This window comes from Pseudomonas amygdali (assembly GCF_002699855.1).
GTDB lineage: Bacteria > Pseudomonadota > Gammaproteobacteria > Pseudomonadales > Pseudomonadaceae > Aquipseudomonas > Aquipseudomonas amygdali.
In genome coordinates this window covers 1-56548 of sequence record NZ_LKBW01000135.1, presented here as the reverse complement: position 1 = coordinate 56548, position 56548 = coordinate 1, and the positions used below count along the sequence as shown (strand labels likewise).

Genomic DNA, 56548 nt, shown 5'->3' with positions numbered 1-56548 from the left:
CACCCTGAACATCACGCTGCAAAACGACGCGCAATTGAACGGCAACATCGTCAATGGCAACCGTCTGGCGATTACCTCGGGCAGTCACTGGCAGATGCAGGGCGACAATGCCGTCAAGTCGCTTTCTCTGCACGGGGGGAGGGTTTCGTTTGCTGGTGAAGGGTTCCATACACTTTCGCTGAATGAGTTGTCAGGGGGCGGCACGTTTGGCTTGCGCGTGGATCTGGACAACAGTGTCGGAGATCTTATAGACGTCAACGGCCCGGCCAGTGGGCAGTTCGGGTTGCGGGTGCGCAACACGGGGGTGGAGGTTGTCTCTGCTGACATGGCACCGCTCAAGGTGGTGCATACCGAAGGTGGTGACGCGCAATTCAGCCTGCTGGGCGGGCGTGTCGACCTCGGCGCCTATTCTTATCTGCTGGAGCAACAGGGCAATGACTGGTTCATCGTCGGTAAAGACAAGGTCATAAGCCCCTCGACCCAGAGCGCACTTGCGCTTTACAGCGCGGCACCTGCCATCTGGATGAGTGAGCTCTCTACCCTGCGTTCGCGCATGGGCGAGGTTCGCGCAAGCGGCAGGGCGGGCGGCTGGATGCGTGCCTATGGCAACAGGCTTAATGCCACGACCAGTGATGGTGTCGGCTACCGGCAGAAGCAAAGTGGCCTGTCGCTGGGTGCCGATGCGCCTGTCGAGGTCAGCAGCGGCCAATTGGTGTTGGGTGTGCTGGGAGGGTACAGCACGTCCGGTATCGATTTGAGCCGTGGTACTACGGGAAAAGTCGACAGCTACTATGCAGGTGCCTATGCCACCTGGCTGTCGGACGACGGCTACTACGTTGACGGGGTGCTCAAGCTCAACCGCTTTCGCAACAAGGCAGATGTTGCCATGAGCGATGCAAGCAAGGCCAAGGGTGACTACACCAACAACGGGGTAGGGGGCTGGGTAGAGTTCGGCCGCCACATCAAGCTGGCGGACGATTACTTCCTTGAGCCCTTCGCTCAGCTGTCCAGCGTTGTCGTTCAGGGGCAGGAGCTGCGCCTGGACAACGGCATGAAAGCGAAGAACGATCAGACCCAGTCGGTATTGGGCAAGGTTGGCACCTCGCTCGGCCGCAGTGTTGCGCTCAAGGATGGCGGAGTGTTGCAGCCTTATGTGCGTGTCGCCATTGCGCAGGAGTTTTCGCGCCATAACGAGGTGAAAGCCAACGATGTTAAATTTGATAACAGCCTGTTCGGTTCTCGCGGCGAACTGGGCGCCGGGGTATCGGTGTCGCTGTCCGAGCGTCTGAAACTGCATGCAGACTTCGATTACATGAAAGGTCGGCATATCGAGCAACCCTGGGGTGCGAATGTGGGGCTACGCCTGGCATTCTGATTCTTAAGGCCAGTACCTGAGCAACACCAGAGCCCCCGGTGAGTGATCACCGGGGGCTCTTCAGTTATTGATCGATAAACCTGCGTTTGCGTTGCCTCTGTCGGGACGTGACAGGCACTGCATAGTTGACGTTCACCCGCAACACCGGCGATGTGCCGATCAGGCGATGATCGCGATAAAGCTCGTAATACAGGTCAACCAGACCGTACTGAACATAGGGCGTGAAGTTGTAGGAAATACACAGCACACGTACCACGCTGTTTTCGCCTACCCGATGGAAAAGCGTTGTCGATGACAGGTTTTTCCCCCAATAGAAATGGATTTCGTCACCCCAGCACATTTTGACCGACCCGGGGATATGAATGGTAATGCCCGCATGTGCCTGTTCGTTACTGATGGAATCAGGATCGATGTCAGGCAGCACAGGTGCTTTCAGCGTGTTGGAAATATCGGACGGAAGATGGAGGGGGCTCGCCTGTCGGTAGAGGCTCTCGTGGGGTGGGGCTTCTTGAACAGCACTCGCGCTTTTGGGGTTGTTTTTTTCTTTTTGGGTGCGCGCCGCTACATCCGTGGATTGTTCTTTATCCATCGTAAACTCTTTTATTGACATTAAGTTGAGTTGTTATGTATATGCCGGCAGTTGTCGGCAGCGGAAATATTACAAGGCACATAAGTGTTCAGGTCAAGTGTCTGCCCATTTCAAAGCCACGCACGGGTTGTGTATGGTTGTGAGGTTACATTTTGTAGCATGTGCGTACTAAATTATTGATCATTAGTGTCAAGGATGCTGTAAATAAAGGGTAAAGCTGGGTGCAGGTATTTTTCTTGAACTTTTTCTGCGTGAAATACCTGTAGGACGTTAACTACAGATAAATCTTACAAAAGGTAAAAAACTGCGTTTTGTCTAGATTCCCACTCATGCATAGGAATATTCACTCAACTTTATCATTAGGGTCTCGCACGCATCAGCGTGCGAAACCGTCAAGTTGTAGGCAAGAAATGTAGGCTGCTGTGCTTAAAGCTGCATTGACAGCGTCACGGAGTGCGAGAGCAGTGACAAATTGCCCGCACGGTCGATGACCTGATAATTGATGGTAACGTATTGGCTGTCCAGACCAAGCAGGAATGCTTTGCTGAAAACGATCTGCATGGGAACGGTGGCAAGGTTTTCAGGCTCCACCACATGAACCGGGCCTTCTCTGTTATTGCAGAAGGTCTGGATGCAATCGCCCGCCTGCATGTCGGCGTAGCCGGGAAGCATGCCTTTCAGCGCTTCGCCGAAATTGATTTGATGGAAGATGATTGGCGCAAGCAGTGCTGCGCCTGGGGCGGTGCGGTCGATAATCAAGGAGGTAAACGGTGAGTCCTCTTGAGTTTGGTTGATATTGTTCGTGGTCGTAAAGCACAAGGTGTATGAACGATCTTCTGCCAAAAACTTTTCGTCCAGCTCCAGATAAATTACGTCGCCAGGGCTGTTATCGTGAGTCAGGATTTTTCGTTCTCCCACCAAATGACCGTCCAGGTTCAGTTGGATGTCATAGCCCGGACGCATCTTGCTCCAAAGGCCAACCTCAACGCTCACCGGCCGGTTCAGGCTGTCAACTGGCATCAGTCCATCAATAGGGCTGGCTGCTGGAACACGTGGTGCGGAAAATTGATAGTGCTGGCTGGAATCTTTCATTTGTCTCTCCAATTAAAAAGCCAGGCCCCACATGGCGCTGAGCTAAAGTTTTACTCAGGTGATAAACGATAGTTACAGGGGTAATAAATAACTACCGCATCACCTGAATTTCAACTAATCGGAGTATGCATTCGCTGTCAATGGTCAAGAGTGCTACATTGCTGTCGTCAAAGGTGTTAAAGAAATATCCTACACAGTCTTCAGATCGCTTCTCAGATTCTGTCAGATTGATATTTAAAACTAACCGCGCACACCACTAGCGTTCCATAAAAAAGCCCCGACCAACCGAAGTTTGTCGAGGCGTTGAAAACAGTCTCAAGTCTCAGCGATTAAATCGCTCCACCAACGAATACTGCGAGTTTGCCGTATCGGTCAGTTCACCACTCAACACTGCCGAGCGATGGGCTTCGTCCGATGTCTGGTCAGCCAGGCTGGCGATGGTGGCGATATTGCGGTTGATCTCCTCGGCGACGGCGCTTTGCTCTTCAGTGGCGGTGGCGATCTGGGTGGTCATGTCAGTGATGTTGGCGACGGCCTCGCTGATGCCCACCAGTGCCTGGTCCGCTTCCAGCACCCGGGCCACGCCTTCTTCTGCCTGACGGCGACCTGCGTCCATGGTTTGTACCGCGTCGTTGGCGGTCTGCTGCAGTTTGGCGATCAGACCATGGATCTGCCCGGTGGACTCAGCAGTGCGTTGCGCCAACTGGCGTACTTCATCCGCCACGACCGCAAAGCCGCGGCCCATCTCGCCGGCGCGCGCCGCTTCGATCGCGGCGTTTAGGGCCAGCAGGTTGGTCTGGTCGGCGATGCCTTTGATCACATCGACCACGCCGCCGATTTCATCGCTGTCCTTGGCCAGTCGGGTCACGGTCAGGCCGGTTTCACCCACCGAGGTGGACAGGCGCTGAATGGCTTCGCGGGTTTCACCGGCGATATCGCGGCCGCGACGCGTCAGTTCATTGGCCTGCTGGGTGGCATCGGCAGCACGGTTTACGTGGCTGGCGACTTCCTGGGTGGTGGCGGCCATCTGGTTGATCGCGGCGGCGACCTGCTCGGTTTCCACACGCTGGCGCTCCAGCCCGGTCGAACTGGCATTGGCCAGCGAGTTGGACTGACAAGCCTGACTGGTCAAGTGTTCGGCGGTGTCCTGCAAACGCGTGAGACAAGTCTTCAGACGTGCTTCCTGGCTGAGGATCGACATTTCCAGGCGCGCTTGTGGGCCACGGCTGTCGGTATACATCTGTGCGATGAGTGGGTCAGAGGTCGTCTGCTCGGCCAGGCGCAACAAACGTTTGGTGCCGCGCTGCTGCCAGGACAACCCCAGCAGGCCCAGTGGCACTGAAAGCGCCGCCGCCAGGGCAAAGCCCCAATGCGAGTTGAGCCATACGCCGATCAGGAAGCTCAGTTGACTGACCAGAATGAACGGCAGCCAGTCCTGAAGTACCGGCAGCCACTTGTCGCGGCTCGGTATCGCGCTCTTGCCCTTGTTGATCCGGGCATAAAGCGCCTCGGCACGACGGATCTGTTCGGCTGTCGGTTTGATGCGTACCGACTCGAAACCCACCACCTTGCGGTTTTCCAGCATCGGCGTTACGTAGGCGTTGACCCAGTAATGATCGCCGTTCTTGCAGCGATTCTTGACGATGCCCATCCACGGCTGCCCGGTTTTGAGAGTGGTCCACATGTGCTCGAAAACCGCAGGTGGCACGTCCGGGTGACGCACGGTGTTGTGCGCTGCACCGAGCAGTTCCGCCTCGCTGTAACCACTGATGTCGACGAAGGCATCGTTGCAATACGTGATCGTACCGCGGGTGTCGGTGGTGGAGATCAGTCGCTGCTCGGCAGGAAAAGTCCGCTCATGTTGAGTGATGGGCTGGTTGTTGCGCATTGGGTTTCGATCCTTCGATCCGGAAGACTATGGTTTGTTATCGGCCGGCGTGTCGATAAATTGAGCGGTGCGTCACAAATGACCGGGCAGTCAGCATTACCGGCCAAGCATGGGGTAGGTGAAAAGCCCGAAGTGCACCAGATTCAGACCGAAGTGACTGATGATTGCCGCTTGCAGGCCACCAAAACGAAACGCGATGCCGTAACCCACACCTGCCATGCTCGCCAGCACCATCCACTCCCAGCTGGCGCCTGTGTGAGCGAGCCCGAACAGGCTTGCAGCAAGGGTGATCGACAGTGCGCTCGCAAACCTAGAGCCCTTGAACAGGCGCTGCAGAGCGCCTTGCAGATATGCGCGAAAAAACAGTTCTTCGGTCAGGGTCACCAGCAACAGGTTGTTGAGCAGCCATATCAGGCCTTGATCAGGCCATTTGGGTGCCCAGCCGACAACGTTGAGAATGACGGCTGCTGTCATGCAGAACGCTGACGTCACGATCAGCGCGAGAACGCCGGTTTGCAGCGAATGGGTCATGTCGACCCTGGGCATGATCCACGGGCAGGCCAGTATCAGCCAGAAGCCGATCAGAGGCTTGTCCAGATAAAGCGACATGGAAAAAACCTGGGCATCGGCCGTGAATCGGGTGGCCTCGATGACTTGCGCGCTATTGAAGCCGGGTGCCAGATGAAAAGCCAACGCGAGGCCCGTCACAATAAACAGCGCGTGACCAAAAAGGCGGATGTATTGATGGGAGGGCAACGCCACGCATAACCAGGCGAGGAGCAACAGGCTGAAACTTGCGGCCGCAGAAGGGGCAAGGCTGCCATAGGACAGTGCAAGCGCTTAGCCAGCACTCAGAAGAAAGAGAACCAGCCAGTGCCTCGTACTCATGAGATACATCCTGCTTCAAGAAGCGCAGGATTCTATCCGACGTCCAGCGATGCCGGTTTGAGCTTAGACAAATCTTCATGCACGAGCCTGACCCCTAAGCTGGGGCAGGCTGCGTGTCAGGCAATGCGTGTCAGGAAGCGATCAGCTGTCGCAACACGTAATGCAGAATGCCCCCCGCCTTGAAGTATTCCACCTCGTTAAGCGTGTCGATGCGGCACAGCACGTCGACGGTTTCCTTGCTGCCGTCTTCGCGGTTGATATGCAGAGTCAGGCTCATGCCCGGTTGCACGTCGGCGTTGGTCAGTCCGGTGATTTTCAGCGTTTCCTTGCCGGTCAGGCCCAGTGTCTTGCGGGTCTGGCCGTTCTTGAACTGCAAAGGCAGCACGCCCATACCGACCAGATTCGAGCGGTGAATCCGTTCGAAGCTTTCGGCGATGACAGCCTTGACGCCTAACAGATTAGTACCCTTGGCCGCCCAGTCGCGACTGGAGCCAGTGCCGTATTCCAGCCCCGCGATGATCACCAGCGGCGTATTTTCTGCCTGGTAGCGCATGGCTGCATCGTATATCGCCAGCTTCTCGCCGGAGGGCACATGCAACGTGTTACCGCCTTCCTCACCGCCGAGCATTTCGTTGCGAATGCGGATATTGGCGAAAGTGCCGCGCATCATCACTTCGTGGTTACCGCGGCGTGAGCCGTAGGAGTTGAAGTCCTGATACTTGACGCCTTTTTCCTGAAGGTAGCGTCCGGCGGGGCTGTCGACCTTGATATTCCCGGCAGGGGAGATGTGGTCGGTGGTCACCGAGTCGCCCAGCAAGGCGAGGATGCGCGCGTTTTCCACGTCTTCGATAACCGGTAATGGACCACCGATGTCTTCGAAGAACGGCGGGTGCTGAATGTACGTGGAGTCGTCCTGCCAGACATAAGTGGCGGCCTGTGGCACTTCGATGGCTTGCCATTGTTCGTCACCGGCAAACACTTCGGCGTATTCCTTGTGGAACATACCGGTGTTGACGCTGGCCACCGCATCGGCGATTTCCTGCTGGCTTGGCCAGATATCGCGCAGGTAAACCGGTTTCCCGTCCGACCCTTCGCCCAGTGGCTCGCTGCTGATGTCGATTCGCACCGAGCCTGCCAGTGCGTAGGCGACCACCAGAGGCGGCGATGCCAGCCAGTTGGTCTTGACCAGCGGATGGACGCGACCCTCGAAGTTGCGGTTGCCCGAGAGCACCGAGGCCACTGTCAGGTCGGATTGCTGAATGGCTTTTTCGATAGGCTCCAGCAGTGGGCCGGAGTTACCGATACAGGTGGTGCAGCCGTAACCCACCAGATCGAAGCCCAGGGCGTCGAGGTATTGGGTCAGACCTGCCGCGTTGTAATAGTCGGTCACGACTTTCGAACCGGGTGCCAGCGAGCTTTTCACCCAGGGCTTGCGCTTCAGGCCTTTCTCGACAGCTTTTTTTGCCACCAGCCCGGCGGCCATCATGACGCTGGGGTTTGAGGTGTTGGTGCAGGAGGTGATCGCCGCGATGACCACGGCACCGTCCTTCAGGTTATAGGTCTGGCCGTTGTACTCATACTGGGTTTCACCGCTGACCTGAGCCTCGTTGCCCACCGCGACACCGCCGCCGCCTTCGCTTTCCAGACGACCTTCGTCGACCTTGGCGGGCTTGACCTGCAAACCGAGAAAGTCGCTGAATGCCTTGGATACATTCGGCAGCGCGACACGGTCTTGAGGACGTTTGGGGCCTGCAAGGCTGGCTTCCACGGTACTCATGTCCAGTTCCAGACTGTCGCTGAACACCGGTTCCTGACCTGCCAGACGCCACAGGCCCTGAGCTTTGCAATACGCCTCGACCAGCTTGACGGTCTCGTCAGGACGACCGGACAGACGCAGGTAGTCCAGCGTCACCTCATCGACCGGGAAGAAACCACAGGTCGCGCCGTATTCCGGTGCCATGTTGGCAATGGTCGCCCGGTCTGCCAGTGGCAGATCAGCCAGGCCGTCGCCGTAGAACTCGACAAACTTGCCGACCACACCTTTCTTGCGCAGCATCTGGGTGACCGTCAGCACCAGATCGGTGGCGGTGATGCCTTCCTTCAATTTGCCGGTCAGCCTGAAACCGATGACTTCCGGGATCAGCATCGACACCGGTTGGCCAAGCATCGCCGCTTCGGCTTCGATACCGCCCACGCCCCAGCCCAGCACGCCAAGGCCATTGATCATCGTGGTGTGCGAATCGGTGCCGACCAGGGTGTCGGGGAACGCGTAAGTGCGGCCGTCTTCTTCCTTGGTCCACACAGTGCGGCCCAGGTATTCGAGGTTCACCTGATGGCAAATGCCGGTGCCGGGCGGCACTACGCTGAAGTTATCGAAAGCGCTCTGGCCCCAACGCAGGAACGCGTAGCGCTCACCGTTGCGCTGCATCTCGATGTCGACGTTCTCGCCGAACGCTTCGGCGTTGCCAAACTTGTCGACCATCACCGAGTGGTCGATGACCAGGTCCACCGGGGACAGCGGGTTGATGCGCTGCGGGTCACCACCAGCCTTGGCCACGGCAGCGCGCATGGCGGCCAGATCGACCACTGCCGACACACCGGTGAAGTCCTGCATCAGCACGCGGGCAGGGCGGTATTGAATTTCCCGGTCCGAACGGCGCTCGGTCAGCCAGTCGGCAATAGCCTTGAGGTCGTTGCCAGTGACGGTCTTGTTGTCCTCCCAACGCAGCAGGTTTTCCAGCAGCACTTTGAGTGACATGGGCAGTTTGTCGAGGTCGCCAAGGGAGCGGGCAGCTTCCGGCAGGCTGAAATAATGATAGGTCTTGTTGTCGATTTCGAGCGTTTTCAGGCTCTTCAGGCTATCAAGGGAGGGCATGAATGTCTCCTTTCTGGATTGTTCTCCGAACATCGGTTCACGGGCTCCATGTGCATCAGGTCGGGAGCGCCGCATCAGGCTTCAACTGCTGTGGACTGTTGTGCAGCACCAGTGGTTCCTGGATTGGGCTATCATGCGCGGCTTTCAAGTCTGCGGGGTTACGCCCGAGTGCCCACCGCCCAGGAGTAACCCATGAATACACTGTTTATGCACTGCCGACCCGGTTTTGAGGGCGAAGTCTGCTCGGAGATATCCGATCACGCCGCGCGCCTGGACGTGGCCGGGTATGCCAAGGCACGTCCCGATACCGCCTGTGCCGAATTCATCTGCACCGAGGCGGATGGTGCCGAACGGTTGATGAATGGTCAGCGTTTCGACGCGCTGATCTTTCCCCGGCAATGGGCGCGGGGGATGTTTCTCGAGTTGCCGGAAACCGACCGCATCAGTGTGATCCTTGCGCAGCTTTCGGCGTTTCCGGCCTGCGGCAGCCTGTGGCTTGAGGTCGTGGATACCAACGACGGCAAGGAGCTGTCGAATTTCTGCAGGAAGTTCGAGGCACCGCTGCGCAAGGCTCTGATGCAGGCAGGCAAGCTGGTTGACGATCCGCGCAAGCCGCGTCTGTTACTGACCTTCAAGAGTGGCCGTGAAGTGTTTCTCGGTCTGGCCGATGCGGACAACTCTGCCATGTGGCCGATGGGCATCCCGCGCCTCAAGTTTCCCCGCGAGGCGCCTAGCCGTTCCACCTTGAAGCTGGAAGAGGCATGGCACCATTTCATCCCCAGAGACCAGTGGGACGAACGCCTTTCCGGCGACATGACCGGCGTGGACCTTGGCGCCGCACCGGGTGGCTGGACGTATCAACTGGTGCGCCGGGGCATGCTGGTGACGGCCATCGATAACGGGCCGATGGCGGAAAGCCTGATGGATACCGGGCTGGTCCAGCACTTGATGGCTGACGGTTTTACCTACAAACCCCGGCACCCGGTGGACTGGATGGTCTGCGACATCGTCGAGAAGCCTGCGCGCAATGCCGCGTTGCTGGAAACCTGGCTGGGTGAAGGCCTGTGCCGCGAAGCAGTGGTCAACCTCAAACTGCCGATGAAACAGCGCTACGCCGAAGTACGCCGATTGCTCGACCGTATCGAAGAAGGCTTTCAGGCGCGTGGCGTACGGGTGTCGATCGGCTGCAAACAGCTCTACCACGACCGCGAAGAAGTCACCTGCCACCTGCGCAGGCTTGATGTGGCCAAAGCGGCCAGAAAGTGATTTCTCACACTCGCGCCGCATGCTTCAGTGACTATCGGATTTCAGTGACTATCGGATTATCGTGCCAATGCTCCGCGTTGGTACGCAGTTCGTGACGCTCTGCGTCACAAATCTTCGATACGAAACAATGTCATGCCTTACACGCAGTCGCTGCCAACGCAGTGCTTTTCAACCGCGATGGCACTGTCTACGCAGAGTGCGACGTTAGTGACGGCTAAGTCCTGGCGCTGATCCGGGGGTAGCCTGGCAGGACGCCAGGCTAGCCGCACCGGGCCATGGATGGCCTGTTGCGGCGACCCCCGGATCAGTGTCAGGGCGAAGGAACCCGACGAAGTCGGGCCGGAAACAGGAGCGAGGGGTTTGGTTACTTTGCCCCGTCAAAGTCACTCGCCGAGGGGCGAAAAGGTGACCTGAGTCGACCCTGAATCTCACTGAATCGCAGAACTGTGTGACGCAGAGCGTCACGAAAGGCATTACCACGCGGAGCGTGGGAACGATCCTCATCGTAGTCTGAGCCCATTTTCCGGACTTTCAGCACCAGCGCCACTCAACCAAACCCCACAATAGCCTTGGTCTCCAGATACTCTTCAAAGCCATGCACGCCATACTCGCGGCCATTGCCCGAGCGCTTGTAGCCGCCGAACGGGGCCATCGGGTTCCAGGCGGGGTAGTTCAGATGCACTTGTCCGGCACGAATGCGCGAAGCCACCGAACGGGCCTGCTCAAGATCCTGCCCCTGTACATGCGCGCCCAGACCGTAAACGGTGTCGTTGGCAATCGCCACGGCCTCATCAACCGTGTCGTAGGCAATCAGGCACAGCACCGGACCAAATATTTCTTCCCGGGCGATACGCATGGACGAGTCCACTTCGGAAAATACCGTCGGCCGGGTGTAGAAGCCTTGCTCATGGCCTTGCACACGGCCTGGCCCGCCGCAGACCAGCTTCGCACCTTCACTCAGCCCGGCATCGATCATCGCCTGTACGCGGTGAAACTGTGCCTCGTTGGCGATCGGCCCCAGCACTGTTTCCTCACGCTGCGGATCTCCCACAATGATCGTCTTGGCCGTCTCGGCTGCCAGCGCTTCAACTTCCGCCAGTCGGTTCCTGGGCACGATCATGCGGGTCGGCGCGCTGCACGACTGGCCAACGTTGCGGAACGCGGCCATCACGCCGGGCGGCACCGCTTTGGCGAAGTCGGCGTCGGGCAGCAGAATGTTCGGTGATTTACCGCCCAGTTCCTGAGTCACCCGTTTCACGGTCGGTGCGGCAGCCTGCGCAACCAGCGCGCCTGCACGGTTGGACCCGGTGATCGAGATCATGTCGATGTCAGGGTGCGCAGCCATCGCGCTGCCTACTTCAGGGCCGCTGCCATTGACCAGGTTGAACACTCCCGGCGGCAGGCCCGCGTCATGCACCAGTTGCGCGAACAACAAGGCGCTCAATGGCGAGAGTTCGCTGGGTTTGAGCACCACCGTGCAGCCAGCGGCAATCGCCGGGTCGACTTTTGCAGTAATTTGATACAGCGGCCAGTTCCACGGCGTGATCAGCCCGCACACACCGATGGGTTCGCGTTCAATCGCGGTGCCGCTTTCGACGCTCTGGAAGCGATAGGTCGCCAGCAGGTCACGCGCAACACGAACGTGCTCTGCGGCAAGTGGCACCTGCATCGCCCGCGCAGAACTGATAGCTGCACCCATCTCCAGCGAGATGGCCTGCGCCAGTTGTTCCTTGCGCTCGAGGATAAGCTCATGGATGCGCCCGATTATCTCGGCCCGGGCGGGCGCCGAGGTGCCGGACCAGCCCGCAAAGGCTGCCCGCGCCGCTGCAACCGCGCGGTCGACGTCGGCGGCCGAGCCACTGGCAACGTGCGCCACCACTTCTTCGGTCGCCGGGTTGATCACCGCAATACTGGCCGGGTTGAGCGGCGCCGACCAGCGACCATCAATATAGAATTTCTGCGCGGTGTCTGGATCAACGCGACGGCTGTTCAAGGACTGTGAGGTCATCCAGCGAGCTCCCTGGAGCGATAATGGGCGAGGTCAGGACGTTTGATATCAGGCCGTTATATGCCTATAAGCTAACAAAGCGGTCTGGATAAAAAGCGCCGATCTGCCGGTCTGCAAAGAATAATCTGCTGTATGCGACCCGCTAACATTGCGGACCTGTTCCGGGGCTTTATCCGCGCTGATTTCAGCCTATGGCCTGGGTCACCAGTGCAAACTGCTGCACGTTCTTGCTCGATGGCGGCGGCGTTCCGAGCACCATGCGCGGTGCCCTGTCGACACACGGCAGGCCCAGGCTTTCGAGCCAGGGCGCCAGGCCGCAATCAGCCAGAATGTCGAAGCGCACGAACATGCCGGGTATCCGTTGCAGCAGATGGGCAATCAACTGCCGTGCCTGCCCCACGTCACGGGCCACCAGCGGGCCGATGATATGCCCGCTGCCGAAGCGACGCAGCAGGGCGATGCCTGTCAGGCGCCCCTCATGGTCGATGCCCACCACCTCTTCTGCATCGCGCGACAACAGGTCATTCAGCACGACGGTGCGATCCAGACCGCTGCCCGTGTTGGCCAGCCTGATCAGTTCGGCATGGTCGGCCGGACCTAGCGTCCGAACCGGCAGACCATCGCTCGGTGTCGCCAGCCCTGACAGGTCAGCAATGCCCTGATGCTGCTGGATCCGCGCAAAATCGACAAAGCCAAGGCTCCGGTACAACGGCGCGCCCAGTTCCGTGGCATTGAGGATCGGTGTGCGCGGTGCGGTTGCGTCAAGGCACAGATGCATCAGGCGGCGACCGATGCCTTTGCCCTGATGTTCATCGCTGACAATCACCAGACCTATGGATGACCAGTCGCCCTGGTGGCAGGTGAATGCCACGCCCACCAGTTGGCCGTCACGTTCGGCGACAAAACCCTCGGAGGTGCGTTGCACCATGGCCCAGTCTTCTTCGCGGTGCGGCCATTTGAGGTGTACCGAGAGGGCATGGGCCGCAGGAATGTCCGCCTCAGTCACCGGGCGATATCGATAGAGGGTATCTGGGGTCGCGTGCATGGAGCCTCCGTTGCAAGGGCGAAGTGGGTCGTTTCGGCTCATATGAGCTTGCCTGTGCTCATCAGGCTGGACGTGAACGGCATCTCGATGGCCGTCGGGTCAGTGAAGCGGCGAATATCGAATGGGGTGATCAGCGTGCGCGTACTGCCGGTGCTGATCAGCTCGGCCATGACATCGCCGACGCCGGGGCCGAGCTGAAAGCCGTGGCCGCAGAAGCCAAACGCGTAGAACAGGCCGTCCACCTTGCCACTGCGGCCCATTATCGGCAGCGAATCCGGCGTATAGCTCTCGATGCCGCTCCAGACACGGATGATGTTCAGCTTCTCTGCGCCGGGTAACAGGCGTTTCATCTGCTTCATCTGGTTGATCAGGCTTTCCGGCTTGAAGTAGGCGCGGCGATTGAGCATGTCCGGTTTGTTGCGATTACCACCGCCGATGATGATGTTGCCGCGCGGTATCTGGCGGAAATAGATCACTTCTTCCTTGATTTTGGTGAACACTCCGAGCACCGTCGGCAGGGCGTAGGGAACCGGTTCGGTCACTGACATTTGCGGCCCGTTGGGCTCCAGCGGAACCGGCTCGCCGAACTGCTCGGCCAGCTTGGCCGCCCAGGCCCCGGCGGTGATCAGCAATTGCTCGGCGACGAACAACTGGCCGTCGGTGGTGCTGACGTGAAACTCGCCGCCGACCTTCTGCACCTCTGCCACCTCGGTGCGCTCTTCGATTCTTGCCCCGGCGCGAATCGCCGCACGGGCGAAGGCGGGTGCGGCCAGGCGCGGGTTGGCGTGCCCGTCGTGGGGCGCATAAGAGCCGCCTTTGACCTCCGGGCCGAGAAACGGGAAGCGCTCATGCAGCGTCTTGCCCCTGATCACCTGCAAATCCAGCTCGCGGGCTTCGGGTGCGGCGGCATAGGCCTCCAGTTCAGCGATTTCGTCTTCGCGATAACACACGCGCATATGGCCGCTTGGAATGAACTCCAGGTCTTCGCCGATCAGTTCGGGCAGGCGTTTCCACAGCGCCCAGGAGCGATTGGAGAGTTCCAGCTGGCCGAGAAAGCGGCCCTGGCGGCGCACGTTGCCGAAGTTGACGCCGCTGGCGTACTGGCCGATCTGGTCGCGCTCCAGCAGAGTTACCGAGCGCCCGTGCTGGCGCAGGAAAAACGCTGATGACGAGCCCATGAAGCCGCCGCCGATAATCAGAACGTCGCTTTTTTGCGGGGTCATGAGGTGCTCCCGATAGTGTTCATCGTACGGTGCGCGCCAGGGCTTCGATTTCGATCAGATAACCGTGATGCAATTGCGGGACCGGCACCACGGCGCGTGCAGGGCGATGCTCGCCCAGATAGCCTGCATAAATGCGGTCGAAGGCCGACCAGTGCTGGATACCTGCGATGTAAATGGTCACTTTCAGCAGGTCATCGGTCGTGCGTCCTGCTGCCTCAAGAATGGCAGCCAGGTTGTCCAGCGCAATAACGGCCTGCACCTCGAATGGCTCGTCGACGCTGTGGCTGCCGTCAGCGCGCACCGGCAGTTGCCCGGAAACATGCAGCATGCCTTCATGCAACACTGCCTGGGAATAATGCCCGCCTGGCGCGGCGGCCAGGGGTGTGCGAATCAGTTCGATATCACCAGCCATGCAGGCGACTCCAGGTGTGAATTGCGCCTTCGGCATCGCAGGCGTGATAGTCCGGGAACTGCGCACCGGTAGCACAGGCGTGGTTGGGCAGAATGCGCAGCCGGCTGCCGATGGGGAAGCGCACCGTAATGTCTGCCTGGCTGCCGGTGGCGAGCGTGATGATGCCATGCTCCTGATTGGCACCCGTCACCCGCGCGCCGTCGATCCACTCGCCGGTTTCGCTGCACACCTGGCCGTAGCCGAAATCCTCACGCTGGCGCTGGGTGCCGCGATCCCGGCTCATGGCCATCCAGCCTGCGTCAACGATGATCCAGCCCTTGTCCTGCTGATGGCCGATGACCGTGGTCAGCACACTCAGGGCCAGTTCGTCGGCGCGGCACACGCCGATGTTGTGCATCACCAGATCGAAGAATACATAGACCCCGGCACGTACTTCGGTCACGCCTTGCAGGCTCTGCGCCGACAGCGCGGTAGGCGTCGAGCCGATGCTGACTTCCGCGCAGGGCAGCCCCGCTTGCCGAATGCGCTCGGCGGCGCTGACGCAAAGCCTGCGCTCCTGCTCGGCGAGGGCTTGCAGCGCTTCGGGGGTGTCGAGGTCGTAACTGGACCCGGCATGGGTCATGACGCCTCGCAGGTGCATGCCGCCCTCGATCAGCGTTCTCGCGACTTCGACGAGCGAAGGGTCGTCGACGGTCAGCCCGGAACGATGGCCGTCGCAATCGATTTCGATCCACACATCAAAGTTCTCATCATGTCGCTGGCCGAAGGCGACAATCGCCTGGGCAGCGACCACGCTGTCGGTCAGGATGCTCAGGCGGCAACCGTTGCGCCGCAGTTTGAGTGCCTGGTCCAGTTTGCCAGGTGCGATGGCGACGGCGTAGAACATGTCGTTGATGCCCTCGGCAGAGCAGTGTTCGGCCTCCTTCAGGGTCGAGACCGTCACGCCGCTGGCACCTGCAGCTATCTGCGCCTGAATCACCGGCAGGCATTTGCTGGTCTTCACGTGCGGACGCAAACGCACACCCAGTTCATTCATGCGGTGTTGCATACGCTGGATATTGCGCTGCATACGCGGCACATCAAGCAACGCGACAGGCGTATCGAGAGAAGACAAGAGGGCAGACATGGACAGAGCTCGCGTGACTGGGTACGGCTCCCACTCTACTCACGGGTGATGAAGCTGTGGTTCAATGCTTTGTCATCAATCCTTAAGCTGAGCTGAATGATCGCTATCGAAGACCTGCGTCTGGCCGTGGCGCTATCGCGCTGCGAGTCCCTCAGTGCTGCGGCCAGAGTCCTGAATGTCTCGCCGCCCGCGCTGTCGATGCGCTTGCGCAAGCTGGAGACGCAGTTGGGCATTACCCTGGCCAATCGCGACGCCAGACGCCTGAGCCTGACGGCCGATGGCGAACGTTTCGCACAGGAAAGCGCGCACCTGCTGGAACAGCTTGAAGCGCTTCCGGAATCGTTCAAGCAGCACGATGAGCGACTGGTCGGCACCCTGCGTCTGGCAGCGCCGTTTGGTTACGGTCGCCAGCGCATTGCGCCTTTGCTGGCGCGCTTTGCCAAACTGCATCCGCAGTTGTGCCTGCACCTGGACCTGCGCGAAACGCCGTGGCCTGATCGGCATGACAGCGACGCAGTGATTCATATCGGCAGCCTCAATGACAGTCTGTGGATCGCCAGACCTCTGGCGCACAACCATCGCTGGCTGTGCGCCAGCCCGGCTTATCTGGAGCAGCACGGCGCGCCTTCGACGCCTGACGAGCTGGCTTGTCATCGCTGCATCTGCATTCGCGAAAACGATGAAGACGTGACCCTCTGGCACCTGAGCAAGGGCCAGGCGAAAAAGACCCTGCGCATCGAGCCTGCGCTGCTCAGCAACGACGGCTCGGTTGCCCGGCGCTGGGCCGAGCAGGGGCTGGGCATCGTCTTGCGCTCGCAGTGGGACGTCAGCGACGCCATTGCCAGCGGCAGGCTGGTGAGGGTGCTGGCCGATTGGCAACTGGCCAGCGCTCCGATCAACCTGCTGGTGCCCGTGCGCAAGCACCGCAGCGCCAGGGTGCAGGCACTGACGGAGTTTCTGGAGACGGCGCTGAAGAGCTGATCACATTAATCACGTAGGCGCTGTTGGTCGCAGTATCGAACACCTCAATTGACGCTCACAGCAACGCGCGGGTATAAACCGCGTCTTGTGTTTTTGTCGGATTTTTCTCCATGAGCTTCAGCCCCCTGATTCGCCAGTTGATCGATGCCTTCCGCGTGCTGCCGGGCGTCGGTCAGAAAACCGCTCAACGCATGGCGTTGCAGCTGCTGGAGCGCGACCGCAGCGGCGGCTCACGGCTGGCGCTGGCCTTGGGGCAGGCGATGGATGGCGTTGGTCATTGCCGCTCATGCCGCACCCTCACCGAAGAGGAGCTCTGCCCGCAATGCGCCGACCCGCGCCGTGATGACACGCTGCTGTGTGTGGTGGAAGGGCCGACGGATGTCTACGCGGTGGAGCAGACTGGTTATCGCGGTCGCTACTTTGTGCTCAAGGGCCATCTGTCGCCACTCGACGGCCTGGGACCGGAAGCCATCGGCATTCCGCAACTGATGGAGCGTATCAGCCAGCAGGGCACCTTCACTGAGGTGATCCTCGCCACCAACCCGACGGTGGAAGGCGAAGCGACGGCGCATTACATCGCCCAGTTGCTCCACGAAAAAGGCCTGGTGGCGTCGCGCATTGCTCACGGTGTGCCATTGGGTGGCGAGCTGGATCTGGTCGACGGCGGCACCCTGGCGCACTCGTTTGCAGGGCGCAAGCCGATTGCGTTGTGACCGTGCCGACAGCCTCCTTCACGGTGAGGTCTGGCGTCTGACCAGCTTTCTCATGGCGGATGCCAGGGCAGCGCTGTTGTCGTCCTTCCAAGGGTGATAGCCTGGCAGCAGGTACTGAATCCATACCCAGGCGTTGGAGGAGATCAAGCCTCTGACGCCAAACATCATCTTGAACAACTGCCAGTAGCCGGACAGCGCTTTGTCCGACCGCCTGCTTGCACAGAGTACCCGCAGCAGTGAGATATAAAAGGCACTCCAGAAGGGTGGACTTATAACCAATGTGGTCAGTGTGCGGTACACGTACTGCCGCCATCCTGGCGTGATCACCTGCTGCCAGACCTCAAAGGACACCGACTTGTGTTCGAACTCCTCGAGTGAATGCCAAGTCAGCATGTCTCGATAGCCTTCGACGCTGCTCTGCAGAATGGATGGCATTTTCAACAGTTTTGACGAGGCGGCAGCGGTGTGATGTTCGAGCATCATGACCGTCGCCAACCTGAACCATCGGGCAACCCAGCGCTTTTGGGTGATACCGTACAAGGTCTGCCATCCCCGGATGATTTGGTCGACGGGCAGCCCGGCTGCCTCAATCAAGGCGTTGTAGCGTCGGTGCTCACGGCTGTGGATGGCCTCTTGCGCCACCAGACCGTCGATTTTCTCGATCAGCTCCGGATCTTCGATACTCTCGCGATATTCGCGCAGGCTCTCGATGATGTAGCGCTCCGTCAGCGGCGTTACGATGGACATAGTATTGAGCAATACCGTTGTCTGAACGCAGTGGTTGTGCCAGTCGGTAATGCGATCCGCCGGCAGGTCAAACTTCAGGTCTCTGCGCACCGGGATCATGGATATCAGGCCATCCTGGGTGCTCCCGTAATTGAGTTCTGCCGACACCGGCGCTGTATGACGATTCATCATTAATCCTCCGACTGAGTACTCTTGATTTCAGTAACCACGAAGATTAGATGTTCAGACGTTCAACAATGCCTCTGGCAGACCAACTGCAAGACTATTTCGCGATGGTGCCTGCGCGTTTATCGACGCGGCGTAATATCCCGCTCCACCGGCGGCGCATCCGGGTCCTGCCCCACCGGAAACTTGCCTTTCAGGTGCCAGGCAAACGCGATGATTTCGGCAATCGTGCGGTAGAGCGGCTCGGGGATGCTGTCGCCCAGTTCCATGCGTGCCAGCAGTTTGACCAGTTCGGCGTTCTCGTAGATCGGCACTTCATATTCACGGGCAATGGCCAGAATGGCCTCGGCCAGCTGGTCGTCGCCCTTGGCGCTGAGCGTCGGGGCCTGTTGGCCGTCGTAGCTCAGGGCAATAGCCTGGCGCGGGACATGATCGGGTAGGGACATCAGGCGTTCTCGTCAATCCAGCGTTGTTCAAGGGCGGTGCGCGGGCCGCTGGGCGGTGCGCCGTGGCTGCAGGCCAGTTCGCCCACTGCCAGGCCGCAGGCAATCAGCCGCTCGCGCAAATATCCCAGTTCATGTTCGATCAAGGCCGCGCTGTCGGGCCGCTCGGCCCATAGCTGACTGGACAGCGTGCCGCGCAACAACTGCGCATGCACCTGCAGCGGCCCCAACGGCTCAAGGTCGAATGCCAGATCGACTTTCCAGAGCTTTTCCCGGGTTTCCTTGATCTCGACATCGTCGCGGTCTTCGGCAGCTTCCTGATCCGGCTTGTCTTCACGCTGCACCTTGACCTGCAAGGGCACGATGTCATGCGCGTTACGCATCGGCACTTCCAGTTGCCAGGTGGTCACCTGAGTGCCGTCGGCATTGGTGCGGGTCTGCTCCAGGCCGCCCAACTGGTGGCTTTGCAGGCGCGAAACAGCCGCCGCAGCCAGCTTGAGCAGAATCTCCAGGTCGTCCTCTTTTTCGCCACCGCTGACATTGCGCGACGGCAACGGAAAGATGCTCGGCTGGGTGCGTGCGGCAACCAGCCCAAGGGTGCCCAGGGCATTGCGAATCGCATTGGGCATGGCCCGCGCCAGGATGTTGGAAGCAGCGGCGGCGCTGTAAGTGGTGTTGTCCGGCAACCCCGGAAGAATCTGTGCAATCAGGCGCATCAGGTTGGCTTTCATGTCCGGAACCTGAGCCGGATTGAGCCCGGCAAGCAGCTTCGCTTCCAGAAACACGCCGCTGGCATTGAGGGCCTGGGCGACGCCTTTCGGTGTGCTCATCTGCTCTATGTCGGGCAGATCGTCCAGCAACTGGCTGATGGCGGCTTGCAGCGGGGCGCTGATCCCAGAGTTGCTGGCAGGGCTGGCACTGGTTGTAGTGGCTGACTGCAGGTTTTGCAGGGCGTTGATCAGGTTATCCAGCGAGCCCTGGCGGTTTTGCTGAGCAGCCAGTTGCTGCGCCACGGCCAGTTGATCGAAACGACCGGGCAGGGCGATGAAGTTCAGCGCCTGGTTGCCTTGTACCTGCGCGCTAAGCAGGCTACCGACCGTCAGCGGCTGCGGGCTTTCGATGGTCAGGCTGGAGCCCGCCAGCGCAGTATTGAGCAGCATCACTATGGAGCGATAGGTGGGCGTTGCGGCACCCGGGTTTTGCGTGGCCAGTTGATTGACTGCCTGCGCGATCACCTGGCTGGTCATGACCTTGCCCTGCAACAGCGTGCCGACCGGCAATTGTTGCGTATCGATGCTGGTCATCGAGTTTTTCAGTGCGCTGTTGATCTGTTGCAGCGTCAGTGTCAGCTCGTTGGGCGAGGCTTGCGCCACCTGTAACAGGCTGCCGGGCGTGAACGGTACGCTGCTGGTGACCTGCAGGTTGGTCAGGCTGCCATTGGCGAGTACCAGCCGCAGCAGCAACTGGAAGTTCTGGTTGACCTGCTTGAGGGTCAGCACTTCGGCGTCGACGGTTTCGCCTTCGGGAATCAGATTATCCGCCGATTGCAGCAGGGTCAGCACCTGCGCAGGGGAGATGCCGGCGCGCAGCAGGGTTGTGGTAGGGATTGTCGCCGGGACGCTGGTGATGTCGCCTGTCATTGAAATATCGACCTGAGGAAATTGCCCCTTTGATAACAGGACTCGCATGTATAATACCGGCCAAAACGGGACCGGCCGCCATTAACTTCTCTTCATGTAACGGCCATATCACCCCCGACTTGAACCGCCTTATACTGCGTATGTGTCTGTTTTGGTACATTTCGCGACGCTCCAGCACTGGAAACGCCCGATGATCCCAGCCTCCCCATTTTTGCAAGCGACGGCTCTGACGTGTGAGCGGGACGGGCGGATGCTGTTCGAAAACCTTGATCTGCAGGTGCGCACGGGGGACATGCTGCAGGTCAGCGGCCCCAATGGCAGTGGCAAGACCAGCCTGCTGCGCCTGTTGTGCGGGCTGATGCAACCCACGGCCGGGCACGTGCTGCTCAACGGCCAGCCAGCGGGCCGCCAGCCGACAGCGCCGGGGCTCAATCTGTTGTGGGTTGGCCATGCGTCGGCGCTCAAGGACCTGCTGACACCGCTGGAGAATCTTTCCTGGCTCTGTGCGCTTCATCATCCTGCCGATGCCGATGCCATTTTCAATGCGCTTGACGCGGTCGGGCTGGCAGGTTTCGAAGATGTGCCGTGTCACACCTTGTCGGCCGGGCAGCAGCGTCGCGTCGCGCTGGCGCGTCTGTATCTGCCAGGCCCGCCACTCTGGCTGCTCGATGAACCGTTCACCGCGCTGGACCGCCAGGGCATTGCCCAACTGGAACACCATCTTGCCGGGCACTGTGAAAAGGGCGGCATGATCGTCATGACCACTCATCACACCCTGAGCCGCCTGCCTGCGGGCTATCGGGACATCGATCTGGGGCAGTGGTCAGCATGAACAATGTCTTTGCCCTGCTGATCGCCCGTGAGTTTCGCCTGCTGGCCAGGCGTCCGGCAGAGCTTGCCAACCCGCTGGTGTTCTTTGCGATTGTGGTCGCCTTGTTCCCGCTGGCGCTGGGGCCGCAGACGCAATTGTTGCAAGCCTTGTCACCGGGGCTGGTCTGGGTCGCGGCACTGCTGGCCGTGTTGCTGTCGCTGGACGTGCTGTTTCGCAGTGATTTCGAGGATGGCTCGCTGGAACAGTGGGTCCTTTCGCCGCACCCGCTGGCCCTTCTGGTCTTGAGCAAAGTGCTGGCACACTGGGTTTTTTCCGGGCTGGCACTGGTATTGTTGTCGCCCTTGCTGGCGCTTATGCTGGGGCTGCCGGTGCGGTGCCTGCCGGTGTTGATGGTGTCGCTGCTATTGGGCACGCCAGTGCTCAATCTGTTGGGTGCAGTGGGTGCGGCGCTGACCGTGGGTTTGAAGCGCGGCGGCCTGTTGCTGGCGTTGTTGATTCTGCCGCTGTACATCCCGGTATTGATTCTGGGCAGCGGTGCGTTGCAAGCCGCGCTGCAAGGCATGCCAGCGACTGGCTATCTGCTGTGGCTGGGCTGCCTGAGCGTGCTGGCGATCACTCTGACCCCCTTTGCGATAGCCGCTGGCCTGAAAATCAGCGTCGGTGAATAAATTGAGGTTCCGGGATCGAGAATTCGATGCCGGTCAACACCCTGGATACACCTGATGAAAAGCAACGCCATGAAAAGCAGCATCGGTTGGGCCTGGCTGCACACACTCGGCTCACCAAAAGGGTTTTACCGCATCAGCGCACGTCTGCTGCCGTGGCTGAGTGTGGCCGCTGCACTGCTGCTCGGCATCGGCATCATCTGGGGGCTGGCGTTTGCGCCGCCGGATTACCAGCAGGGCAACAGCTTCCGGATCATTTATATCCATGTGCCTGCCGCCATGCTGGCCCAGTACTGCTACGTCATGCTGGCCCTGTGCGGCGTGGTCGGGCTGGTCTGGAAAATCAAACTGGCCGATGTCGCGCTGCAATGCGCTGCACCCATTGGCGCGTGGATGACCGCGCTGGCACTGGCGACCGGCGCGATCTGGGGCAAGCCGACCTGGGGCGCGTGGTGGGTCTGGGACGCGCGCCTGACCTCAATGCTGATTCTGCTGTTCCTGTATTTCGGCCTGATCGCGTTGGGCAATGCCATCAGCAACCGCGCCAGCGCTGCCAAGGCCTGTGCACTGCTGGCCATCGTCGGCGTGGTGAATATCCCGATCATCAAATATTCGGTCGAGTGGTGGAATACCCTGCACCAGGGCGCGACGTTCAGCCTTACGGAAAAACCGGCCATGCCTGCCGAAATGTGGCTGCCGTTGTTGTTCACGGTGTTGGGTTTCTACTGCTTCTTCGGCGTCGTATTGCTGCTGCGTATGCGCCTTGAAGTGCTGCGTCGCGAGTCGCGCACCCAGTGGGTCAAGGCCGAGGTTCTGCGGAGCCTGGGGCAAACGCCAGAACCGTCGGAGGGCAGGTCTTGAACTTCGCGTCATTCAGCGACTTTCTCGCCATGGGCCGCCACGGGCTGTTTGTCTGGTCGGCCTACGGTCTGTGCCTGTTGGTGTTGCTGATCAACGTGGCAATGCCGCTGGTGGCGCGCCAGCGGTTCCTGAAACAACAGGCGCGTCGCCTGAAACGGGAGAATCGTTGGTGAACCCGTTGCGCAAAAAACGTCTGTTGATCATTGCCGCCCTGCTGGCTGGCGTCGGGCTGGCCCTGACCCTGGCGCTCGGTGCGCTGAAGGAAAACATCAATCTGTTCTACACCCCAAGCCAGATCGCCAACGGCGAAGCACCGCTGGACACGCGCATTCGTGCTGGCGGCATGGTGGAAAAGGGCTCATTGCAGCGTTCGGCGGACTCGCTGGATGTGCGTTTTGTGGTCACCGATTTCAACAAGTCGGTGACCATCACCTATCGCGGCATTCTTCCCGATCTGTTCCGCGAAGGGCAGGGCATTGTCGCGTTAGGCAAGCTCAATGCGCAGGGTGTGGTGGTGGCCGATGAGGTGCTGGCCAAACATGACGAGAAGTACATGCCGCCCGAAGTCACCAAGGCGCTGCGCGACAGCGGCCAGGCGGCACCGGGCGGCTCTTCCACACCTGCGAAACAGGGCTGATCGATGATTCCCGAACTCGGCCATCTCGCGATGATTCTGGCACTCGGCTTTGCGCTGGTGCAGGCCATTATTCCGCTGATCGGTGCATGGCGCGGCGACCGCCTGTGGATGAGCCTGGCGCGTCCGGCGGCGTGGGGCCAGTTCAGTTTTCTGATCTTTGCCTTCGGTTGCCTGACCTACGCGTTCATGACCGACGACTTTTCCGTTACCTATGTGGCGCAGAATTCCAACACGGCGCTGACCTGGTATTACAAATTCAGCGCCGTGTGGGGCGCGCATGAAGGCTCGTTGCTGCTCTGGGCGCTGATTCTCGGCGGCTGGACCTTCGCTGTTTCGGTGTTTTCCCGGCAATTGCCTCAGGTAATGCTGGCGCGGGTGCTCGCCGTGATGGGCATGATCAGCCTGGGCTTTCTGTTGTTTCTGATCCTCACCTCCAACCCGTTCGCCCGTCTTCTGCCGCAAATGCCTGCCAACGGACGCGATCTCAACCCCCTGTTGCAGGATATAGGCCTGATCGTGCATCCGCCGATGCTCTACATGGGCTATGTCGGTTTTTCCGTGGCCTTTGCCTTCGCCATCGCCGCCTTGCTTGGCGGCCGACTCGACGCCGCCTGGGCGCGCTGGTCGCGGCCATGGACGCTGGTGGCCTGGGCCTTTCTCGGTATCGGGATCAGCCTTGGCTCATGGTGGGCTTATTACGAACTGGGCTGGGGCGGCTGGTGGTTCTGGGACCCGGTGGAAAATGCCTCGTTCATGCCCTGGCTGGTGGGCACTGCGCTGATTCACTCGCTGGCGGTCACGGAAAAACGTGGCGTGTTCAAGAGCTGGACGGTATTGCTGGCGATTGCCGCTTTTTCCCTGAGCCTGCTGGGCACGTTCCTGGTGCGTTCCGGGGTGCTGACTTCGGTGCACGCCTTTGCCTCGGACCCGGCACGCGGCGTGTTCATTCTGATGTTCCTGCTGGTCGTGGTGGGCAGCTCGCTGACCCTGTTTGCGATTCGTGCGCCGGTGGTCAAAAGCCATGTCGGCTTCGGCCTGTGGTCGCGGGAAACCCTGTTGCTGGGCAATAACCTGTTACTGGTGACTGCTGCGTCGATGATCCTGCTGGGCACCCTTTATCCGCTGGTGATCGATGCCATGAGCGGAGCCAAGATGTCGGTCGGCCCGCCGTATTTCAATGCGCTGTTCGTACCGTTGATGGGGCTGTTGCTGGTGGTCATGGCGGTCGGCGTGCTGGTGCGCTGGAAGGACACACCGCTGAAATGGCTGCTGGGCATGCTCGCCCCGGTACTGGTCGGCAGCGCCGTGCTGGCGGTGATCGCCGCCCTGCTCATGGGCGATTTTCAGTGGGCGGTGCTGGCCACCTTCATGCTCGCCGCCTGGGTGCTGCTGGCCGGGGTCCGCGACTTGCTCGACAAGACCCGTCACAAGGGCCTGCTTCGCGGCGCGCTTGGCCTGACCCGCAGTTATTGGGGCATGCAGTTGGCGCACCTTGGTATCGTGGTGTGCGCGCTGGGCGTGGTGTTGTCCAGCCAGAACAGCGCCGAGCGCGATTTGCGCATGGCCCCTGGCGAGTCCACTGAGCTGGGCGGTTACGTCTTTGTATTCGAGGGCGCGAAGCATTATGAAGGGCCGAACTTCACCTCCGATCGCGGCACCGTTCGCGTCTTGCGCAACGGGCTTCAGCTCACCGAGCTGCACCCGGAAAAACGTCTGTACAGCGTGCAACAGTCAATGATGACCGAAGCAGGCATTGATGCCGGTTTCAGCCGTGATCTTTACGTAGCATTGGGTGAACCTCTGGGCAATGGCGCCTGGGCCGTACGGGTTCACGTCAAACCGTTTGTGCGCTGGATCTGGCTCGGCGGTCTGCTGACCGGTCTGGGTGGTGTGCTGGCGGCGTTTGACCGTCGTTATCGCACGCGGGTCAAAAGCAAGGTGCGCGAGGCATTGGGCATGTCGGGAGCTGCACTGTGAAACGCTGGGTCATGCTCCTGCTACTGGCGTTGTTTCTCGGCGTGGCGGCGTTCCTGTATCGCGGTTTGTATCTGGACCCCGCCGAGCTGCCGTCGGCGCTGATCGGCAAGCCGTTTCCGCAGTTTTCGCTGCCCGAAGTTCAAAGCAGCCGCGTATTGACCCGCGCCGACCTGCTGGGCAAACCCGCACTGGTCAACGTCTGGGGCACCTGGTGCGTGGCCTGTCGGGTGGAGCATCCTGTGCTGACCCGTCTGGCGCAGCAGGGCGTGCTGATCTACGGCGTTAACTACAAGGACGTCAACGCCGACGCGCTGAAATGGCTCAAGGAATTTCACGATCCTTATCAGCTGAATATCCGTGACGACGACGGCTCGCTGGGGCTGAACCTGGGCGTGTACGGTGCGCCGGAGACCTTCCTGATCGACCGTCAGGGCATTATTCGTTACAAGCATGTCGGGGTCATCGATGAGGCTGTGTGGCGAGAAAAGCTCGCTGCCCGTTACCAGCAATTGGTTGATGAGGCGCAGCCATGAAGCGCTGCCTGATGATTGTCCTGCTCAGCGTGCTGTGCTCAGGCATCGCCCACGCTGCCATCGACGCCTACACTTTTCGCGACGAGGCCGAGCGTGCACGCTACAGCGAACTGACCAAGGAACTGCGCTGCCCCAAATGCCAGAATCAGGACATCGCCGATTCCAACGCGCCTATTGCCGCTGACTTGCGCAAGGAAATCTACCGCATGCTGGGTGAAGGGCAGAGCAATCAGCAGATCATCGACTTCATCGTTGATCGCTACGGTGACTTCGTTCGTTACAAACCCAGCCTCAATGCGCGCACCTGGTTGCTCTGGTTCGGCCCGGCCGGTCTGCTGATCGGCGGTCTGGTGGTGATCTGTTTCATCGTCGGGCGGCGTCGCAAGGCGAACTCCGAACAGGCCGATGTGCTTTCCGAGGATGAGCGACAACGCCTCGCCGCTTTGCTGGATGACCACCGCCCATGACCGATTTCTGGATCGCGACCGGGCTTCTCTTGCTCGTGGCGCTGGGGTTTCTGCTGATACCGGTGCTGCGCGGCCATGGTGCGCAACGTGAAGAAGATCGCACAGCCCTGAACGTGGCGTTGTATCAGGAGCGGCTTAGCGAGTTGCAGGTTCAGCAAGAGCAGGGCGTGTTGTCGGTGACGCAATTGCAAGGCGCTCGTGCCGAAGCTGCGCGCAAGCTGCTCGCCGACACTGACGGCGCAGAGCCTGCCCGCACATCGCGTCTGGGCAAGCCCTCGCTGGTGCTGGCTGCGGTGCTGGTCCCTGTATTGGGGCTGGCGGGTTATCTGCAACTGGGTGCCAGTGACCGGGTTGAACTGAGCCGCGAATTCGCTCGACCACCAACCTCGCTGGCAGACCTGACCCAGCGCCTGGAGCGCAGCGTGCAGGCTCAGCCGGATTCAGCCGAAAACCTGTATTTTCTGGCGCGCAGCTACATGGCGCAGAACCGCCCCGGTGACGCCGCGCAGATGTTCGAGCGCTCGCTGGCACTGGCCGGAAGATCGCCAGAGTTGCTCGGGCAGTGGGCACAGGCGTTGTATTTCGCCAGCGACAAACACTTCACCGCACAGGTGCAGGCGCTGACCGACGAAGCGCTGCAGGCCGACCCCAACGAAGTCACCAGCCTCGGCCTGCTGGGGATTGCCGCGTTCGAAACACAGCGTTATCAGGCAGCCGTGGATTACTGGACCCGCCTGCTGGCGGCGTTGCCCGCGCAGGACGCTTCGCGCTCGGCGCTGGAAGGCGGCATAGCCCGCGCCAGAGAAAACCTTGCCGGGCAGGCCGCGCCGGTCAAGGCCAGGGCGCTCAAGGTGCGTGTCACGCTGGCTGCCTCGCTCAAGGGTAATGTTCAACCGGGTGACAGCGTGTTCATCTTCGCCCGTGCAATCAACGGCCCGGCCGCGCCACTGGCGGTCAAACGCATCACGGTGGCGGACCTGCCTGCCGAGGTTGAACTGAGTGATGCCGATGCAATGATGCCGCAACTGAACCTGTCGAACTTTGCGCAAGTCCAACTGGTTGCGCGAGTGTCTCGCGCAGGGCAGCCAACCACCGGTGAGTGGGTTGGCCGCAGTCAGCCGCTGGCCAGCGATACTCAGGCGCAGCAGGCGTTGATCATCGACAGTCCGGATAACTAGAGAAATCGCTTATGTACCGTACCGCACGCATCACCTTGTTGGGGCTGGTCGTTGGCCTGAGTGCCTGTGCTGTCCAGCATCCGGCACCGCCTCACAGCCAGGATCCGATCCTTAACCTGCCGGGCGGCCAGCAACCCGGCGCACCGCGCCCGAACACGGCGCCTGCCGAGCCTGCCAAAGCGCCAGCCGCAGCGCCGAAGACCTCGGCCAGTTTCGCCCCGCCACCGGGCGGTGGCAGCCATTGGGACCCGCGCCTGGGGGTGTACGTGATGGACGATCAGCCCAACACCTTCTATCGCCAGCGTACTTACTATCAGTGGAACAACGGCTGGAGCTGGGCAACCAACCCTAACGGTCCGTGGCAGGCGACCGACGCCAGCGGCGTTCCGGCCGGGCTGGGTAAGCAGTTCAGTAACTGATTCAAGCCTGCAAATGAAAACGGCGACCTGATGGGTCGCCGTTTTGCGTTTCGGGGGACTTATTTGCCCGGATAGATCTGGTCGAACACACCACCGTCAATGAAGTGGGTCTTCTGCACTGTGCGCCAGTCACCGAAGGTTTTCTCGACCGACAGGAAGTCCACTTTCGGGAAGCGGTCGGTGTATTTGGCCAAGACCTGCGGATCACGTGGGCGCAGGTAGTTTTTCCCCGCGATTTCCTGACCTTCCGGTGACCACAGGTATTTCAGGTAATCTTCGGCCAAGGCGCGGGATTTTTTCTTGTCCACGACCTTGTCGACCACACTCACTGGCGGCTCGGCTTCTGCCGACACGGACGGGTAGACCACTTCAAACTGGTCGCGACCGAATTCACGAGCGATCATTTCCGCTTCGTTTTCGAAGGTCACCAGCACGTCGCCGATCTGGTTAGTCATGAACGTTGTGGTCGCGCCTCGACCGCCCGTGTCGAGCACGGGCACATGGCGGAACAGTTCACCGACGAATTTCTTCGCGGCCGCTTCATCGCCACCTTTTTTCAGGGTGTAGCCCCAGGCCGACAGGTACGTGTAGCGGCCGTTGCCCGAGGTTTTCGGGTTAGGCACGATGACTTCCACGCCATCCTTGATCAGGTCCGGCCAGTCTTTCAGGGCTTTCGGGTTGCCCTTGCGCACGATAAAAACAGTGGCCGAGGTGAACGGCGCACTGTTATTCGGCAGGCGGCTGACCCAGTCTTTCGGCACCAGCTCGCCATTGTCGGCCAGCGCGTTGATATCGGTCGCCATGTTCATGGTGATGACGTCAGCCGGCAGCCCGTCGATGAACGAGCGCGCCTGCTTGCTCGAACCGCCAAAGGACATCTGCACGGTCACGTCTTCATTTTTCTCGGCTTTCCAATGCTTCTGGAAGGCGCTGTTGTAGTCCTTGTAGAAATCACGCATCACGTCGTAGGAGACGTTGAGCAGCGTCGGGGCTGCCTGGGCAGCGCTGGCAAAGGCCAGGCCAGCGGCCAGTAGCGAGGCGGCGAAGAGTTTATTCACTGCTGGGTCCTTGAGATGAAGAGTCGTGTGTAAAGCCTGATGGCGTAATGCCGCGACACTATCAGTATCGCGCCTGCTGTTTAAAGACTGAAAAGGTCTTTGCTTATGCCTTGTGCTCTACTTTTGCAAACAATTGATTACCGCAGCGTGAACAGAACGCCGCGCCGTGTTCGTGGAAGTTCTTCGAGCACACCGGGCAATCGTGTTTCAGCTGTTCGCCGCGCATGGCGTTGGCCAGTTCGGCGGTGAATATACCGGTGGGCACGGCGATGATCGAGTAGCCGATGATCATCACCAGCGACGAGAGCATCTGCCCGACCGGTGTCTTCGGCACGATATCGCCAAAGCCCACAGTGGTCAGGGTCACGATAGCCCAGTAAATGCCTTTGGGGATGCTGGTGAAGCCGTGCTCCGGGCCTTCGATCACGTACATCAGCGTGCCGAACACCGTGACCAGAGTGGAAACTGTGACCAGAAACACGATGATCTTCTGCTTGCTGCCGCGCAGCGCAGCAAGCAAATAGTTGGCCTGGCGCAGGTAAGTGCCGAGCTTGAGCACCCGGAAAATCCGTAGCATACGGATAATCCGAACGATCAGCAGGTATTGCGCGTCGCTGTAATAGATCGACAGAACCCCCGGCACAATGGCCAGCAGGTCGACCAGCCCGTAGAAACTGAACGCGTACTTCAGCGGTCGGGGCGAGCAGTACAGGCGCAGGATGTATTCGATCGCGAACAGCAGCGTAAAGCCCCATTCGATCCAGGCGAACAGCATTGCGTAATCGCGATGAAAACTCTCGATGCTGTCGATGACCGTGACCAGCAGGCTGAGCAGAATCGCGACCAGCACAATCTTGTCAAACGTTCTGCCGGCAGGCGTATTCGCCTCGAAAATAACGATATGCAACCGCTCGCGGCGGCTGAGAGAGGTGTCCATGGTGCTTCCCGATTCGAATATCGGCAGAGCCTAGGAGCATGGGCGGGTGAGTGCAAGTGCGTTGGCACCCCATTCAAAGATCGGATGCAGAGCGTCCAGAACAGCGTTACTACGCTGGAGGGTCAGGAACGATAACCTCAACTATCCTCATTGACGAAAGCGCAAGGTTGCCGAGGGCAACTCGCCGTAGTACTTGCGATATTCCTGCGAGAACCGCCCCAGGTGCGCAAACCCCCATTTCATTGCGATATCGGTCACCGAATCGGTACCGGGGTTGCGCAATTCCAGGTGTACGCGCTCCATGCGTACGTTGCGCAGGAACGCCATCGGACTGATGTTGCGAAACTCCCGGAACCCGGAAAATAGCGTACGCACGCTGACCCCCGCATGCTCGGCCAGTTGTTCGATGGACAGCGGCTCATGAGCGTGGGCGAGGATGAACTCTTCGGTGCGTTTGACAAAGTACGGCGAAACCCGACGGGCCGGTTCCGGCGCGCTCAACGGGTTTTGCAGGGTGTTTGGCTGCCCGTAGATAAGGGCATTGATCAGCGTCGCTTCAAACTGCTTGAGCACCAGCGGGTTATGGATGGGGTGCCCGTCGCAGGCCAGTGCATCGGCCAGTGCACCGAGCAACTGCAGAAAGTAGCTCGCGTTAGGATGGGTCAGCAGCAGTTCGGGTTTGAAGCGCAGCGGGGTTTTCAAACCATGGCCCAGATGCTGGGCACAATGTTTTTCGACCTCTTGCCGATCCAGACGCAAGGCCAGTTGTGGAGCATCGGCGGCCCAGCGCATCGAAACCGGTGTGTCGGGCGAGATGATTGAGGCGCATTGTGCCGAGGACGTAAAACGCACGCCGTCACAGTGGATCTCGGCACTACCGCGCGTTGGAATCTGAATCAGAAAGAAATTTTCCAGTCGGCCCGGATCGATGCTCACCGGCACCCCGTACTCCAGCCGGCTCAACGACAGCTTGCCCAGATGCACATGGTGCATGGAAGCACTGACTTCCTGCGTGGATGTCGCCACCTTCAGATCATGAGGTTTGAATACCTTGCCCACCTGTTCACGAATGCGTTCCCGGTCATGCAGCAAAAAGAGACGGTTCTGCGCTGTAAACAGCGGCGTGTTTTCAAAAAGGGCCCCACCCAATTCCGAATTCATGGCAACTCTCACTCGTGCACGGTTTCAAGGCAGCTTGAGTCTTTATGTCACCCGCCATTTTCACACTGCGGATAACGCTCGCAGTTTCTGGATACTGCGGCCGCTCTGCTGTTTCTTTTTGGCCACTTTTTTGTGGTCCTGACGAGTACTTAGCAAACGCCACGCCAGTTCTACGCATGCGGATTTATTGCGTATCGAAAGAAAAAAAGCGTTGTGCAACTTTCCGCGCCGTCCGGACAGGGCCCGCAGCCAGCGGATAGTGGATCCCGTTCAAGGCTCGCAAGATTGGCTCCAACTTCACACGATGTTGGAGACTCGCAAATGAACGGTCGCTATGTCAGCGTCAATGCGCACGATGGAAGACAGTTCCAGGCCTACCTGGCCACTGCAATCGGTGGAAGCGGCCCCGGAGTGGTGCTGTGCCAGGAAATATTCGGGGTCAATCAGGCAATGCGCGACGTTGCCGACTTCCTCGCCGAGGAAGGCTACAGCGTACTGGTGCCCGATCTGTACTGGCGGCAGAAGCCTGGCGTCGAGCTGGGTTACAGCGAAGAGGATTTTCAGCAGGCGTTCGGTTTTTATCAGGCGTTTGACGAGCGTGCCGGTGTCGATGACATTCGCGCCAGCCTGCATGCCCTGCGCCAACTGCCGGAATGCACCGGCAGTGCTCAAGGGGTGGTGGGTTATTGTCTGGGCGGCAAGCTGGCGTATCTGGCCGCCTGCCGCCTACCCGAGGTGGCGTGTGCAGTTGGCTATTACGGGGTTGGCATAGAGAAGGCGCTGGCCGAGCTGGAAGGGCTGCAAGGTCGCCGTCTGGTGTTGCACGCTGCCGAGCTGGATCAATTCTGCCCCACAGAGGCCCGTGCCGAGATATTTGCCGCCGCACAGAACACGCCGGGCGTGGAAACCTACCTTTATCCCGGCGTCGATCACGCCTTCGCCCGTCCCAACGGCCACCACTTCAACAAGCCCGCCGCGCTGATGGCGCATGAACGCACTGTGGCGGTACTGCGCCGCACGCTTGGCCCCGAATACGACCTGTCAGCGCTCTGGGAAGAGCACATTCGCCATGAGTTCGAGACCCGTGACGTGCCCGCAACCATGGCCACCATGGTTGCCGAACCGTACGTCAATCACATTCCGACCATGACCGGCGGTGTCGGCCATGCGCAATTGAGCCGCTTCTATCAGCACCATTTTGTGCACGGCAACCCGCAGGACATGGCGCTGACGCCTATTTCCCGAACGGTGGGCGCTACCCAGATCGTCGACGAATTCATCATGACCTTTACCCACGACAGCGAGATCGACTGGATGCTGCCGGGCGTCGCTCCCACGGGGCGCAAGGTGCAGATACCGATGCTTGGCGTGGTGAAGTTTCGAGGCCCCAGGCTTTGTCACGAGCACATCTATTGGGACCAGGCCAGCGTGCTGGTGCAGGTCGGTCTGCTCGACCCGTCCGGGCTGCCCGTCGCCGGGGTTGAAACCGCCCGCAAACTGCTTGATGAGAGCCTGCCTTCCAACAGCCTGATGCCCAACTGGGCGAACAGTGCCGACCAAAGCGCCTGAGGATTAACCATGTCTACATTTCTGAACTCCGATGCCTTGCACGGCAAGGTCGCTTTGATCAGCGGCGGCGCAACACTGATCGGCATGGCCGTGGCCCGTGGACTGATCGATGCTGGCGCGCGAGTGGCGCTGTTCGACATTGACGCCGAAGCCGGTCAGCGCGCTGCCGAACAGCTGGGCAAGCAGGCGCGATTTTTCCCCGTTGATATCACCAGGGATGAAGAGATCAGCGAAGCCCTGACCGGGGTGCGCCAGGTGTTGGGCTCGGTAAACCTGCTGATCAACCTGGCCTGTACCTATCAGGATGACGGCTTTGCTTCCTGCCGCGAAGACTGGCTGCAAGCATTGAACGTCAATCTGGTTTCGGCCATCGCTCTGGCTCAGGCCGTACACGACGATCTCAAGGCCAGTGGCGGTGCGATTGTCAATTTCTCTTCCATTTCTGCGGGCTGCGCGCAGACCGGTCGCTGGCTGTACCCGGTTTCCAAGGCGGCGATCAAACAATTGACCCGCAGCATGGCTATGGACTTAGCCCCCGACGGCATTCGTGTCAATTCGGTATCACCGGGCTGGACCTGGTCGCGGGTAATCGCCGAGGTCAGTGGTGGCGATCGCGCCAAAGCCGATCAGGTGGCGGCTTCGTATCACCTGCTGGGCAGGCTCGGCGAGCCCGCTGAAGTGGCCAACGTCGTGACTTTCCTGTGCTCGCCAGCAGCCAGCTTTGTCACCGGTGCCGACTATGCCGTGGACGGCGGCTATTCGGCGATGGGGCCCGAGCAGAACCTGCCTGCCATCCCGCGCCTGGCGCAGTGGTGGCTTCGGTAGACACGCAGCCTTTTCATAACGCTTGGCCCCGGTGTGACACGCCTACCCACTCACAACAACAGGAATGCCATCATGCGTCGTATTGCAATCGTCGGAGCCGGCCAGGCCGGTCTGCAACTCGCTCTCGGGCTACTTGCCGAGGGCTATCACGTCACCCTGACCACCAACCGCACGGGCGAGCAGATTCGCAACGGCAAGGTCATGTCCAGCCAGTGCATGTTCAACACCTCGCTGCAGACCGAACGTGATCTGGGGCTCAACTTCTGGGAGCAGCAATGCCCGGCTGTCGAGGGTATCGGCCTGACCGTGCCGCACCCGGAGCTGCCCGGCGAGCAACTGTTCAGTTGGGCCGCGCGGCTGGATCGCTACGCTCAGTCAGTGGATCAGCGGGTGAAAATGCCGGTATGGATGGACGAGTTCGTCAAACGTGGCGGCGAGCTGGTCATTGCCGATGTGGGCATCGACGAGCTGGAAACCTTGTCGCTGAACCATGATCTGGTGCTGCTGGCCGCTGGCAAGGGCGAAGTGGTCAACCAGTTCGCCAAAGACCCGCAACGTACGCAGTTCAGTCAGCCGCAGCGGGCGCTGGCGCTGACCTACGTAAAGGGCATGACGCCGGTTTCGCCGTTTTCCAGGGTGGCGTTCAATCTGATTCCCGGAGTCGGCGAATACTTTGTGTTTCCGGCGCTGACCACCAGCGGCCCTTGCGAAATCATGGTGTTCGAAGGTATCCCCGGCGGCCCTCTGGACTGCTGGCAGGACATCAAGACGCCTGAAGCCCACTTGCAGAAAAGCCTGGAAATCGTTCGCCAGTACCTGCACTGGGAAGCCGAGCGTTGCCACAACCTGAGCCTCACCGACGATCAGGGTTTCCTCTCCGGGCGCTTCACGCCGATGGTCCGCCGCCCGGTACTGACCCTGCCGTCCGGACGTCAGGTGTTGGGTATGGCTGACGCGCTGGTGGTCAACGACCCAATCACCGGACAAGGCTCCAACAACGCCGCCAAGTGCAGCAAGGTCTATCTGCAATCGGTGCTCGATCGTGGCGATCAAGCGTTCGATCAGGCGTGGATGGAGCAGACCTTCGAGCAGTACTGGAGCTACGCCCGGCATGTGGTGGAGTGGACCAACAGCATGCTCACGCCGCCGCCCCGGCATTTGCTCGAACTGCTCGGCGCGGCCAGCCAGTCACTGCCGCTGGCTTCTGCCATCACCAACGCGTTCGACGACCCGCGCCAGTTTGCCCCGTGGTGGTTCGACGCCGAGCAATGCCAGGCCTTTATCCAGAAGAACAACAAACAAGCGGCATAAGACTGCTGCCAGAGGGAGTCCCTATGAGCACTGATATCGAAACCACCCAGCCACTGTGTGACGCGAAAGACTCTGACCCCCGCGACTTGCGCGGTCTGTTGGGCCAGTTCGCCACTGGCGTCACGGTCATAACGACCTGCACTGCCGACGGACGCAAGGTGGGCATGACCGCCAACTCGTTTTCATCGGTTTCGCTGGAGCCCGCGCTGGTGCTCTGGAGCCTGGCACGCAGCGCACCGAGCCTGAACGATTTCTGCGAGGCCAGCCACTTTGCGATCAACGTGCTCGGTGCCGAGCAGCATGGCCTGTCGCGGCACTTTTCCCGACCTTCCAGCGACAAGTTCGCCGGCGTGGCACACGCGGCCGGTACGGCTGGCGTACCGCTGCTCGATGACGTGGTCGCTACGCTGGTGTGCCGCAACGTGCGCCAGTACGAGGGCGGTGACCACCTGATCTTCATCGGCGAAATCGAGCATTACCGATACAGCGGCGCAGAACCGCTGGTCTTTCACGCAGGCCAGTACCGGATTGCCGCCGCGCACCCCGGACTGGCCCAGTAAGCCTGCCGCACGACATGCAGAAAAACGGGGAGATAAACGCATAAAAACGCAACTGATGTGTGTTTGCGGGGCGGGTTTATTGATCGCACAAGGGGCCGGTGCCTATGACTTGCCGGTGGTCAATCTGGGCCTGACCAGCTTTCTGGACGGCGGTTTGCCCGCAGGTCCCGGATGGTACTTGCAAGAGTATTTCCAGAATTACAGCGCTGATCGCCTGCGCGACAAGGACGGCAAAGCCCTGGGTTTGCCGAAGCAGGATCTGGATTATCAGGTCGCGGTGACGCAGCTCAGCTACCTGTCGAACGTGCGTCTGGGCAACGCCAGCCTGGGGCTGAACGCAGTATTGCCTGTGGTGACGCGCATGAAGGTCGACGACGGGCTGAACAACGCCGCGTTGCGCGGCCAGACCGGTATGGGCGATCTGTTGATCGGGCCGTTCATTCAGTTCGACCCGGTGATGGGGCCAGCCGGGCCGCGCTTCGTGCAGCGCATTGAGTTGCAGGTCAACCTGCCTACCGGCGAGTACGACGACAAACACGCAATTAACCCTGGCAACAACGCCTGGTCGTTCAATCCGTATTGGGCTGCGACCTACTGGTTCACGCCGAAGTGGACGGCGTCGGTTCGAGCGCACTACTTGTACAACGGCAAGAATGACGACCCGGCACAGTCGTTCGGCAATGTCAGCGATATTCAGGCAGGGCAGGCGCTGCACGCCAACTTCGTGACTGAGTATGCGGTCACCGATCAGCTTCGGCTGGGGATCAACGGTTACTGGCTCAAGCAGATCACCGACACCCAGGTCGACGGTCACGACGTTTCCGGGCGCAGGGAAAAAGTCTGGGCAATCGGGCCAGGTGCGATGTACAGCTTCTCGCAAAACGACCATGTGTTCGTCAACGCGTACTTCGAACAGGATGTCGAAAATCGTCCTGACGGCAGTCGCGTGCAGATGCGCTACGTTCACCATTTTTAAATCACCGCAGGCGCTGCTCCACAGCTGACTCGGGTTTTGCCTGTCGTTGCGACAGGCTTTTTTTCTGCGTGCGAGTTTTCGATATGACCATTCCTTCTAATAGCTCTGCACCCAGCAGGCCTGCACTGATTTGCCGGACCAACCTCAAAGGTCAGATCAAGCACTGCTCCGATGGATTTGCCCGCGAACATGGTTACGCTCGCGATGAGCTACTGGAGGCCTCGGTTACGCTGCTTCGTCACGAGTTGATGCCCGCCGCTGTCTTTGCAAGCCTGTGGTCGACGCTGGGTCAGGGCACGCCGTGGATGGGCATCGTCTGCAACCGTCACAGGGACGGCAGCCAGCGTTGGCACAATGTGTACATCAAACCGGTGTATGGCAGCGAAGGCGTGCAGGGTTACGGTGCAATCTATCTGCCGTTGAGCAGTGAGCAACAACACCGTGCTCAGGTGTTTTTTGCCCGCTGGCAGCGTCGCGGCTCGCCGGTCTCGGCGGTTGCGGCGATGACTCGCTGGTTGTCGTGGAGCTGGCCGACTCTGCTGGTCGGTTCCGGCATCGCTCTGGCCTGCGCGGCTCTGGAGTCGGCCTGGCTGCAAGGTGCCAGCGCATTGCTGGGTGTCCTTGTGCTCACGGGTTGGCAGAGCTGGCGTCAAAACCGGCAAGTGCGGGCGGTACTGGCGTCGCACCCCAAAGCGTTCGCCGCCCCTGCGCTGGCCGGGTTGTACGCTGACCTGAGCGCTACGCCAGCGTTGGTCAACATGGCCTTGATCGCCGGGGAGGCGCGTCTGCAAACCGCCCTCAGCCGGATTGGCATGAGTGGCCGGTTGATTGACGAGCACATGGGCGCGCTGCATGAACTGATCGGCCACGAGGCCCGGCGACTCGAAGAGCAACGCAGTGAGTCCGATCAGTCGGTGGTGGCGTTGAGCGAGATGACTGCGACCATCCAGGAGGTCTCTCGCAACCTGCAACACAGTGCCGAAGCCACCGGCCAGGCGGTGGAACAATCCAGTCAGGGGCAAGCCCTGGCTGAACAGAGCTTGTCGGCCATGCAGCGGTTGAATGCCTCGGTCGCCGAAATTTCCGCTGCGGCCGGCGAGCTTTCGACGGCAACCGAATCCATCGGCAGCATCACTGACATCATCAGCAACATTGCCGGACAGACCAACCTGCTGGCGCTCAATGCCGCCATCGAAGCCGCGCGTGCCGGTGATGCCGGGCGCGGCTTCAGCGTGGTGGCCGATGAGGTTCGGCAACTGGCGACCCGCACCCAGGAAGCCACGCTGAATATTCAGCCGCTGTTGCAGCGTTTTCGCCAGACCACCGAACAGACGGTGCAGCTCACCCATGAGGGGCAGACGCTTTCCCGGCAAGGCATGACAGCGGTCACGTCGGTGCGTGAAAGTTTCTCTCAGGTCAACGAAGCGCTGGACCGGATTTCCTCCATGAGCGTACAGATCTCCAGCGCCATGGAGCAGCAGGGGCAGGTCGCTGAAGACCTGAACCAGCAAGCCATGCGGATCGCCGACGCCTCGCGACAAAGTGCGGCCAAGGCACTGGATGGCCGACGCATCAGTGAGGAAATCGGCCATCAGGTGGAGGGTTTGAGGAGCCTCGCCGAGCGCTTTGATCGTTAGCGGTTACGGCTACTGTCTCGCCAGGCTGAAGATTTGTGACGCAGAGCGTCACGAACTGCATGCCAACGCGGAGCATTGGCACGATAGTTATAAGTCTCGTGGGGGCCTGCGGCCAATCAAAGCAGATTTGTGGATGACAAAGAGCGTTGCACAGGGGCGATCAGTGTCGGCTGCCGCGTTCCAGCGTCTGCGACGGCAGCTCGCCGAACAGGCGCTGGTAGTCCTGTGCAAAGCGCCCCAGATGATTGAAGCCCCATTGCGAGGCAATGGCCGCGATGTTGTAGCCACTGTGCCCCTGCAACAGGCTGCGTCGCGCCGACTGGAGTCGAAAACGCTTGAGGTAGGCCACGGGCGAGACGCCGAAGTGCGTCTTGAAACTGTCGTGCAGTTTCTGCGGCCCTATACCGGCCGCGCGTTCGATATCGATCAGGTGGATATCATCGCCGCAATGGTCTTCGATGAACTGTTGCGCCCGTTTCAGAAAGGCCGGGCAGCGGCTCTGGACTTTGTCGTTCAGGGCCGCCGAATAGTTGTTCGGCTGCGACAGAATCAAGCCTTTGATCAGGCTGCGCTCCAGGTCCCGCGCCATCGGCAGGTGCTCGAAATAGTCGCAGTCGCCGTCCATTTCATCGACCAGATACCGCACCATGCGCCACCACGACGCCGTGGCACCCAGCTCCGCGTTGATACACGGCTCAAACACCAGCGGCGCCTGGGCCGGGCGCTCCAGCAACTCGTCCAGCACGCGCTGCATTGAGCAGCAGTCAATCGCCACCTGCAACTTGCGGCAGTTGCCGGTGATGCTCAGTCGCTGCGAGTCGAACGGCGAAATAATCAGCCCGGCTCCGGCATTGGAACGCAACAGCCCCTTGCCGCAGTCAAGCTCCTGCTCGCCGTCCAGCGGCAGGCTGATGCTGTAGCTCTTCAACGAACTGCCGGGCTCGACGCCGATCACCACATCGGTGCCGTACTGGATACGCCCCAGCACCGTAGACATTGCGCTGAGCACGTTCGCCGAATGTTCGAATTCCAGGCAATGCGGAGCGCTGGCCTGAAGGCTGTGCGGGCCGCAGATGGTCGACATCCAGGCCCGCGCGCCGTCCAGATCATGGTGCGCGGCATGAAGGCCATGGGCGCGCAAGTCGTTGGGCAAAACAGCTTCACTCTTCATATCGATGCCCTGCCGGTAGGTCTGCCGGTAAGTCCGGTCTGGTTCTGATCAGGTTCTGCTCACGTTACTGCAGCGCGTATGCCGCCTCTATCCACTTACTGCAAATAACCGCAAAACGGATACGTTCTGCCGGGAAAACGGATAGAAGGGCAGTGCTGCGGGGCGTTCAATCAGTTCAAGGCTGATGACTCTAAAAAGGAGCCCCCTGATGAGCAGCGCAAAAACCGTAAGCCAATGGCAGCACTTCGTTGAAGGTTGTCTGGATTTTCGTCCCGTCGAAGGTGTGTACCGCATTGCCCGGGAGATGTTCACCGAGCCCGAGCTGTTCGATCTGGAGATGGAACTGATCTTCGAAAAGAACTGGATCTACGCCTGTCATGAAAGCGAAATTGCCAATAATCACGACTTCATGACAATGCGCGCCGGTCGCCAGCCGATGATCATCACCCGTGATGGCAGCGGCCAGCTCAATGCATTGATCAACGCCTGTCAGCATCGCGGCACCACCCTGACCCGGGTCGGCAAGGGTAACCAGTCGACGTTTACCTGCCCGTTCCATGCCTGGTGTTACAAAAGCGATGGTCGCCTGGTGAAGGTCAAGGCGCCCGGCGAGTACCCGGAAGGCTTCGACAAGGCCACGCGTGGTCTGCGCAAGGCGCGCATCGAAAGCTACAAGGGGTTTGTTTTCATCAGCCTCGATGTGCATGGCAGCGACAGCCTTGCCGACTACCTGGGCGATGCCAAGGTGTTTTTCGACATGATGGTCGCGCAGTCGGCTACCGGTGAACTGGAAGTGCTGCCGGGCAAGTCGGCCTACACCTACGACGGCAACTGGAAACTGCAGAACGAAAACGGTCTGGACGGTTATCACGTCAGTACCGTGCACTATAACTACGTCGCCACGGTGCAGCACCGCCAGCAGGTCAACGCCGAAAAGGGCGCAGCGGCGGGCAGTACGCTGGACTACAGCAAGCTGGGGGCCGGTGATGCAGACACCGACGACGGCTGGTTCTCGTTTCATAACGGTCACAGCCTGCTGTTCAGCGACATGCCCAACCCGAGCGTACGCCCCGGTTACGCGACCATCATGCCGCGCCTGGTGGAGGAATACGGGCAGAGCAAGGCTGAATGGATGATGCACCGGCTGCGCAACCTGAACATCTACCCGAGCATGTTCTTCCTCGACCAGATCAGCTCGCAACTGCGCATTATCCGCCCGCTGGCCTGGAACAAGACCGAAATCAACAGTTTCTGCCTGGGCGTCAAGGGTGAGTCCGACGCCGACCGCGAAAACCGCATCCGCCAGTTCGAAGACTTTTTCAATGTGTCCGGGCTGGGCACGCCGGATGACCTGGTGGAGTTTCGCGAGGCCCAGCGTGGCTTTCAGGCGCGCCTGGAACGCTGGAGCGACATCTCGCGCGGGTACGAAAAATGGGTCGACGGGGCAACACCCAACAGCGAGGCCATCGGCATCTCGCCGGTACTCACCGGCACCGAGTTCACCCACGAAGGGCTGTACGTCAATCAGCACGGTAACTGGCAGCGCTTCCTGCTTGAAGGGTTGGCACGCAAGGCCGCTGAAGAACACTCCCTGAAACTGCGTGAGGTCTGAACATGAGCGCCCAATTGCAGTACCGCATCGAGCAGTTCCTGTACCACATGGCCGAAGTCTGCGATGCCCAGGATTGGGATCGCTACCTGGACCTGTTCAGTGAAGACAGCGAGTTCCACCTGCCGCAGTGGGATTCGGAGCATGTCTACACCACCGATCCCAGAAAAGGCATGTCGCTGATCTATTACCCCAACCGCGGTGGCCTGGAAGATCGTGTCTACCGCCTGCGTACCGGCAAAGCGGCGTCAACCATCCCGATGCCGCGCACGCTGCACCTGATCAGCAATGTGCGCATCGCACCTGCGGGTGAGGGTGCAAATGGGCAGGCGGGCGAACTGGACGTGCAGGTCAACTGGCACACCCTGTATTACCGCCTGCAAGTTGCGGAGCAGTTCTTCGGACGCGCCAGCTATCGCCTGCGTCCTGATGGCGACAGCTGGAAAATCGCCCGCAAACACGTGGTGCTGCTCAACGACACCATCAACTCGGTGCTCGATTTCTATCACCTCTGAGGTAGCGGAGCGGACATGACTTATAAGGTCGCTTTCAGTTTTGCTGACGGCAAGACGCTGTTCTGCAACGTGCAGAACAATGAACTGTTGCTGGATGCTGCGTTACGCAGCGGGATCACGTTGCCGATGGATTGCCGCGAAGGCGTGTGCGCCACCTGTCAGGGGCGTTGCGAGTCGGGGCAGTACACACAGGATTACGTGGACGATGAGGCGCTTTCGGCCAGCGACCTGGCGCAACGCAAGGTGCTGAGCTGCCAGACCCGGGTGAAGTCCGATGCTGCGTTCTACTTCGATTTCGCCTCCAGTCTGTGTGACAACACCGGCCCGAGCGCCCTTCAAGGCAAGGTCAGCCAGGTCGAACTGGTTTCGCAGGGCACCGCCATTGTTCAGGTGACGCTGGATGAGCAGAACAGTGGGCTGGATTATCTGCCCGGCCAGTACGCCCGGTTACAAATTCCCGGCACTGATCTGCGTCGCTCTTACTCGTTTGCCAATGCTCCCGGCAGTAACACGCTGGAGTTCCTGATTCGCCTGTTACCTGACGGGGCGATGAGCAACTACGTGCGTGACCGCTGCCAGGTGGGTGACGTGATTCAGTTCGAAGCACCACTGGGCACGTTCTACCTGCGCCATGTCGATCGGCCGCTGACGCTTGTTGCCGGAGGTACGGGGCTGTCCGCCTTCCTCGGCATGCTCGATCAGATCGCCGCCAAAGGAGGCTGCGGGCAGCCCGTGCACCTTTATTACGGCGTGCGTACGGCGCAGGACCTTTGCCAGCTGGCGCGAATTGAAGCCTACAGCCAGCAGATTCCCGGGTTCAGGTTTGTCCCGGTGGTCAGCGAAGAGCAGGCCGACTGGAGCGGAAGGCGCGGTTACATCGTCGATCACCTGGACGCCGCTGCATTGGCCGAAGTACCCACGGACATTTATGTGTGCGGGCCGCCACCGATGGTCGAGTCCATCAAGGACTGGCTGCACGGGCATTCGCTGGACGCCTCGCGTTTGTACTTCGAGAAATTCGCCGACAGCAGCGTTTGACCGGCCGCCTGACGCCAGTCGCTGCTCCAGAACAATTACACAGCAGACGGAACCCCCATGAGTGCCATCACGATCGAACGTTTCGAGACCCTGATCGTCGACCTGCCGACGATTCGTCCGCACAAACTGGCCATGCATACCCTGCATGGTCAGACACTGGTCATCCTGCGCATTCGGTGCAGTGACGGCATTATCGGTATCGGCGAGGCCACCACCATCGGCGGTCTGGCGTATGCCGGAGAGAGCCCGGAAAGCATCAAGGTGAACCTCGACAAATGGTTCGCTCCGCTTCTTGTCGGGCAAGACGCCACCAACCTCAACGCGTTGATGCAGCGCGTGGATCGTGCCGTTCGCGGCAATACGTTCGCGCGTTCGGCGGTTGAAACGGCGCTGCTTGATGCCCAGGGCAAGCGCCTTGGGTTGCCGGTTGCCGAATTGCTTGGCGGGCGCGTGCGCGACGGTGTGGAAGTGGCCTGGACACTGGCCAGTGGCGACACCGGCAGGGACATCGAAGAAGCCGAGCACATGCTGGAGAGGCGCCGTCACCGGCATTTCAAGCTGAAGATCGGTGCCGGTGAACCCGCCCGTGATATCGCTCATGTTGCGGCGATCAAGCGGGCATTGGGTGATCGAGCCAGCGTGCGTGTCGACATCAATCAGGCGTGGAGCGAGGCGGTGGCCATACGTGGCTGCCAGTTGCTTGCAGAGGCAGGCGTCGAGTTGATCGAGCAGCCGCTTTCGCGCCACGACCGCGCGGCCATGGTTCGTCTGAATGCTCGCAGCCCGATTCCATTGATGGCCGATGAAGCCATTGAGTCGGTGCAGGACAGCTTTGCGCTGGCGCAGTCGGGTGCAGCGTCGATTTTCGCTCTGAAAATCGCCAAGGTCGGCGGCCCGCGTGCCGTGTTGCGCACCGCTGCGATTGCCGAAGCCGCCGGTATTGGTTTGTACGGCGGGACCATGCTGGAGGGTAGCGTCGGCACGCTGGCAGCAGCTCACGCCTTCGCCACACTCGACCGGCTGGAGTGGCACACCGAACTGTTCGGGCCACTGCTGCTGACCGAAGACATTCTGGTCGAGCCTCCGGTCTATCGCGATTTTCAACTGATCATCCCCGACACCCCAGGGCTTGGGCTGGAGCTGGATGCTGAGCGTCTTTCGCACTTTGCCCGCAGCTGATCTGCCGGAGCACAAGACTAGCCACGAGGATACCCACAACATGCTTTTCCACGTCCGCATGACCGTCAAACTTCCGATCGATATGCCGGTCGACAAGGCAGCTCGAATCAAGGCTGATGAAAAAGCCCTGGCCCAGCGCCTGCAGCAAGAGGGCACCTGGCGCCATCTGTGGCGCATCGCCGGGCTGTACGCCAACGTCAGTATTTTTGATGTGGCAGACGCCCAGGCACTGCACGACACATTGCTGCAACTGCCGCTTTATCCCTACATGGAAATCGAGGTTACGGCCCTGTGCAGGCACCCGTCTTCCATCCATCAAGACGACCGCTGAGTTCGTACCTTTTCAGCCCGACACCGACAAAACAACAATGAACACCGATGAGGAAAAGACCATGAGCGTACGCATTTCCCAGACCGATGATGTGCAACAGTTCTTCAATGAGGCTTGCGGCCTTGACCAGCCGGGTGGCAGCCCGCGGATGAAAAGCGTTGTGCACCGGGTGCTGACCGAGACGATAAAAATCATCGAAGACCTGAGCATTACGCCGGAAGAGTTCTGGAAAGCCGTCAATTACCTCAACGTGCTTGGCAGCCGTCAGGAAGCCGGTTTGCTGGTCGCGGGGCTGGGGCTCGAGCATTACCTTGATTTGCTGATGGACGCTGAAGACGAACAGGCCGGGCAGACGGGCGGTAGCCCGCGGACCATTGAAGGGCCGCTGTATGTCGCAGGGGCTCCGCTGTCCGATCACTATGCCCGCCTGGACGATGGTCAGGACCCTGCAACCGTACTGTTCATGACCGGCCAGGTTCGCGGCACCGATGGAGCGCCGCTGGCCAATGCCATCGTCGATGTGTGGCACGCCAATACCGGGGGCACCTACTCGTATTTCGACCCGTCGCAATCGGCTTTCAACCTGCGTCGCCGGATCCGCACCGATGCACAAGGGCGCTACCGCTTCCAGAGCATCGTGCCATCAGGCTACGGCTGCCCGCCGGATGGGCCGACTCAGCAATTGCTCGACCAGTTGGGTCGTCATGGTCAACGTCCGGCACACATTCATTTCTTCATTTCAGTGCCTGGCCATCGTCACCTGACCACGCAGATCAATCTGGCGGGCGACAAGTACCTGCACGATGATTTTGCCTACGCCACGCGCGATGAACTGATCGCCGAAATTCGCTTCACCGAAGACGCCAACGGCCGCCACGCAGACATAGACTTCGACTTTGTGCTCCAGCCTGCAACGACTGTCGAGGACGAACGCCGCCAGGAACGCCTGCGGGCACTGGAAGTCTGAGTCGAGCGTCCTCTCACGAAGATGTGACGCTCCGCCCCCTCAAGATCGGACGCGCAGCGTCCAGAACGGCATTCCCACGCGGAGCGTGAGTAACGATACCCTGACTATCGTGCGTCTCTCCGCGTCGTCATGCCGTTCGGGAGCGTGAGGAACGATCATCGCAACTATCGTGCGTCGCTCTGCGCCGCATGCCGTTCGGGAGCGTGAGGAACGATCATCGCAACTATCATGCGTCACTCTGCGTCGCATGCCGTTCTGGACGCTCCGCGTCCTCTTGTGGCGTAGAGCGTCCAGTGCTGGAATCATCAGGTATAACAAGCCAGGTGGTGAGCGTCGGCAATGACTGACGCGGGAGGATGCATGCAGTATTCAGGTGAGGGCTTTTCTATAAGGGTATTGGCGTTTGATGATTGCGAGTTGATCAACCGGTACGAAAAGGCCAATCGCAAGCATCTGCAGCCTTGGGAACCGTTCAGGGACGATGACTATTTCATTCTCGAAAACGCCAGATCCAGGGTTCAGCAGCAGTGGGAAAGCATGCAGTCCGGCAGCGCGGTTTTCTTCCTCGTCATCGACTCAGACGGCGGCGAATTGCTGGGGCGGTGCAGTTACACGAATATCGTGAGGGGCGTTTTTCAGGCCTGCAACCTCGGCTTCTCGCTGGCAGAGACTGCTCAGGGGCGTGGCTTGATGCAAAGGGCGCTTGAGGTGAGCAATCGCTATTGTTTCGAACAGATGGGGCTGCATCGAATCATGGCCAGCCACATGCCAGCCAATGTACGTAGCGAGCGACTTCTGCAATCACTCGGCTTCGAAAAGGAAGGGTACGCGCGCGCCTACCTGAAAATTGCCGGAGTTTGGGAAGACCATGTCCTGAGGGCACTGATCAATCCGAACGAGGCCTGATGGCGAGGCGAGCGCCTTTACTACTTCTGCGCCACGTCATCCTTCTCCCAGCCGCCGCCGAGCGCCAGAAACAGGTTGATCTGTCCCATGGCCACCTGGGTGTTGGCTTCGGCCATTTGTGCGCGCACGTCGGTGTAAGTGCGTGTGGCTTGCAGGTCAGCGAGGAACGAGGCGCGTCCGGCCTGATAGAAGCGGTGGGTCTGGTCAGCCGCTTCCTTGGCCGATTGTTCGGCTTCCTTGAGAGCATCGCGACGGTCGAGCAGGGCGGTGTATTGCGCCAGACCGGTCTGGGTTTCACGGATGGCGTTGAGCACCACACCGTCAAAGCGCGCCAGTGCAGCTTGCGCGGAGGCTTCAGCCTGATGGATGCGTGCGCGTGAGCCGTTGGACGGGATGGTCCAGTTCAGCAGCGGCCCGAAGCCCCAGCGGTTGGCGGCCGGTTTGCCGAGGTTCTCGATCAGGCCGGTAGTACCGATGCTCGGGCCGATGCTGATGTCCGGATACAACTCGCCGGTGGCAACACCGATCTGCGCAGTCGACATCGCCAGATGACGTTCAGCCTGACGCACATCCGGGCGGCGTTTGAGCAGTGTTGCGCCGTCGCCTACCGGCATGACCTGCGCAATGTGCGGCAGCGCATTGCAGCTGCTGACCCCGGCGGGCAGTTGCTCCACAGGTATAGCCAGCAGCATCGACAGGCGGAACATCGCCGCCTGACGCCGCGCTTCGTAACGGGGCATTTCGGCGCGCAATGACTTGAACTGCGTCTGCGAGCGAGTGACCTGGGTTTCATCGCCTCGCCCGGCATCGCGAAGACGCTGGTTGAGGGTCACGCTCTGTTGCTGCAGGTCCAGCGATTCGCGGGCGATGTCGAGCTCTTCGTTGGCCGCGCAAATCTGCGTGTAGGCCCGAACCACATCGGCGACCACGGTGATGCGTGCGGTATCGACCGCCGCCTGATTGGCATCGACATTGGCCTGCGCCGCTTCGATACCGCGCTGCAAGGTGCCGAACAGATCGAACTGATACGACGTAGTCAGACCCACATCCCCGACGTTGGCGACCGGCACCTTGTCAGTCAGCAGAAACGCTTCGCCCGATTCCTGCACGCGCTGTGCGCCGATTTTCGCGCCGTTGGTAAATCCGCCCGCCGCCTCGGCCTCCGAGGTCTGGTAGCGGGCGCGCTGCAGGTTGGCGGCGGCGATGCGCAGGTCGGTATTAGAGGCAATGGCCTGGCGCACCAGTTCATCCAGACGCGCATCCTGATACAGCCGCCACCAGTGCGCAGGCACCGGGGCCGATACCGTATTGACCGAGCGCTCGGCCAGTTCGCCCTGTAAATCCGGACGATTGATCGCGCCATCCTTGGGCAGTTGGTAATCCGGCCCGACTACCTGACAGGCCGACAACACGGCAGTAAAACCGAGTGCGGCCATGCGTAAGGCACGTTTCATCGTGTGCCCTCCTGCGTATCGTCGATGATTGACACCGTTGCAGTACGCCCGGCGATCATACGGAAGTCGGCAGGTACGTCATCAAAGGCAATGCGTACCGGAATGCGCTGTGCCAGACGCACCCAACTGAAGGCCGGGTTGACGTTGGGCAGCAGGTTCGAGCCACTGCTGCGGTCGCGGTCTTCGATGCCGGCAACGATGCTCACCACATGGCCGGTCAGCCGTGCGTTGTCACCGATGACACGAATGTCGACGCCCTGGCCGACATGAAGGCCGTCCAGTTTGGTTTCTTCGAAATAGCCGTCGATATGGAACGATGCGGCATCGACCACCGATAACACCGGACGCCCGGCGGTGACAAATTCATGGTCGCGGGGCGCGCGGTCGTTAAGGTAGCCGTCCACCGGGCTGCGGATCACCGAACGATCCAGATTCAGCTGCGCGGCATCCACTGCGACCTTTGATTCACCAAGCGCAGAAAGGGCGCGGGCTTCGCGGGACTGGCTTTCTTCCAGTTGCTCACGCGCCACCAGGTTGCCCAGGCCACGGTTACGCCTGTTCTCGCGACGTGCCTGTTCCCAGGTTTCCTGGCGCTCGGCGACTGTCGCCTGCGCCTGACGCAAGGCCAGGCGGAAGCGGTCCTGATCGATTGTGAACAGCACCTGGCCCTTGTGCACGGGCTGATTGTCGGTGACCTCGACCTTCTGGATCAGCCCGGACACGTCCGGCGCGATCTGCACGATATCGGCGCGAATATGCCCATCGCGGGTCCACGGCGCGTACATGTAATACATCACCATGCGCCATACAACGACGGCAGCCAGAGTGACAACCAGCAGGGTCAGGACCACGCGGCCCAGTGTCAGTATCGGTTTTTTCATGTCATCAGGTATCGACTTAGAGTATCCACGGCGCCGAGCAACAAAGCGTATAGACCTACGTTGAACAAAGCCCGGTGCCAGACCAGACGGTAGAAGTGGGCACGCGACAGCAGCACGTGCACGGCGAGAAACAGCAGATAGGCGATGCCCATCATCGCCAGGAACGTGGGGATGAAGATCCCGCTGATATCCAGATCACCGATCACAGGGGCGCTCCATCGATGTTATGCGGCAGTTGCTCGGTCAGTTCGCCGCCGACGGTGACAATCTCGACCCCCGGCAACAAGGCCAGACGCAGGCCGCTGAGGGCGTGCAACAGATGCAACCGGGCCGGGTTGTCGCCCATCTCCTGAGCCGTCAACGAACGGCGTGCGCGGTCCATGGCCATCAGCAGGCCGCGGGGCGCGGGCAGCCTTTCACCGGCCTTGCGACAGTGTTTGAAATAGCCGCTGACTTCATCGATCACCTGACGCAACAGCACCTGGGCCGCAGGCGTGGCGCGTCGGGTGTAGGCCAGCAGGTCGAGCATGTTCAGCGCGACGCGCAATTCACGCAGGGCAATCCCGGTGTCCTGCGCGGTGAGTGTCAAACGCGGCAACTGCTGCATCAAACGGTCGAGCATTTGCACGCCCATGCGCCGGTGTTCGGCCAGAGACGCGTCTTCGCTAAGGCTGGCGATGTCACGCCAGCTGAAACGGGTCAGACGCTTGACCGCCAGTTCAACCCCGAACGGGCGGAACACCAGCGTCCAGATAAAGGCGAACAACAGCCCGGCAGGTCCGGCCAGGTTGGAGTTGAGAAAGTTCATGAAGTCCGCGTCGTAGGCGCTCTGAATGCTGATGAACGACGAGGTGTTGACGATGGTCAGCAGCGTGCCGAGAAAGAAGCGCGGTTGCACAGTCAGGGTGCCGACGCAGATGAAGGGCACCGCAAAGGCCAGCACCAGCATCGGAAAGTCGTGCAGGTTAGGCAGCACCACGAACAGGTACAGGCTGGCAAATACCACCGAAAGCAGAGTCCAGAAAAAGAACCGGTAGATTTGCGGGGCAGGGTCGTCCATGGCTGCAAAGAAGCTGCACGACACCGCTGCCAGCGCCACGGCACTGGCGCCGTCTTTCCAGCCCAGCAGAATCCACAACACCGATGCAGCGATGATCGCCAGCACCGTCGAGGTCACTGAATAGAGCATCAGGCCGCAGTCCAGAAACGGCGTCAACCGACCCAGACGCCAGTGGCGATAGACCGCTCTCCATGGCGATTGATCGTCTGTCTTGATCGCATATTGCAGGGTCCGGCAATCCAGCCACAGGTCAATCCACTCGCCGAGCCTGAAAAGCGTGTTGGAGAGCAGCAGCTGATCGCGGTCGTCCAGTTGCGTAGAGTTCGGCTGAAGGCGTTCCAGCTCATCATGCAACAGTTGCCATTGCTCCCGTTGCGGGCCGTCGGCAGTGCTTTCAAGCCAGTCGCAAGCCTTTTGCAGCACGGGTTTCAAGCTGGCCAACAGCTCAGGCGTGCGTCGCTCCAGCGCCCACAATGCGTCATCCAGTGCATCGATGACCGGCAAGAGATGGATCATCCGGCCGCTCAGCTCATTGGCGTTGCGTACGGTTTGCTTGCGTGCGCCCTCGTGGCTCAACTGGCCGATCATCATTTCCAGCGAGTTGAAGCTGCCAACCATCGAATTGCGCAGTGCGCCGATTTCCTCGGGCTGACAGGTGCGGCTGATAAAGCGCTGGCTGTAGGTCGAGGCGTCACTGAACCATTTTTCCGTGGTGGCCTGAAATACCGGTGCCAGACGTCTGGGCCAGAACATTGCACCCACGACGGCGGCGCAGATGATGCCGAGGAAAATCTCTTCGGTACGCGACACGGCGATGTCGAACACGGCCTGCGGGTTGTCGACCACCGGCAGGGAAATCAGCGGCATGGTGTAACCCGCCAGCATCAGTGCGTAGCTGTTGGCCGTGCGCAAGTGCAGGGAAAGGAACAACAGGGTGCCGGTCCACAGTCCGACCACGATGGCCAGTAGCAAGGGCGTCTGTACGAACATCGGTACCAGCAGCACCGACGCCGCTGCACCGGCCAGGGTGCCGGCGGCCCTGTACAGGGCTTTGGAGCTGGTCGGGCCGACAAAGGGGCTTGAGACAATGTACACCGTGGCCATGGCCCAATAGGGGCGAGGCATTTCCATCAACAGCGCGATGTACAGCGCCAGCATCGACGCGCCGAAGGTACGCACGCCGTAGAACCAGTCGCGTGCCGGTGGGACGCTGGAGAAAAATCCGTTCAAACCTGCCCCCCGTGCTCACCTTGTGCAGCCTCGGCGAAGGCCTGAAATACCCGCAAGGTGGCTTCGAGATCGGCAGGTTGAAGGCCCTGAAGCACATCCGCCCGCAGACGCGTCAGCTCCTGTTCTATCGAGCCTGCCAACGCACGACCCTTGTCCGTAAGGCTGAGGGCCTTGGCGCGGCGATCATTGGGGTCTTCGCTGCGGCAGACGATGCCGGCCTTGCACAGTTGGTCGAGCAGGCGCACCAGTGTCGGGCTTTCCATGCCGGCCGCCTGCGCGACTTTTACCTGATGCACGCCGTCACCCAGGCGCGCAATGGCCAGCAGTGGCCCGGCACATGCTTCAGAAATTTCATAGGTGACCAGTGTGTTCTGGCAAATGCGTCGCCATTGGCGAGAGGCGGCTACCAGGCCGCTACTGACAGCGAGATGCAGTGGGTCGACAGGCATGAATCACCGGGGGCTGAGTCGTGAACAATTTAGTTAGGAATAATATTGTTAGGTAGGATATTAGTAGGGTGCTAACTAATATCTCGTAACAAGTTCTTACAGTCAACCCGTAACTGCCCAGTGGGGCTTTTTGGGTTGCAGGGACGCCCGAAAGGGTTTTTTGAGAGGGCGTAGAGGCGATGAACGGCTGTTCGAGTCCGCTTTTAGCGGGGAAAGTTCATTATTTCAAAAAATAATTGCTACCGTTCGTCGGTAAAAAGCCAAAAAATCCCGCGCATCTACGCAGCACCATTCAAAAAAATGGCGCGGCACCCGATAGGAGGGTCCTGATGAATCACCGTCTGCAGCAAATGGATGGCGATCTGCCTTGTGTAGGGATATGGCATCAAAGTAATGGCATCGGTCTTTTTGTGTCGGTTTGTTGGCGTCATTGCGTTGTCGTTGCTGTTTAAAAAATAAACGATTGAGCCGATAGTCTGGTTGACCACAACGGGCCAGCACGCCCGTTCCAGAGCCATTCTGTCGGTGCGCAATGCGTACCTTGCGAGCTACTCCATGATCGACCTTGCCACCTGGAATCTTTCCGTCCCTGTCGGAAGTCCCGCGACCATCATCGAAACCCCCAAGTTGGTTAAGGGTTATCGGGATGGCTATTTTCAATCCGGGGATACGCTGTTTTTCTGGGCACCGGTGACCGGTTCCACCACAGAGAACGCCAAGTACCCGCGCTCCGAATTACGCGAGACGACGTCCGATGGCAGGGTCTTCAACTGGGCCTACTCAAGCGCTGACAATTTTCTGCGCGCGACGCTGGAGGTCGATCAAGTGCCTTCCACGGGCAAAATCGTGATCGGTCAGATTCACTGCTACCAGAGCACCGAACCGCTGCTGAAGGTGGAGTATCAGTACAAGGAGAAGCTGCAGACCGGCAATATCGTCGCCAAGTTTCGTCGTACGCCGGACTCGGAAATCGAGGTCATCAACATCGCCCAGGGTGTGCCGCTCAATAAGCAGTTCAACTACACCATCAACCTGTCGCCGTCTGGCGATCTGACGGTGAATGCGTTCGACGCAGTCTGGTACGCCAAGCTGGATTCAGCCTGGGCCAGCAAACTGTTCTATTTCAAGGCAGGGGTCTACACCCAGGACAATACCGGTTACACCACTGAAGGCGGTTCGGCCACTTTCTACAAGCTGGCCATTGCCCACGAGAAAAAGAATTGATCGTTACGGTCTGGAAGATTCAGACCGCTGGAAATATCAGACTGAAGCAGATTCTGCCGGCGGCGGGTTGAGCCACTTCGGCCCGCCCGCCATGCAGGTGCATGATTGCTGTAACAATGGCCAGCCCCAGGCCGTTGGAGTCCGAGCGCTCATGGCGCGAGGCGTCACCCCGATAGAAGCGGTCGAACAGTCGCGCGAGCGTGGCTTGTGGTAATACCGGGCCCTGATTTTCTACCTCGATTCGCCACTGACGATCAACTGCCGCAACACGAATCAGGATTTCGCTGTTTTCATTCGCATAGCGAATTGCGTTGGCGACCAGATTGCTCAGTGCACGGCGCAGCAGGATCGGGTCGGCCAGCAACGTGCCTTGTCCGCTGTGGCTCAGCCGCAGATTACGCTCTTCAGCCAGCCCTTCGAAATAACCAGCCACGCGTTGCAATTCATCGTGCAGGTCCAGCGGCTGGCGTTCCAGCGCGGCCTGGGCTTCGTCCGCTCGAGCCAGAAACAGGATGCTTTCCACCAGCCTTGAGATACGTTCCAGCTCTTCCAGATTGGAAGCCAGCAGGACCTGATATTCGTCGGCGCTACGGTTCTGGCGCAAGGCAACCTGGCAGTGGCCCATCAGCGAACCGACCGGCGTACGAATCTCGTGGGCCAGATCGGCGGAGAACTGCATCAGGCGTCGATAGCCGTCGTCCAGACGGTCAAGCATAGCATTGAAGGCATCGCTCAATTGTTGCAGCTCGACAGGCGTGTCGTGGCTGTCGAGCCGTTTGTGCAGGCTGGCCGGGGTTATTGCGGCAGCGTGGGCGGCCATTCTGCGCAGTGGGCGCAAGCCGCGTCGCAGCAATACGTAACCCAGCACGGCGGTAATCAGGAACGCCAGTGCAACGGCGATATAAATGCTCTGCCGGAAGCTGGCGAGCATGGCCATCTCCTTGACCATCAGGTGCGCGGCCTGCAAGCGCACTGCAACGCCATTGGACATCACCTGTACTGCCGCCGCACGCAACGGCACGCCTTGCAGGCTCAGGCCACTGCGCAGGTCATCGACCCGTAAAGGCTGATCCTGCGCCACGGTCGGTAGCTCTGGCAGTGGCGCGCGTTGCGGGTTGACCGATATCACCGGTGGCTTGCCAGGTTCGCCGATGATGAAAATATCTTCCTCGCTGTCGAGCATGTTCTCGAACAGTTGCGGGCTGCCTTTGAGGTTGTCCATCGTCAGGTCATAGCGCAACAGCTTGCGGAAATGATCGAGCCGCGCCAGTACCGCGTGGTCGCTGCGTTGCATGACAGTTTCTTCTATGGACTGGTACAGATAAAGCCCCGCGCCGCTGACCGTAAGCATCGCCACCAGCGCGAAGGCGAGGGTAGAACGCAGGGTCAGGGAAGGCTGGCGTCGCATGGCCGCACCTCGCACACATAACCGATACCGCGCACGGTGTGGATGAGCTTGACCGGGTAGGGCAGGTCGACCTTGCTGCGCAGGCGCTTGATGGCGACGTCCACAACATTGGTGTCACTGTCGAAATTCATGTCCCAGACTTCCGAGGCAATCTGTGCCCGTGACAGCACGTCGCCTTCGCGGCGCAATAACAGGTGTAGCAGGGCAAACTCCTTGTTGGTCAGCACGATGACCTGCTGCTGACGCGTCACGCGGCGGCGCAGCAGGTCCAGTTCAAGGTCGGCCAGATGAAAATGGTCTGCCTCGCGCACCACGCCCCGGCGCAGGATGGTGCGGATGCGCAGCAGCAGTTCAGTGAAGGAAAACGGTTTGACCAGATAATCGTCAGCGCCGAGCTCCAGCCCGCGAATCCGGTCCTGCAACTGGTCGCGAGCGGTCAGGAATAGCACCGGCACGTCCTGCCGGGCGCGCAGCACTTCGATGATCTGCCAGCCATCGATGCCTGGCAGCATCACATCCAGCACGATCAGGTCGTAGCGGTTTTCCAGTGCCAGGTGCAGGCCGTCGGCACCGTGCTGGGTCCAGTCGACCTTGTAGCCGGATTCACCCAGGCCCTTCTTCAGGTATTCACCGGTTTTGGTGTCGTCTTCAATCAGCAGGATATGCATCGTTTTGTCCGCTACGCTTTTGCAGGCACCCACGTGCGCCGATGCCAAAGTCTAACCAGTTGCCGACAAGGTGTCCGGCGAATGACAAAAATGTCATTGCCCGGTCATTCTGCGGTGCCGGTAGCGGTGCAAGGATGGGTTCCAGATATCAACTGCCAAGGAAGTACCGATGAAGACTGCACTCTCTACTACGTTCGGCCTGCTGTTGCTCAGCGCTGCTGTCATGACTCAGGCTGCTGACATGAAAGTGGTCAAACCCATGCGCGGGACCGTCGACAGCGTAAGCGCCGACACCCTCGATTTCACCACCCGCTCGGGTCAGCACGAAAGTATCAAGCTGACTGACAAGACCGGTATTCGTCTTGTGTCCGAAGCTGACTTCAAGCAAATCAAAGGCGACAGTTTTGTAGGTTCGGCTGCCATCCCGCAGGCGGACGGCACACTGAAAGCGCTGGAAGTGACCGTTTTTGAAGCCAGCCTCAAAGGCAGCGGCGAAGGTCACTATGGCTGGGAAAACGCTGATGGCAGTACCGGCACCATGACCAATGGCACCGTTGGCACGTTGGCTGGCACCGATGGCCGCACGCTGACCGTCAAATACGAGGGTGGCGAGAAGAAGCTGGTGGTGCCGCAGGATGTGCCTATCGCCTACGTCGAGCCAGGCAAGGTTGATCAGTTGACCAAGGGCGCCAAGGTCGTGGTGTTCCCGGCTGACGACGGCAAGTCGGCACGTGGTGTCGCAGTCGGCAAGGACGGTTTTACCCCGCCGATGTAATCGCAGCCGAGGCTGTCAGTGGCAGGCTGCTGCTGACATCCTCGGTTACACCTGATCTAGAGGGATCTGCGCATGAAAACCCGCCCTATCCATCCGTGGCCGGTGCGCCTGACGCATTGGGTCAATGCCTTGGGCATGGTCTGCATGTTCATGAGCGGTTGGGCTATTTATAACGCGTCGCCACTGATGCCATTCACCTTTCCCAAATTCCTGACACTCGGCGGCTGGCTGGGCGGCTCCATTGCCTGGCACTTCGCGGTCATGTGGCTGTTGGTGATCAACGGCCTGCTGTATGTGCTGTATGGCGTATTCAGCCGCCACTTCAAACGCGATCTGCTGCCAGTTCGCCCGTCCGAAGTGAAGCGTGACATGAGTGATGCGCTGCACTTTCGGCTGGCCCACGTCAAAGGCCGTTACAACGCAGTACAACGGTTGATGTACTGGCTGGTGTTGATCATGGGCGTGCTGGTGGTGGTGTCCGGGCTGGCTATCTGGAAACCGGTGCAGTTTCAGGGCCTGGTTGCCCTGCTGGGCGGGTTCGATTTTGCCCGCTGGGTGCATTTTGGCGCGATGACGGCCATTGGCGCGTTTGTTGTTGTTCATCTGGTGCTGGTCGTGCTGGTGCCCAGTACCTTGTTACCCATGATTACCGGCGGCCGCCAGCCGAACGAAGACGGAACTGCGCAACCATGAACGAACCTCGTAAACGCATCACCCAGCGCATTCGTCTGGAGCCTGCGCAGCAGAGCCAGCTGGTTGATATCCAGCGCCGCTCGTTTCTACGCGCCGGGCTGACAGTGGGGGCGATGTCGATGCTCACCGGCTGCAACCTGCAGGATGGCGATCAGGTCGACAAAGTGCTGTGGGCCATGTCGCGCTGGAATGACCGGGTTCAGGCCTGGCTGTTCAACGGCCAGAAACTGGCCCCGACCTACAGCAAGGCGCAGCTGACCAACCCGTTCCCGTTCAATGCGTTCTACCCCGAATACAACGTGCCGGAGGTGGAGCTTTCCGACTATCGGCTGGCGGTGTCCGGGCTGGTGCGTGACAAGCAGCCGTGGACGCTGGATGCACTGCGCAAATTGCCGCAACGCACCGACATCACGCGGTTGATCTGCATTGAGGGTTGGAGTGCGATAGGACAATGGGGCGGTGTGCCGCTGAAGACTTTTCTGGAGTACATCGGTGCCGATACCACGGCACGTTTCGTCGGCTTCAAGTGCGCCGATCGCTATTATTCAAGCCTGGATATGCCTACTGCGCTGCATCCGCAGACATTGCTGGCGCTGGACTTCGGTGAAGTCGCCCTGCCACCGGATTACGGTTACCCGCTGCGGGTGCGAGTGCCGACCAAGTTGGGCTTCAAGAACCCCAAGCACATCGTCGAGATCTTCGTCAGCAACGAAAATCCTGGCGGGTACTGGGAGGATCAGGGCTACAACTGGTTCAGCGGGATCTAGGAGCGGACGCAGAGCGTCCAGAAGGGCATTCGACGCAGAGCGTCGCACGATGGCGGTAGTTAGATTATCGTTCCTCACGCTCTGGTATGCCCCCCGAAGGTTGGACAATTATCCACTTACGCTGCCTTGGCGGCCTGCATCCTG

Annotated in this window: 56 protein-coding genes (1 of these 56 cut by a window edge); 31 read left to right on the top strand and 25 right to left on the bottom strand. The window is 60.1% G+C overall.

What is annotated here, in order from left to right:
• Positions 1-1375, top strand: the 3' portion of a protein-coding gene (locus AO277_RS11695; RefSeq protein WP_044318047.1) for an autotransporter outer membrane beta-barrel domain-containing protein. 491 nt of this gene lie to the left of the window's left edge; only the last 1375 of its 1866 coding nucleotides appear in the window; its start codon lies beyond the left edge, outside the window; the stop codon is at positions 1373-1375.
• Between the two features lie 64 nt (positions 1376-1439).
• Here the strand turns inward: AO277_RS11695 and AO277_RS11690 are convergent, their stop codons facing one another.
• The 5 genes from AO277_RS11690 to acnA all read right to left on the bottom strand — a co-directional run bounded on the left by AO277_RS11690 (position 1440) and on the right by acnA (position 8707).
• Complete coding sequence (locus tag AO277_RS11690) at positions 1440-1964, bottom strand: hypothetical protein (RefSeq protein ID WP_044318046.1); 525 nt, start codon at positions 1962-1964, stop codon at positions 1440-1442.
• 426 nt (positions 1965-2390) lie between these two features.
• Positions 2391-3056 carry a hypothetical protein gene (locus tag AO277_RS11685; RefSeq protein ID WP_044318045.1) on the bottom strand — a complete coding sequence of 222 codons (666 nt, stop codon included), beginning with the start codon at positions 3054-3056 and terminating at the stop codon, positions 2391-2393.
• Between the two features lie 322 nt (positions 3057-3378).
• A complete protein-coding gene (locus AO277_RS11680; RefSeq protein ID WP_044318044.1) occupies positions 3379-4944 on the bottom strand; it encodes a methyl-accepting chemotaxis protein in 1566 nt (521 codons plus the stop codon).
• Between the two features lie 96 nt (positions 4945-5040).
• A complete protein-coding gene (locus AO277_RS11675) occupies positions 5041-5775 on the bottom strand; it encodes a CPBP family intramembrane glutamic endopeptidase (protein WP_236691214.1) in 735 nt (244 codons plus the stop codon).
• A gap of 187 nt (positions 5776-5962) precedes the next feature.
• Positions 5963-8707, bottom strand: a complete 2745-nt coding sequence (acnA, locus tag AO277_RS11670; RefSeq protein ID WP_044318042.1) for an aconitate hydratase AcnA — start codon at positions 8705-8707, stop codon at positions 5963-5965.
• 192 nt (positions 8708-8899) lie between these two features.
• On the opposite strand from acnA, the gene rlmM reads away from it, so the two are divergent.
• Complete coding sequence (gene rlmM, locus AO277_RS11665) at positions 8900-9973, top strand: 23S rRNA (cytidine(2498)-2'-O)-methyltransferase RlmM (RefSeq protein WP_005731605.1); 1074 nt, start codon at positions 8900-8902, stop codon at positions 9971-9973.
• Positions 9974-10520: 547 nt separating this feature from the next.
• Here rlmM and AO277_RS11655 read toward each other — a convergent pair.
• The 5 genes from AO277_RS11655 to AO277_RS11635 form a co-directional block, all read right to left on the bottom strand.
• Complete coding sequence (locus AO277_RS11655; protein WP_044318041.1) at positions 10521-11981, bottom strand: aldehyde dehydrogenase family protein; 1461 nt, start codon at positions 11979-11981, stop codon at positions 10521-10523.
• 184 nt (positions 11982-12165) lie between these two features.
• Entirely contained in the window at positions 12166-13026 is an 861-nt protein-coding gene (locus AO277_RS11650) for a GNAT family N-acetyltransferase (protein ID WP_044318040.1), read from the bottom strand.
• Between the two features lie 38 nt (positions 13027-13064).
• Complete coding sequence (locus AO277_RS11645) at positions 13065-14249, bottom strand: NAD(P)/FAD-dependent oxidoreductase (RefSeq protein WP_044318039.1); 1185 nt, start codon at positions 14247-14249, stop codon at positions 13065-13067.
• 19 nt (positions 14250-14268) lie between these two features.
• On the bottom strand, positions 14269-14661 hold the full coding sequence (locus tag AO277_RS11640) for a RidA family protein (RefSeq protein WP_005733700.1): 393 nt from the start codon (positions 14659-14661) through the stop codon (positions 14269-14271).
• Entirely contained in the window at positions 14651-15787 is a 1137-nt protein-coding gene (locus AO277_RS11635) for a DSD1 family PLP-dependent enzyme (RefSeq protein ID WP_044318038.1), read from the bottom strand. The genes AO277_RS11640 and AO277_RS11635 overlap by 11 nt, the downstream gene beginning before the upstream one ends.
• 96 nt (positions 15788-15883) lie before the next feature.
• Here AO277_RS11635 and AO277_RS11630 point away from each other — a divergent pair, with 96 nt between their 5' ends.
• Positions 15884-16768 (top strand): LysR family transcriptional regulator, encoded by an 885-nt coding sequence (locus AO277_RS11630; RefSeq protein WP_005733703.1) that lies wholly within the window; start codon positions 15884-15886, stop codon positions 16766-16768.
• Positions 16769-16878: 110 nt separating this feature from the next.
• A complete protein-coding gene (gene recR / locus AO277_RS11625) occupies positions 16879-17481 on the top strand; it encodes a recombination mediator RecR (protein ID WP_002554228.1) in 603 nt (200 codons plus the stop codon).
• A gap of 18 nt (positions 17482-17499) precedes the next feature.
• Here recR and AO277_RS11620 read toward each other — a convergent pair whose 3' ends face one another.
• From AO277_RS11620 to fliK, 3 genes are all read right to left on the bottom strand, one after another.
• The gene (locus AO277_RS11620; protein ID WP_052834977.1) at positions 17500-18396 is read right to left on the bottom strand and encodes a metal-dependent hydrolase; all 897 of its coding nucleotides are present in this window, start codon (positions 18394-18396) and stop codon (positions 17500-17502) included.
• Positions 18397-18515: 119 nt separating this feature from the next.
• Positions 18516-18839 (bottom strand): EscU/YscU/HrcU family type III secretion system export apparatus switch protein, encoded by a 324-nt coding sequence (locus AO277_RS11615; RefSeq protein WP_002554226.1) that lies wholly within the window; start codon positions 18837-18839, stop codon positions 18516-18518.
• Positions 18839-20476 (bottom strand): flagellar hook-length control protein FliK, encoded by a 1638-nt coding sequence (gene fliK / locus AO277_RS11610; RefSeq protein ID WP_044318037.1) that lies wholly within the window; start codon positions 20474-20476, stop codon positions 18839-18841. Before fliK ends, AO277_RS11615 begins: the two co-directional genes overlap by 1 nt.
• A 190-nt stretch (positions 20477-20666) precedes the next feature.
• Between fliK and ccmA the strand changes: the two genes are divergently transcribed.
• The 10 genes from ccmA to AO277_RS11560 are packed head-to-tail and all read left to right on the top strand — an operon-like array spanning position 20667 to position 28045.
• The gene (ccmA, locus tag AO277_RS11605) at positions 20667-21308 is read left to right on the top strand and encodes a cytochrome c biogenesis heme-transporting ATPase CcmA (protein WP_044318036.1); all 642 of its coding nucleotides are present in this window, start codon (positions 20667-20669) and stop codon (positions 21306-21308) included.
• Positions 21305-21976, top strand: a complete 672-nt coding sequence (gene ccmB / locus AO277_RS11600; protein ID WP_044318035.1) for a heme exporter protein CcmB — start codon at positions 21305-21307, stop codon at positions 21974-21976. The genes ccmA and ccmB overlap by 4 nt, the downstream gene beginning before the upstream one ends.
• A 54-nt stretch (positions 21977-22030) precedes the next feature.
• Complete coding sequence (locus AO277_RS11595; protein ID WP_044318034.1) at positions 22031-22834, top strand: heme ABC transporter permease; 804 nt, start codon at positions 22031-22033, stop codon at positions 22832-22834.
• Positions 22831-23007: a heme exporter protein CcmD gene (ccmD, locus tag AO277_RS11590; RefSeq protein ID WP_002554222.1), complete on the top strand. Its 177-nt coding sequence runs from the start codon at positions 22831-22833 to the stop codon at positions 23005-23007. The genes AO277_RS11595 and ccmD overlap by 4 nt, the downstream gene beginning before the upstream one ends.
• Positions 23004-23471: a cytochrome c maturation protein CcmE gene (gene ccmE, locus AO277_RS11585; protein ID WP_005754652.1), complete on the top strand. Its 468-nt coding sequence runs from the start codon at positions 23004-23006 to the stop codon at positions 23469-23471. Before ccmD ends, ccmE begins: the two co-directional genes overlap by 4 nt.
• A 3-nt stretch (positions 23472-23474) precedes the next feature.
• A complete protein-coding gene (locus AO277_RS11580) occupies positions 23475-25448 on the top strand; it encodes a heme lyase CcmF/NrfE family subunit (protein ID WP_044318033.1) in 1974 nt (657 codons plus the stop codon).
• Positions 25445-25981 carry a DsbE family thiol:disulfide interchange protein gene (locus tag AO277_RS11575; protein ID WP_044318032.1) on the top strand — a complete coding sequence of 179 codons (537 nt, stop codon included), beginning with the start codon at positions 25445-25447 and terminating at the stop codon, positions 25979-25981. Before AO277_RS11580 ends, AO277_RS11575 begins: the two co-directional genes overlap by 4 nt.
• Positions 25978-26448 (top strand): cytochrome c-type biogenesis protein, encoded by a 471-nt coding sequence (locus AO277_RS11570; protein ID WP_002554218.1) that lies wholly within the window; start codon positions 25978-25980, stop codon positions 26446-26448. The genes AO277_RS11575 and AO277_RS11570 overlap by 4 nt, the downstream gene beginning before the upstream one ends.
• Positions 26445-27626 (top strand): c-type cytochrome biogenesis protein CcmI, encoded by a 1182-nt coding sequence (gene ccmI / locus AO277_RS11565; RefSeq protein ID WP_044318031.1) that lies wholly within the window; start codon positions 26445-26447, stop codon positions 27624-27626. The genes AO277_RS11570 and ccmI overlap by 4 nt, the downstream gene beginning before the upstream one ends.
• A gap of 11 nt (positions 27627-27637) precedes the next feature.
• Positions 27638-28045: a hypothetical protein gene (locus AO277_RS11560; protein WP_002554216.1), complete on the top strand. Its 408-nt coding sequence runs from the start codon at positions 27638-27640 to the stop codon at positions 28043-28045.
• A 59-nt stretch (positions 28046-28104) separates the two neighbouring features.
• Here AO277_RS11560 and AO277_RS11555 read toward each other — a convergent pair whose 3' ends face one another.
• The 3 genes from AO277_RS11555 to AO277_RS11545 form a co-directional block, all read right to left on the bottom strand.
• Entirely contained in the window at positions 28105-29103 is a 999-nt protein-coding gene (locus tag AO277_RS11555) for a sulfate ABC transporter substrate-binding protein (protein WP_044318030.1), read from the bottom strand.
• A gap of 103 nt (positions 29104-29206) precedes the next feature.
• Entirely contained in the window at positions 29207-30040 is an 834-nt protein-coding gene (locus AO277_RS11550) for an ion transporter (RefSeq protein WP_044318029.1), read from the bottom strand.
• 147 nt (positions 30041-30187) lie between these two features.
• Positions 30188-31201 (bottom strand): AraC family transcriptional regulator, encoded by a 1014-nt coding sequence (locus tag AO277_RS11545; RefSeq protein ID WP_031595095.1) that lies wholly within the window; start codon positions 31199-31201, stop codon positions 30188-30190.
• Between the two features lie 321 nt (positions 31202-31522).
• Between AO277_RS11545 and AO277_RS11540 the strand changes: the two genes are divergently transcribed.
• From AO277_RS11540 to AO277_RS11515, 6 genes are all read left to right on the top strand, one after another.
• A complete protein-coding gene (locus tag AO277_RS11540) occupies positions 31523-32770 on the top strand; it encodes a dienelactone hydrolase family protein (protein ID WP_044318028.1) in 1248 nt (415 codons plus the stop codon).
• 9 nt (positions 32771-32779) lie between these two features.
• Positions 32780-33595 (top strand): SDR family oxidoreductase, encoded by an 816-nt coding sequence (locus AO277_RS11535; protein WP_044318027.1) that lies wholly within the window; start codon positions 32780-32782, stop codon positions 33593-33595.
• A gap of 72 nt (positions 33596-33667) precedes the next feature.
• The gene (locus AO277_RS11530) at positions 33668-34906 is read left to right on the top strand and encodes a styrene monooxygenase/indole monooxygenase family protein (RefSeq protein ID WP_044318026.1); all 1239 of its coding nucleotides are present in this window, start codon (positions 33668-33670) and stop codon (positions 34904-34906) included.
• Positions 34907-34929: 23 nt separating this feature from the next.
• Positions 34930-35466 (top strand): flavin reductase family protein, encoded by a 537-nt coding sequence (locus AO277_RS11525; RefSeq protein ID WP_002554209.1) that lies wholly within the window; start codon positions 34930-34932, stop codon positions 35464-35466.
• Between the two features lie 55 nt (positions 35467-35521).
• Complete coding sequence (locus AO277_RS11520; RefSeq protein ID WP_080899183.1) at positions 35522-36442, top strand: SphA family protein; 921 nt, start codon at positions 35522-35524, stop codon at positions 36440-36442.
• 83 nt (positions 36443-36525) lie between these two features.
• Positions 36526-38079, top strand: a complete 1554-nt coding sequence (locus AO277_RS11515) for a methyl-accepting chemotaxis protein (RefSeq protein ID WP_044318025.1) — start codon at positions 36526-36528, stop codon at positions 38077-38079.
• 160 nt (positions 38080-38239) lie between these two features.
• Here the strand turns inward: AO277_RS11515 and AO277_RS11510 are convergent, their stop codons facing one another.
• Positions 38240-39250: an AraC family transcriptional regulator gene (locus AO277_RS11510; RefSeq protein WP_044318024.1), complete on the bottom strand. Its 1011-nt coding sequence runs from the start codon at positions 39248-39250 to the stop codon at positions 38240-38242.
• 208 nt (positions 39251-39458) lie between these two features.
• Between AO277_RS11510 and antA the strand changes: the two genes are divergently transcribed.
• The 7 genes from antA (at position 39459) to AO277_RS11470 (ending at position 45795) form a co-directional block, all read left to right on the top strand.
• Positions 39459-40862 (top strand): anthranilate 1,2-dioxygenase large subunit, encoded by a 1404-nt coding sequence (gene antA / locus AO277_RS11505; protein ID WP_002554205.1) that lies wholly within the window; start codon positions 39459-39461, stop codon positions 40860-40862.
• A gap of 2 nt (positions 40863-40864) precedes the next feature.
• A complete protein-coding gene (gene antB / locus AO277_RS11500; protein ID WP_002554204.1) occupies positions 40865-41374 on the top strand; it encodes an anthranilate 1,2-dioxygenase small subunit in 510 nt (169 codons plus the stop codon).
• 15 nt (positions 41375-41389) lie between these two features.
• Positions 41390-42412 (top strand): anthranilate 1,2-dioxygenase electron transfer component AntC, encoded by a 1023-nt coding sequence (gene antC, locus AO277_RS11495; RefSeq protein WP_002554203.1) that lies wholly within the window; start codon positions 41390-41392, stop codon positions 42410-42412.
• A 57-nt stretch (positions 42413-42469) separates the two neighbouring features.
• Positions 42470-43591: a muconate cycloisomerase family protein gene (locus AO277_RS11490; protein WP_044318023.1), complete on the top strand. Its 1122-nt coding sequence runs from the start codon at positions 42470-42472 to the stop codon at positions 43589-43591.
• A gap of 40 nt (positions 43592-43631) precedes the next feature.
• A complete protein-coding gene (catC, locus tag AO277_RS11485; protein ID WP_044318049.1) occupies positions 43632-43922 on the top strand; it encodes a muconolactone Delta-isomerase in 291 nt (96 codons plus the stop codon).
• A gap of 61 nt (positions 43923-43983) precedes the next feature.
• A complete protein-coding gene (gene catA / locus AO277_RS11480; protein WP_044318022.1) occupies positions 43984-44889 on the top strand; it encodes a catechol 1,2-dioxygenase in 906 nt (301 codons plus the stop codon).
• A gap of 360 nt (positions 44890-45249) precedes the next feature.
• Entirely contained in the window at positions 45250-45795 is a 546-nt protein-coding gene (locus AO277_RS11470; protein ID WP_004657079.1) for a GNAT family N-acetyltransferase, read from the top strand.
• 20 nt (positions 45796-45815) lie between these two features.
• On the opposite strand, the gene AO277_RS11465 is transcribed toward AO277_RS11470, so the two are convergent.
• From AO277_RS11465 to AO277_RS11440, 6 genes are all read right to left on the bottom strand, one after another.
• Positions 45816-47249, bottom strand: a complete 1434-nt coding sequence (locus AO277_RS11465) for an efflux transporter outer membrane subunit (RefSeq protein WP_044318021.1) — start codon at positions 47247-47249, stop codon at positions 45816-45818.
• Positions 47246-48130: an efflux RND transporter periplasmic adaptor subunit gene (locus AO277_RS11460; RefSeq protein WP_044318020.1), complete on the bottom strand. Its 885-nt coding sequence runs from the start codon at positions 48128-48130 to the stop codon at positions 47246-47248. Before AO277_RS11460 ends, AO277_RS11465 begins: the two co-directional genes overlap by 4 nt.
• Positions 48127-48336: a DUF1656 domain-containing protein gene (locus tag AO277_RS11455; RefSeq protein WP_044318019.1), complete on the bottom strand. Its 210-nt coding sequence runs from the start codon at positions 48334-48336 to the stop codon at positions 48127-48129. The genes AO277_RS11460 and AO277_RS11455 overlap by 4 nt, the downstream gene beginning before the upstream one ends.
• Positions 48333-50420: an FUSC family protein gene (locus AO277_RS11450; RefSeq protein WP_044318018.1), complete on the bottom strand. Its 2088-nt coding sequence runs from the start codon at positions 50418-50420 to the stop codon at positions 48333-48335. Before AO277_RS11450 ends, AO277_RS11455 begins: the two co-directional genes overlap by 4 nt.
• Positions 50417-50869, bottom strand: coding sequence for a MarR family winged helix-turn-helix transcriptional regulator (locus AO277_RS11445; RefSeq protein ID WP_044318017.1), 453 nt, complete (start codon positions 50867-50869; stop codon positions 50417-50419). Before AO277_RS11445 ends, AO277_RS11450 begins: the two co-directional genes overlap by 4 nt.
• A 225-nt stretch (positions 50870-51094) precedes the next feature.
• Positions 51095-51370, bottom strand: a complete 276-nt coding sequence (locus AO277_RS11440) for a hypothetical protein (RefSeq protein WP_161795777.1) — start codon at positions 51368-51370, stop codon at positions 51095-51097.
• A 54-nt stretch (positions 51371-51424) separates the two neighbouring features.
• Here AO277_RS11440 and AO277_RS11435 point away from each other — a divergent pair, with 54 nt between their 5' ends.
• Positions 51425-52093 carry a polysaccharide lyase family 7 protein gene (locus AO277_RS11435; RefSeq protein ID WP_002554193.1) on the top strand — a complete coding sequence of 223 codons (669 nt, stop codon included), beginning with the start codon at positions 51425-51427 and terminating at the stop codon, positions 52091-52093.
• Between the two features lie 19 nt (positions 52094-52112).
• On the opposite strand, the gene AO277_RS11430 is transcribed toward AO277_RS11435, so the two are convergent.
• Both AO277_RS11430 and AO277_RS11425 read right to left on the bottom strand, forming a co-directional pair.
• Entirely contained in the window at positions 52113-53501 is a 1389-nt protein-coding gene (locus AO277_RS11430; protein WP_031597597.1) for a heavy metal sensor histidine kinase, read from the bottom strand.
• Positions 53480-54169, bottom strand: coding sequence for a heavy metal response regulator transcription factor (locus AO277_RS11425; protein ID WP_002554192.1), 690 nt, complete (start codon positions 54167-54169; stop codon positions 53480-53482). The genes AO277_RS11430 and AO277_RS11425 overlap by 22 nt, the downstream gene beginning before the upstream one ends.
• A 169-nt stretch (positions 54170-54338) precedes the next feature.
• Here AO277_RS11425 and AO277_RS11420 point away from each other — a divergent pair, with 169 nt between their 5' ends.
• From AO277_RS11420 to AO277_RS11410, 3 genes are all read left to right on the top strand, one after another.
• The gene (locus tag AO277_RS11420; RefSeq protein ID WP_002554191.1) at positions 54339-54944 is read left to right on the top strand and encodes a hypothetical protein; all 606 of its coding nucleotides are present in this window, start codon (positions 54339-54341) and stop codon (positions 54942-54944) included.
• A 72-nt stretch (positions 54945-55016) separates the two neighbouring features.
• On the top strand, positions 55017-55637 hold the full coding sequence (locus tag AO277_RS11415) for a cytochrome b/b6 domain-containing protein (RefSeq protein ID WP_044318015.1): 621 nt from the start codon (positions 55017-55019) through the stop codon (positions 55635-55637).
• Positions 55634-56404, top strand: coding sequence for a molybdopterin-dependent oxidoreductase (locus AO277_RS11410; RefSeq protein WP_002554189.1), 771 nt, complete (start codon positions 55634-55636; stop codon positions 56402-56404). The genes AO277_RS11415 and AO277_RS11410 overlap by 4 nt, the downstream gene beginning before the upstream one ends.
• Positions 56405-56548 lie beyond the last annotated feature (144 nt).

Bases quoted from the DNA above. Each gene is read 5' to 3' on its own strand.
- recR (WP_002554228.1), top strand. From the start codon at position 16,879: ATGAGCTTCAGCCCCCTGATTCGCCAGTTGATCGATGCCTTCCGCGTG.
- AO277_RS11560 (WP_002554216.1), top strand. From the start codon at position 27,638: ATGTACCGTACCGCACGCATCACCTTGTTGGGGCTGGTCGTTGGCCTG.
- antC (WP_002554203.1), top strand. From the start codon at position 41,390: ATGACTTATAAGGTCGCTTTCAGTTTTGCTGACGGCAAGACGCTGTTC.
- AO277_RS11620 (WP_052834977.1), bottom strand. From the start codon at position 18,396: ATGAATCGTCATACAGCGCCGGTGTCGGCAGAACTCAATTACGGGAGC.
- AO277_RS11595 (WP_044318034.1), top strand. From the start codon at position 22,031: ATGAAAAGCAACGCCATGAAAAGCAGCATCGGTTGGGCCTGGCTGCAC.
- AO277_RS11530 (WP_044318026.1), top strand. From the start codon at position 33,668: ATGCGTCGTATTGCAATCGTCGGAGCCGGCCAGGCCGGTCTGCAACTC.
- AO277_RS11570 (WP_002554218.1), top strand. From the start codon at position 25,978: ATGAAGCGCTGCCTGATGATTGTCCTGCTCAGCGTGCTGTGCTCAGGC.
- AO277_RS11545 (WP_031595095.1), bottom strand. From the start codon at position 31,201: ATGAATTCGGAATTGGGTGGGGCCCTTTTTGAAAACACGCCGCTGTTT.
- AO277_RS11510 (WP_044318024.1), bottom strand. From the start codon at position 39,250: ATGAAGAGTGAAGCTGTTTTGCCCAACGACTTGCGCGCCCATGGCCTT.
- AO277_RS11635 (WP_044318038.1), bottom strand. From the start codon at position 15,787: ATGTCTGCCCTCTTGTCTTCTCTCGATACGCCTGTCGCGTTGCTTGAT.
- AO277_RS11630 (WP_005733703.1), top strand. From the start codon at position 15,884: ATGATCGCTATCGAAGACCTGCGTCTGGCCGTGGCGCTATCGCGCTGC.
- ccmI (WP_044318031.1), top strand. From the start codon at position 26,445: ATGACCGATTTCTGGATCGCGACCGGGCTTCTCTTGCTCGTGGCGCTG.
- AO277_RS11470 (WP_004657079.1), top strand. From the start codon at position 45,250: ATGCAGTATTCAGGTGAGGGCTTTTCTATAAGGGTATTGGCGTTTGAT.
- AO277_RS11615 (WP_002554226.1), bottom strand. From the start codon at position 18,839: ATGTCCCTACCCGATCATGTCCCGCGCCAGGCTATTGCCCTGAGCTAC.
- AO277_RS11685 (WP_044318045.1), bottom strand. From the start codon at position 3,056: ATGAAAGATTCCAGCCAGCACTATCAATTTTCCGCACCACGTGTTCCA.
- AO277_RS11520 (WP_080899183.1), top strand. From the start codon at position 35,522: ATGTGTGTTTGCGGGGCGGGTTTATTGATCGCACAAGGGGCCGGTGCC.
- AO277_RS11690 (WP_044318046.1), bottom strand. From the start codon at position 1,964: ATGGATAAAGAACAATCCACGGATGTAGCGGCGCGCACCCAAAAAGAA.
- AO277_RS11445 (WP_044318017.1), bottom strand. From the start codon at position 50,869: ATGCCTGTCGACCCACTGCATCTCGCTGTCAGTAGCGGCCTGGTAGCC.
- ccmA (WP_044318036.1), top strand. From the start codon at position 20,667: ATGATCCCAGCCTCCCCATTTTTGCAAGCGACGGCTCTGACGTGTGAG.
- AO277_RS11640 (WP_005733700.1), bottom strand. From the start codon at position 14,661: ATGGCTGGTGATATCGAACTGATTCGCACACCCCTGGCCGCCGCGCCA.
- ccmB (WP_044318035.1), top strand. From the start codon at position 21,305: ATGAACAATGTCTTTGCCCTGCTGATCGCCCGTGAGTTTCGCCTGCTG.
- catA (WP_044318022.1), top strand. From the start codon at position 43,984: ATGAGCGTACGCATTTCCCAGACCGATGATGTGCAACAGTTCTTCAAT.
- AO277_RS11490 (WP_044318023.1), top strand. From the start codon at position 42,470: ATGAGTGCCATCACGATCGAACGTTTCGAGACCCTGATCGTCGACCTG.
- AO277_RS11410 (WP_002554189.1), top strand. From the start codon at position 55,634: ATGAACGAACCTCGTAAACGCATCACCCAGCGCATTCGTCTGGAGCCT.
- AO277_RS11680 (WP_044318044.1), bottom strand. From the start codon at position 4,944: ATGCGCAACAACCAGCCCATCACTCAACATGAGCGGACTTTTCCTGCC.
- antA (WP_002554205.1), top strand. From the start codon at position 39,459: ATGAGCAGCGCAAAAACCGTAAGCCAATGGCAGCACTTCGTTGAAGGT.
- AO277_RS11415 (WP_044318015.1), top strand. From the start codon at position 55,017: ATGAAAACCCGCCCTATCCATCCGTGGCCGGTGCGCCTGACGCATTGG.
- AO277_RS11515 (WP_044318025.1), top strand. From the start codon at position 36,526: ATGACCATTCCTTCTAATAGCTCTGCACCCAGCAGGCCTGCACTGATT.
- AO277_RS11425 (WP_002554192.1), bottom strand. From the start codon at position 54,169: ATGCATATCCTGCTGATTGAAGACGACACCAAAACCGGTGAATACCTG.
- AO277_RS11465 (WP_044318021.1), bottom strand. From the start codon at position 47,249: ATGAAACGTGCCTTACGCATGGCCGCACTCGGTTTTACTGCCGTGTTG.
- AO277_RS11525 (WP_002554209.1), top strand. From the start codon at position 34,930: ATGAGCACTGATATCGAAACCACCCAGCCACTGTGTGACGCGAAAGAC.
- AO277_RS11435 (WP_002554193.1), top strand. From the start codon at position 51,425: ATGATCGACCTTGCCACCTGGAATCTTTCCGTCCCTGTCGGAAGTCCC.
- AO277_RS11430 (WP_031597597.1), bottom strand. From the start codon at position 53,501: ATGCGACGCCAGCCTTCCCTGACCCTGCGTTCTACCCTCGCCTTCGCG.
- acnA (WP_044318042.1), bottom strand. From the start codon at position 8,707: ATGCCCTCCCTTGATAGCCTGAAGAGCCTGAAAACGCTCGAAATCGAC.
- rlmM (WP_005731605.1), top strand. From the start codon at position 8,900: ATGAATACACTGTTTATGCACTGCCGACCCGGTTTTGAGGGCGAAGTC.
- antB (WP_002554204.1), top strand. From the start codon at position 40,865: ATGAGCGCCCAATTGCAGTACCGCATCGAGCAGTTCCTGTACCACATG.
- AO277_RS11655 (WP_044318041.1), bottom strand. From the start codon at position 11,981: ATGACCTCACAGTCCTTGAACAGCCGTCGCGTTGATCCAGACACCGCG.
- AO277_RS11460 (WP_044318020.1), bottom strand. From the start codon at position 48,130: ATGAAAAAACCGATACTGACACTGGGCCGCGTGGTCCTGACCCTGCTG.
- AO277_RS11540 (WP_044318028.1), top strand. From the start codon at position 31,523: ATGAACGGTCGCTATGTCAGCGTCAATGCGCACGATGGAAGACAGTTC.
- fliK (WP_044318037.1), bottom strand. From the start codon at position 20,476: ATGACAGGCGACATCACCAGCGTCCCGGCGACAATCCCTACCACAACC.
- AO277_RS11550 (WP_044318029.1), bottom strand. From the start codon at position 30,040: ATGGACACCTCTCTCAGCCGCCGCGAGCGGTTGCATATCGTTATTTTC.
- AO277_RS11650 (WP_044318040.1), bottom strand. From the start codon at position 13,026: ATGCACGCGACCCCAGATACCCTCTATCGATATCGCCCGGTGACTGAG.
- AO277_RS11420 (WP_002554191.1), top strand. From the start codon at position 54,339: ATGAAGACTGCACTCTCTACTACGTTCGGCCTGCTGTTGCTCAGCGCT.
- catC (WP_044318049.1), top strand. From the start codon at position 43,632: ATGCTTTTCCACGTCCGCATGACCGTCAAACTTCCGATCGATATGCCG.
- AO277_RS11645 (WP_044318039.1), bottom strand. From the start codon at position 14,249: ATGACCCCGCAAAAAAGCGACGTTCTGATTATCGGCGGCGGCTTCATG.
- AO277_RS11580 (WP_044318033.1), top strand. From the start codon at position 23,475: ATGATTCCCGAACTCGGCCATCTCGCGATGATTCTGGCACTCGGCTTT.
- AO277_RS11535 (WP_044318027.1), top strand. From the start codon at position 32,780: ATGTCTACATTTCTGAACTCCGATGCCTTGCACGGCAAGGTCGCTTTG.